Annotated in this window: 48 protein-coding genes and 1 pseudogene; 29 read left to right on the top strand and 20 right to left on the bottom strand. The window is 38.2% G+C overall.

The features are described from left to right. Positions 1 to 244 precede the first annotated feature (244 nt). The gene (locus tag AW165_RS17850) at positions 245 to 802 is read right to left on the bottom strand and encodes a peptidylprolyl isomerase (RefSeq protein ID WP_060466619.1); all 558 of its coding nucleotides are present in this window, start codon (positions 800 to 802) and stop codon (positions 245 to 247) included. 160 nt (positions 803 to 962) lie between these two features. Continuing rightward, complete coding sequence (locus AW165_RS17845) at positions 963 to 2,033, bottom strand: alpha/beta hydrolase (protein WP_060466618.1); 1,071 nt, start codon at positions 2,031 to 2,033, stop codon at positions 963 to 965. Positions 2,034 to 2,243: 210 nt separating this feature from the next. Between AW165_RS17845 and AW165_RS17840 the strand changes: the two genes are divergently transcribed. Continuing rightward, positions 2,244 to 2,570 (top strand): hypothetical protein, encoded by a 327-nt coding sequence (locus AW165_RS17840; RefSeq protein ID WP_060466617.1) that lies wholly within the window; start codon positions 2,244 to 2,246, stop codon positions 2,568 to 2,570. A gap of 169 nt (positions 2,571 to 2,739) precedes the next feature. Here the strand turns inward: AW165_RS17840 and AW165_RS17835 are convergent, their stop codons facing one another. Together AW165_RS17835 and AW165_RS17830 are read right to left on the bottom strand one after the other, a co-directional pair. Then, complete coding sequence (locus tag AW165_RS17835) at positions 2,740 to 2,970, bottom strand: hypothetical protein (RefSeq protein ID WP_000733015.1); 231 nt, start codon at positions 2,968 to 2,970, stop codon at positions 2,740 to 2,742. Positions 2,971 to 3,361: 391 nt separating this feature from the next. Further along, positions 3,362 to 4,228 carry an MBL fold metallo-hydrolase gene (locus AW165_RS17830; RefSeq protein ID WP_060466616.1) on the bottom strand — a complete coding sequence of 289 codons (867 nt, stop codon included), beginning with the start codon at positions 4,226 to 4,228 and terminating at the stop codon, positions 3,362 to 3,364. 106 nt (positions 4,229 to 4,334) lie between these two features. Between AW165_RS17830 and AW165_RS17825 the strand changes: the two genes are divergently transcribed. The 6 genes and pseudogenes from AW165_RS17825 to AW165_RS17800 all read left to right on the top strand — a co-directional run bounded on the left by AW165_RS17825 (position 4,335) and on the right by AW165_RS17800 (position 10,821). Further along, positions 4,335 to 5,228, top strand: coding sequence for a LysR family transcriptional regulator (locus AW165_RS17825; RefSeq protein WP_005804902.1), 894 nt, complete (start codon positions 4,335 to 4,337; stop codon positions 5,226 to 5,228). Positions 5,229 to 5,390: 162 nt separating this feature from the next. After that, entirely contained in the window at positions 5,391 to 5,945 is a 555-nt protein-coding gene (grpE, locus tag AW165_RS17820) for a nucleotide exchange factor GrpE (RefSeq protein WP_002115470.1), read from the top strand. A 118-nt stretch (positions 5,946 to 6,063) separates the two neighbouring features. Then, positions 6,064 to 8,004 carry a molecular chaperone DnaK gene (gene dnaK / locus AW165_RS17815; protein ID WP_002115449.1) on the top strand — a complete coding sequence of 647 codons (1,941 nt, stop codon included), beginning with the start codon at positions 6,064 to 6,066 and terminating at the stop codon, positions 8,002 to 8,004. Positions 8,005 to 8,333: 329 nt separating this feature from the next. Beyond that, positions 8,334 to 9,239 (top strand): matrixin family metalloprotease, encoded by a 906-nt coding sequence (locus AW165_RS17810; RefSeq protein WP_060466615.1) that lies wholly within the window; start codon positions 8,334 to 8,336, stop codon positions 9,237 to 9,239. A gap of 137 nt (positions 9,240 to 9,376) precedes the next feature. Beyond that, positions 9,377 to 10,345 (top strand): annotated as a pseudogene (locus AW165_RS17805) (M57 family metalloprotease). A gap of 101 nt (positions 10,346 to 10,446) precedes the next feature. Continuing rightward, on the top strand, positions 10,447 to 10,821 hold the full coding sequence (locus tag AW165_RS17800) for a hypothetical protein (protein WP_014207668.1): 375 nt from the start codon (positions 10,447 to 10,449) through the stop codon (positions 10,819 to 10,821). Between the two features lie 63 nt (positions 10,822 to 10,884). Here AW165_RS17800 and AW165_RS17795 read toward each other — a convergent pair whose 3' ends face one another. The 3 genes from AW165_RS17795 to purE all read right to left on the bottom strand — a co-directional run bounded on the left by AW165_RS17795 (position 10,885) and on the right by purE (position 14,505). Beyond that, positions 10,885 to 12,177: a lytic murein transglycosylase gene (locus tag AW165_RS17795; RefSeq protein ID WP_060466614.1), complete on the bottom strand. Its 1,293-nt coding sequence runs from the start codon at positions 12,175 to 12,177 to the stop codon at positions 10,885 to 10,887. A 681-nt stretch (positions 12,178 to 12,858) separates the two neighbouring features. Next, entirely contained in the window at positions 12,859 to 13,980 is a 1,122-nt protein-coding gene (locus AW165_RS17790) for a 5-(carboxyamino)imidazole ribonucleotide synthase (RefSeq protein WP_002115409.1), read from the bottom strand. Between the two features lie 9 nt (positions 13,981 to 13,989). Continuing rightward, positions 13,990 to 14,505 (bottom strand): 5-(carboxyamino)imidazole ribonucleotide mutase, encoded by a 516-nt coding sequence (gene purE, locus AW165_RS17785; RefSeq protein ID WP_002115451.1) that lies wholly within the window; start codon positions 14,503 to 14,505, stop codon positions 13,990 to 13,992. Between the two features lie 228 nt (positions 14,506 to 14,733). On the opposite strand from purE, the gene AW165_RS17780 reads away from it, so the two are divergent. Next, on the top strand, positions 14,734 to 15,192 hold the full coding sequence (locus AW165_RS17780; protein WP_060466613.1) for a hypothetical protein: 459 nt from the start codon (positions 14,734 to 14,736) through the stop codon (positions 15,190 to 15,192). Positions 15,193 to 15,262: 70 nt separating this feature from the next. Here the strand turns inward: AW165_RS17780 and AW165_RS17775 are convergent, their stop codons facing one another. After that, on the bottom strand, positions 15,263 to 15,625 hold the full coding sequence (locus tag AW165_RS17775) for a DMT family protein (protein WP_075384089.1): 363 nt from the start codon (positions 15,623 to 15,625) through the stop codon (positions 15,263 to 15,265). Between the two features lie 240 nt (positions 15,626 to 15,865). Between AW165_RS17775 and mpl the strand changes: the two genes are divergently transcribed. Then, the gene (gene mpl / locus AW165_RS17770; protein ID WP_060466612.1) at positions 15,866 to 17,239 is read left to right on the top strand and encodes a UDP-N-acetylmuramate:L-alanyl-gamma-D-glutamyl-meso-diaminopimelate ligase; all 1,374 of its coding nucleotides are present in this window, start codon (positions 15,866 to 15,868) and stop codon (positions 17,237 to 17,239) included. A gap of 66 nt (positions 17,240 to 17,305) precedes the next feature. On the opposite strand, the gene AW165_RS17765 is transcribed toward mpl, so the two are convergent. Continuing rightward, on the bottom strand, positions 17,306 to 18,556 hold the full coding sequence (locus tag AW165_RS17765; RefSeq protein ID WP_060466611.1) for a low temperature requirement protein A: 1,251 nt from the start codon (positions 18,554 to 18,556) through the stop codon (positions 17,306 to 17,308). Between the two features lie 135 nt (positions 18,557 to 18,691). Between AW165_RS17765 and AW165_RS17760 the strand changes: the two genes are divergently transcribed. From AW165_RS17760 to AW165_RS17725, 8 genes are all read left to right on the top strand, one after another. Next, the gene (locus tag AW165_RS17760) at positions 18,692 to 19,288 is read left to right on the top strand and encodes an undecaprenyl-diphosphatase (RefSeq protein ID WP_060466610.1); all 597 of its coding nucleotides are present in this window, start codon (positions 18,692 to 18,694) and stop codon (positions 19,286 to 19,288) included. Positions 19,289 to 19,607: 319 nt separating this feature from the next. Further along, positions 19,608 to 20,564 (top strand): TerC family protein, encoded by a 957-nt coding sequence (locus AW165_RS17755; RefSeq protein ID WP_017386224.1) that lies wholly within the window; start codon positions 19,608 to 19,610, stop codon positions 20,562 to 20,564. Between the two features lie 188 nt (positions 20,565 to 20,752). Beyond that, positions 20,753 to 21,118, top strand: coding sequence for a hypothetical protein (locus AW165_RS17750; protein ID WP_032012817.1), 366 nt, complete (start codon positions 20,753 to 20,755; stop codon positions 21,116 to 21,118). Between the two features lie 21 nt (positions 21,119 to 21,139). Further along, positions 21,140 to 22,300 (top strand): glutathionylspermidine synthase family protein, encoded by a 1,161-nt coding sequence (locus AW165_RS17745; RefSeq protein WP_060466609.1) that lies wholly within the window; start codon positions 21,140 to 21,142, stop codon positions 22,298 to 22,300. A gap of 291 nt (positions 22,301 to 22,591) precedes the next feature. Next, a complete protein-coding gene (locus AW165_RS17740; RefSeq protein WP_060466608.1) occupies positions 22,592 to 23,647 on the top strand; it encodes a Rieske 2Fe-2S domain-containing protein in 1,056 nt (351 codons plus the stop codon). Between the two features lie 56 nt (positions 23,648 to 23,703). Continuing rightward, positions 23,704 to 25,029 carry a guanine deaminase gene (guaD, locus tag AW165_RS17735; RefSeq protein WP_060466607.1) on the top strand — a complete coding sequence of 442 codons (1,326 nt, stop codon included), beginning with the start codon at positions 23,704 to 23,706 and terminating at the stop codon, positions 25,027 to 25,029. 214 nt (positions 25,030 to 25,243) lie between these two features. Continuing rightward, positions 25,244 to 25,771 (top strand): hypoxanthine phosphoribosyltransferase, encoded by a 528-nt coding sequence (gene hpt, locus AW165_RS17730; protein WP_004795560.1) that lies wholly within the window; start codon positions 25,244 to 25,246, stop codon positions 25,769 to 25,771. 173 nt (positions 25,772 to 25,944) lie between these two features. After that, the gene (locus tag AW165_RS17725; protein ID WP_000269732.1) at positions 25,945 to 26,196 is read left to right on the top strand and encodes a GlsB/YeaQ/YmgE family stress response membrane protein; all 252 of its coding nucleotides are present in this window, start codon (positions 25,945 to 25,947) and stop codon (positions 26,194 to 26,196) included. A 53-nt stretch (positions 26,197 to 26,249) separates the two neighbouring features. Here AW165_RS17725 and AW165_RS17720 read toward each other — a convergent pair whose 3' ends face one another. Further along, positions 26,250 to 26,948 carry a DsbC family protein gene (locus AW165_RS17720; protein WP_060466606.1) on the bottom strand — a complete coding sequence of 233 codons (699 nt, stop codon included), beginning with the start codon at positions 26,946 to 26,948 and terminating at the stop codon, positions 26,250 to 26,252. 96 nt (positions 26,949 to 27,044) lie between these two features. Continuing rightward, the gene (gene dmeF, locus AW165_RS17715) at positions 27,045 to 28,040 is read right to left on the bottom strand and encodes a CDF family Co(II)/Ni(II) efflux transporter DmeF (protein WP_081410716.1); all 996 of its coding nucleotides are present in this window, start codon (positions 28,038 to 28,040) and stop codon (positions 27,045 to 27,047) included. Positions 28,041 to 28,082: 42 nt separating this feature from the next. On the opposite strand from dmeF, the gene AW165_RS17710 reads away from it, so the two are divergent. Then, the gene (locus AW165_RS17710) at positions 28,083 to 28,346 is read left to right on the top strand and encodes a metal/formaldehyde-sensitive transcriptional repressor (RefSeq protein ID WP_057070382.1); all 264 of its coding nucleotides are present in this window, start codon (positions 28,083 to 28,085) and stop codon (positions 28,344 to 28,346) included. A gap of 48 nt (positions 28,347 to 28,394) precedes the next feature. Here AW165_RS17710 and mnmE read toward each other — a convergent pair whose 3' ends face one another. The 5 genes from mnmE to rpmH all read right to left on the bottom strand — a co-directional run bounded on the left by mnmE (position 28,395) and on the right by rpmH (position 32,494). Continuing rightward, complete coding sequence (gene mnmE / locus AW165_RS17705; protein WP_060466604.1) at positions 28,395 to 29,750, bottom strand: tRNA uridine-5-carboxymethylaminomethyl(34) synthesis GTPase MnmE; 1,356 nt, start codon at positions 29,748 to 29,750, stop codon at positions 28,395 to 28,397. A 90-nt stretch (positions 29,751 to 29,840) separates the two neighbouring features. After that, positions 29,841 to 31,601, bottom strand: coding sequence for a membrane protein insertase YidC (gene yidC, locus AW165_RS17700; protein WP_002115440.1), 1,761 nt, complete (start codon positions 31,599 to 31,601; stop codon positions 29,841 to 29,843). Between the two features lie 5 nt (positions 31,602 to 31,606). Next, positions 31,607 to 31,927, bottom strand: coding sequence for a membrane protein insertion efficiency factor YidD (yidD, locus tag AW165_RS19550; protein WP_003656027.1), 321 nt, complete (start codon positions 31,925 to 31,927; stop codon positions 31,607 to 31,609). Positions 31,928 to 31,937: 10 nt separating this feature from the next. Next, positions 31,938 to 32,330, bottom strand: a complete 393-nt coding sequence (gene rnpA, locus AW165_RS17695; protein WP_005063921.1) for a ribonuclease P protein component — start codon at positions 32,328 to 32,330, stop codon at positions 31,938 to 31,940. A gap of 29 nt (positions 32,331 to 32,359) precedes the next feature. Beyond that, positions 32,360 to 32,494 (bottom strand): 50S ribosomal protein L34, encoded by a 135-nt coding sequence (rpmH, locus tag AW165_RS17690; RefSeq protein ID WP_000831329.1) that lies wholly within the window; start codon positions 32,492 to 32,494, stop codon positions 32,360 to 32,362. 681 nt (positions 32,495 to 33,175) lie between these two features. Between rpmH and dnaA the strand changes: the two genes are divergently transcribed. The 6 genes from dnaA to AW165_RS17660 all read left to right on the top strand — a co-directional run bounded on the left by dnaA (position 33,176) and on the right by AW165_RS17660 (position 40,939). Then, complete coding sequence (gene dnaA / locus AW165_RS17685; RefSeq protein WP_017399672.1) at positions 33,176 to 34,585, top strand: chromosomal replication initiator protein DnaA; 1,410 nt, start codon at positions 33,176 to 33,178, stop codon at positions 34,583 to 34,585. A 97-nt stretch (positions 34,586 to 34,682) separates the two neighbouring features. Further along, positions 34,683 to 35,831, top strand: a complete 1,149-nt coding sequence (gene dnaN, locus AW165_RS20200; RefSeq protein WP_060466603.1) for a DNA polymerase III subunit beta — start codon at positions 34,683 to 34,685, stop codon at positions 35,829 to 35,831. Positions 35,832 to 35,845: 14 nt separating this feature from the next. Then, positions 35,846 to 36,928, top strand: a complete 1,083-nt coding sequence (recF, locus tag AW165_RS17675) for a DNA replication/repair protein RecF (protein ID WP_002115479.1) — start codon at positions 35,846 to 35,848, stop codon at positions 36,926 to 36,928. 52 nt (positions 36,929 to 36,980) lie between these two features. Further along, complete coding sequence (gene gyrB / locus AW165_RS17670; protein WP_002115497.1) at positions 36,981 to 39,449, top strand: DNA topoisomerase (ATP-hydrolyzing) subunit B; 2,469 nt, start codon at positions 36,981 to 36,983, stop codon at positions 39,447 to 39,449. Between the two features lie 35 nt (positions 39,450 to 39,484). Beyond that, positions 39,485 to 39,877: a cytochrome b562 gene (gene cybC, locus AW165_RS17665; protein WP_023187717.1), complete on the top strand. Its 393-nt coding sequence runs from the start codon at positions 39,485 to 39,487 to the stop codon at positions 39,875 to 39,877. Between the two features lie 135 nt (positions 39,878 to 40,012). Then, positions 40,013 to 40,939, top strand: a complete 927-nt coding sequence (locus tag AW165_RS17660) for a hypothetical protein (protein ID WP_060466602.1) — start codon at positions 40,013 to 40,015, stop codon at positions 40,937 to 40,939. A gap of 50 nt (positions 40,940 to 40,989) precedes the next feature. Here AW165_RS17660 and AW165_RS17655 read toward each other — a convergent pair whose 3' ends face one another. Beyond that, positions 40,990 to 42,918 carry an ATP-binding cassette domain-containing protein gene (locus AW165_RS17655; RefSeq protein WP_060466601.1) on the bottom strand — a complete coding sequence of 643 codons (1,929 nt, stop codon included), beginning with the start codon at positions 42,916 to 42,918 and terminating at the stop codon, positions 40,990 to 40,992. 253 nt (positions 42,919 to 43,171) lie between these two features. Between AW165_RS17655 and AW165_RS17650 the strand changes: the two genes are divergently transcribed. The 4 genes from AW165_RS17650 (at position 43,172) to erpA (ending at position 47,255) form a co-directional block, all read left to right on the top strand. Further along, positions 43,172 to 44,176 carry a putative solute-binding protein gene (locus AW165_RS17650; protein WP_060466600.1) on the top strand — a complete coding sequence of 335 codons (1,005 nt, stop codon included), beginning with the start codon at positions 43,172 to 43,174 and terminating at the stop codon, positions 44,174 to 44,176. A gap of 255 nt (positions 44,177 to 44,431) precedes the next feature. Next, positions 44,432 to 45,439 (top strand): putative solute-binding protein, encoded by a 1,008-nt coding sequence (locus AW165_RS19690; protein ID WP_002115480.1) that lies wholly within the window; start codon positions 44,432 to 44,434, stop codon positions 45,437 to 45,439. 351 nt (positions 45,440 to 45,790) lie between these two features. Then, positions 45,791 to 46,795 (top strand): putative solute-binding protein, encoded by a 1,005-nt coding sequence (locus AW165_RS17640; protein WP_060466599.1) that lies wholly within the window; start codon positions 45,791 to 45,793, stop codon positions 46,793 to 46,795. Positions 46,796 to 46,919: 124 nt separating this feature from the next. Continuing rightward, a complete protein-coding gene (gene erpA, locus AW165_RS17635) occupies positions 46,920 to 47,255 on the top strand; it encodes an iron-sulfur cluster insertion protein ErpA (protein ID WP_002115421.1) in 336 nt (111 codons plus the stop codon). A gap of 60 nt (positions 47,256 to 47,315) precedes the next feature. Here the strand turns inward: erpA and AW165_RS17630 are convergent, their stop codons facing one another. Together AW165_RS17630 and AW165_RS17625 are read right to left on the bottom strand one after the other, a co-directional pair. Continuing rightward, entirely contained in the window at positions 47,316 to 48,158 is an 843-nt protein-coding gene (locus AW165_RS17630) for an alpha/beta fold hydrolase (protein ID WP_060466598.1), read from the bottom strand. A 127-nt stretch (positions 48,159 to 48,285) separates the two neighbouring features. Beyond that, positions 48,286 to 49,413, bottom strand: a complete 1,128-nt coding sequence (locus tag AW165_RS17625) for an anhydro-N-acetylmuramic acid kinase (protein WP_017386211.1) — start codon at positions 49,411 to 49,413, stop codon at positions 48,286 to 48,288. 61 nt (positions 49,414 to 49,474) lie between these two features. Between AW165_RS17625 and tyrS the strand changes: the two genes are divergently transcribed. Continuing rightward, positions 49,475 to 50,707 carry a tyrosine--tRNA ligase gene (tyrS, locus tag AW165_RS17620; RefSeq protein WP_002115433.1) on the top strand — a complete coding sequence of 411 codons (1,233 nt, stop codon included), beginning with the start codon at positions 49,475 to 49,477 and terminating at the stop codon, positions 50,705 to 50,707. A 165-nt stretch (positions 50,708 to 50,872) separates the two neighbouring features. On the opposite strand, the gene AW165_RS17615 is transcribed toward tyrS, so the two are convergent. Continuing rightward, positions 50,873 to 51,700 (bottom strand): hypothetical protein, encoded by an 828-nt coding sequence (locus AW165_RS17615; protein WP_060466597.1) that lies wholly within the window; start codon positions 51,698 to 51,700, stop codon positions 50,873 to 50,875. Between the last annotated feature and the right edge of the window lie 185 nt (positions 51,701 to 51,885).

The following is a 51,885-nucleotide window of genomic DNA, read 5'->3' as shown; positions in this document are numbered from 1 at the left end:
AAGTTGTTCTTCAATTCTCTTAATGATTTTTCTGCTCTTCGTCAGAGACAGAATTCAACGCAATACTAAGCTTTCATCTTAACCCTGTAAGCTAAGATATTCTCGTGTATCGCGTCGGGATGAGTGCATTATAGGGAAAAAAAACTGGTACGCAAGCACTTTTATAAATATGCACGTTCGACCGGTTCTTTTTCAGCCAAAAAAAATCTCAAAAACAAACAAATATATGATTTATATAGTTAATTTATTTTTGAAGAGTTTTAAACTTTATATCTACTATCTTTATAGACTGTTTTGGTACGTTTTGATGCATGCCATAGTTTGATGTAGGGACCTGAACAATACGGTCAACCACATCCATTCCTTTAATTACTTTTCCAAAAACTGCGTAACCCGCATTACCCGCAGAACGATTTAAAAAATTATTATCTGCAACGTTTATGAAAAACTGACTAGTAGCTGAGTCAGGATTTGCAGTACGAGCCATCGCCAACGTTCCGCGTGTGTTAGCAATTCCATTTCTAGCTTCATTTTTGATAGGTGCTCGCGTAGTCTTTTCCTGCATATTTGCAGTAAGTCCACCGCCCTGCACCATAAAACCAGGAATTACGCGGTGAAATATCGTATCTTTATAAAAGCCTGACTTTATATAGTCTTTAAAATTCTTCACACTGTTTGGTGCTTTATCATCATAAAGTTGTATTTCAATGTTGCCTAAATTTGTTTGCATTTCAACTAAAGTGTCAGCCCAGACTGAATGGCTGCTTATACCCAAACAACATAACATTAATAATTTTTTCATATCTTCCTACAATAAAATGCAAAACTTAATGATGAAAGATAAATTTAATCATCTATATAAAAGAATTCTAGTGAGTATTTATTATCTTTTATTTAGTACTTTATATTTTAGATTTGAGTATTAGTCCACGTTCCACGTGAAACATGGACTAAGCTTTTGTTTAACTATTTTTATCCCAGAACTTTCTGAAGTTCTTACTGATCTCGATAGTATATCTTTTTGCCTTTTTAGAAATAGGTGTCAAATTTATAAAACCATGTGTTTGATCTGAATATTCTTCATAATGCATTTTGACGCCATTTTGTCTTAGCTTATAGCTATAAATTTTCGCTTCATCATGCAATACGTCATGACCAGCCGTAATCACGAAAGCTGGCGGGTTCTTTTTCAAATTACCATAGGTTGGAGAAATAATCGGATCGTCTAATTCTACATTATGCTGAGTTGCATAATATTGGGTAACATAATTGATATCATTATCTGTTAAAACCAATCCTTCATTATAGGCATAGAAAGAAGGATGTCGGCTTTTAAAATCAACTGTAGGGTAAATGAGAAGCTGTGCTTGTGGAGCATAAGGTTTATTTACTGATCGTTGAGCCACAACCGTACTGATATTGCCGCCTGCACTATCCCCTGCTACAGCAATACGATTTTTTAATATTTTTAGTTGTCTGCGATTTTGATATACCCAAGCTAATGCATCTTCACATGATTGGATTAAATGTTGAGGTGAGACCTCAGGTGCAAGTGGATAATCAATACTGAGTACTTGTACTTTTGCATATTTTGCCAATATACGACAAACCTCATCATGAGTATCTAAACCACCTACAACGAACCCTCCCCCGTGATAGAAAACAATCAGAGGTAATTTTTTATTCGGTGAAGGATGATAGTGTCTTGCGAAAACAGTTCCACTTTGAAGCGGCAAACGAATGTCTTCCACTGAATCAATTTCAGTTGATTTCTGGCGTATAGCCAACATTTGTGTATCAAACTGCCGTCTAGACTCAATAGGATCTGAACCAATGAAACCAATACGTCCCTGTTTAATTTGTACGGCCATCATACATTTAGTAAACGAGTCAAGCTCTGGGTATTGGTAGGCATATCCAAGGATTTTGGCAAGTGATTCTTGAGCTAATCGAGGTAACTTATCAAGAGCTCGAGCAGCAGGCCCTTGGCCCTTATCTAGCAATGTTTGAATTTTTTGATTAAATGCTGTCATGCCTATCTCCATGAATTCCTCTTATCCTTCATATTTTCTACAGAATTCTTTGTTGTTTGACTATATTCGCATACAACTCATGTAATCAAGATACAAAGGTAAAAACCAATCTACGCTAATCTGATTTATAGCAAATGTCATTAACAAATCTGTCGTTTAAAACAGAACTTTTTTGCCAATTATTGTTAACAGACAAAAGGAGATTGTGCTATGTCAGCAAAACTAGTTGTTACTTTATTAGCAACCAGTCTTTTAACTGTAGGTTGTGTTGCTTATACAGATGATCCTTATTACCGCGGTGGTTATGCTTACCATGATCATGATGATGATCGCTATGACCGCAATGATGGACGTCGCTATAGTGACTGGGAAAGAAAACGTTGGGAAGAGCGTAAGAGAATATACGAACAACAACGTAAAGATGCTCGCGAACAGGATAGAAATCGTCGTGAGTGGGAAAAAAGACACCGTGAATGGGAGAAGAAAAGATTAGAAGATCGTGATCACAATCATAGAGATTATCATGATGATGACTAAAATCTATTGGAATATGGAAGCCCCAAAGAAAAAATCTCTTGGGGCTTTTTTGTTGAGAAATCCACATTCTCTTGACTATAGAATAATGAGTAGCAGCTCATTTCATATATAAATCGGCATCTTGAATATATGTACTCTATAATCTTTTAACTGTTCTTATCGCTAAGAATTACTGAGCAGTTGCAGAACCTGAAACAGAACCAGAAGCACCAGCATCAACTTGACCTGGTTGTGCTTGACCAGAAACACCTGCATCTACACCAACACCAGCTTGTACGCCAGATGGGCTAGCGCTAGTTTGAGCTGAACCTGATGCATTTAAGCCAGCTTCAGATGCACAACCAACAGCTGTAAAAGCAACACCAGCAAGCACTACAGAGATAAGACCTAATTTTTTCATAATCACTTTCCTTTCATTACGACAAACATTTAAATGCAAAGTTCATCTTCGCGCTGCCTATAATTCACAATTTTTTTTTCTGGCGTGCGTATCATTGGTTGTCTTTTGTAGTAATAGAAGTACAAATTGTGCAATTTTTTATTAAAACCTCTTCCTTAGCCTCACCTCTACCTTTTATATAGAAGCTACAACTTAAGCTTTTGTTTATTTTTATCAATTTCTAATTTTTATCTTAGCCTTTTACTCTCGTTAAAAATTTTCTCTTCATAGAAACGCTATATAAGGTGCGTAGAATGTTACAGAGACTTTTTACTTGAAAATGCCTTATTTCATAAAAAAAGCCGGGGATAGACCACGGCTTTTTAGAAAATTTATGGTGTTTCGATTTTAATTATGGCCATTGCATCTCACCTTTTACAACTTTTGCACCTAGTTCTAGGCTATCCACACTCTTCAATGTTGGATATTGTTTCTGCATGAGCTGACTTAGCTCACTCGCATTTTTACTTACTTTGACCGCTTTCTCATAGCTCTTGAGATAGTCGATAGAGAAGTTAACCGCATCCAAACCTTGTGGAGCTCCCTCAACCATATGAGCTGGAACAACTGTTTGAGGTTGGAGTGATTTAATACTTTCTAAAGCTTGAATCACTTCATTGCGATCTTTAACTTTTGGCGTATCTGCCATCCATAAATGAATACCTGAAGAGACAGGAATACCACCTACTACTGCTTTAGAAGAAGGAATCCATAAATAAGTGAGTTCTTTCTTACCTTTAATTTCGATCAACTCATTTTCTAACTTTAAAGTTTTAGCAGTATAAGCTTGAGGCACAATAATTTGACTAGGCGCATTTGCACCCATTTGTGGACCCCAATATTTCACTTTAAGCGCTTGAGTATCTTGGATATGTTTAACAGTTTCTGGCGTTGCGATGATTTGTACATTTGGGAAGTATTGTTTAAATACATCTAAGCCAAAGTAATAGTCCGGATCGCCATAACTTACGAAAATTGTCTTTAGTGTTTTACCGCTATCGAGAATATCGGCAGCAATACGTAATGCTTCAGATTTTGAGAATTGTGCATTCACCAACAGAACTTCTTTATCGCCTTCAATTAAAGTAGAAGTCACGCCGAAATGTTCGGGTTTAGCCAGAAAACTTTGGATTTTCAAATCTTGCGCAAAAGCTGAGGAAGCTACCGTTAAAACAGTAGCAGTTGCTAGGGCTGAAGCAGTTAATTTAAAAAATTTCATTATGTATCTCCAATTTCATGAGAAATACTTTAAATTGCAATTCTTGTAAGGTAAATGCACTAAATTAAGATAAACTGTTGCATATATTGTAATAATGATAAAGCATATGGACACATTAAAAGCCATACACGTCTTTGTTTCTATTGCTCAGCATGGCAATTTAACCAAAGCCGCAGAACACCTAAATTATTCCCGTGCCATGGTTTCACGCTATCTTGAGCACCTAGAGCACACATTCTCAACTCGACTATTTCAAAGAAATACCCGAAAAATATCTCTCACTCCAGCAGGTGAAAAAGCCCTACTCTACTGCGAGAATATTTTACAACAACAGCAACTTTTACAAGAGTTAGCCGCACCCGAACAACATAACGGTACGATTCGCTTTACGTGTGGTTTATTTTTATTTCAATTAGGAGTTGGGGAATGTATTCGCCAATTTAAACAGCAACATCCACATATTCAATTTGATGTATATCTAACTGAAAATACGATGGACTTAATTGATGCTCAGGTCGATTTAGCCTTACGTATAACGCAAAAAGTTGCCGATGGTTTAATTGCACGACCTGTTTGTCAAATCGAGTCTGTATTCTGCGCTCATCCTGATTATTTAAAGCAACACAGCCCCCTCTCCCATCCAAGGCAACTTATTCAACATGAATGTTTAGCTCACCATAGCCAACATCAATTTTGGACACTTTTTGATACTGAACAGCAACCTCAGAACTATCCTTTAAACGTCACCTTTAAAAGTAATGATGTAAATGCTGTTTATGACATGTGTGTACATGCTCAAGGTGTGGCAATGTTACCGACTTTATTAGTTAAAAAAGATTTAAAAGAAAAACGATTGGTGCCTTTATTTAAAAACTTTTCGGCTCCCGAATTAAGTTTGTCGGTGGTATATGCTTCAAGACAACATTTACCCAAAATAACCCAAGAATTTATTGCTTTTATGATCGAAAATTTAGATTTTTACTTAAAACCGCAAAATTAAAAGTTTTAAATTGCCGTGTACGCTTGAATTTTTAGGCAATGCCCATACTTCATCCCTATTAATGAATTACAGCATATGCATGGCAGTTCAGGTTTTACCCAGTAAATGCTGATGCCAAAAGGACTGTACATGTTTAAAAACCCATTTAAACGGAGATCATCAATGGCTAATGAGCAAAATGAGCAAGCTCAAGACATTCAACACGAGCAAGCAGAGCAATCTAATGAGCAAACTCAGGCTGAAGGTGTAGAGCAAGCAAACGACGTTACCGTTGAATCTTTACAAGCGCAAATCACCAAATTAGAAGAAAGCCTAAAACTTGAAAAAGCACGTACTGCAAATGCAGTTTACGAAGCACAAAAAAGTGTAGAGCGTATTCAACGTGAGTCTGACAAGCATAAAGAGACTGTGCTTGAAAAATTTGCAAAAGAGTTACTAGATTCTGTTGATAATTTAGAACGTGCAATTCAAGCGGCTGGTGATGAAGAAACGCCAGTACTTGAAGGTATTAAACTGACCTTGAAGTCGCTGTTAACCACACTTGAAAAATTTGGTGTTGTAGAAGCTGATACGAAAAATGGCTTCAATGCGGATTTACATCAAGCTGTAGGTATTGACCCAAATGCTAAAGCGAATGAAATCGGTAGCGTTTTACAAAAGGGCTATACGTTAAATGGTCGCTTATTGCGCCCTGCTATGGTTATGGTTGGTCAATAAATAATTTTTTGAGAGTTTTTAGATTTTTTTTCGCTAAAACGCTTGAAAAAAATAGATTCACTCTCATATCGGATAACAAGCAAAAACATTGCAAAAGAATTTTTGAGGAAAACGTCACATGGCAAAAATTATTGGTATTGACTTAGGTACTACCAACTCATGCGTTGCTGTACTTGAAGGCGATAAAGTAAAAGTAATCGAAAACGCTGAAGGCGCACGTACAACTCCATCGATCATTGCTTATAAAGATGGCGAGATCTTAGTAGGTCAAAGTGCTAAGCGTCAGGCAGTAACTAACCCGAAAAATACATTATTCGCTATCAAGCGTTTAATCGGTCGTCGTTATGAAGATCAAGCGGTACAAAAAGATATCGGTCTTGTACCTTATAAAATCATCAAAGCAGACAATGGCGATGCTTGGGTTGAAGTAAACGATAAAAAATTAGCGCCTCAACAGGTTTCTGCTGAAATCTTGAAAAAGATGAAGAAAACTGCAGAAGACTATTTAGGTGAAACAGTTACTGAAGCAGTTATTACTGTTCCTGCTTACTTTAACGATGCTCAACGTCAAGCGACTAAAGATGCGGGTAAAATCGCTGGTTTAGACGTTAAACGTATCATTAACGAACCAACTGCTGCTGCACTTGCGTTCGGTATGGACAAAAAAGAAGGCGACCGTAAAGTTGCAGTTTACGACTTAGGTGGTGGTACTTTTGACGTATCAATCATTGAAATCGCAGACCTTGATGGCGACCAACAAATCGAAGTGTTATCAACAAACGGTGATACTTTCCTTGGTGGTGAAGACTTTGATAACGCATTAATTGAATTCTTAGTTGAAGAATTTAAGAAAGAACAAAGTGTGAACTTGAAAAATGATCCACTTGCGTTACAACGTTTGAAAGAAGCTGCTGAAAAAGCAAAAATCGAGCTTTCTTCATCAAATGCAACTGAAATCAACCTTCCATACATCACTGCTGATGCAACTGGTCCTAAACACTTAGTGATCAATGTAACACGTGCGAAACTTGAAGGTTTGGTTGCTGATTTAGTTGCTCGCACTATTGAGCCTTGTAAAATCGCACTTAAAGATGCTGGTCTTTCGACTTCAGACATCTCTGACGTGATCTTGGTTGGTGGTCAGTCTCGTATGCCACTTGTACAACAAAAAGTACAAGAGTTCTTTGGTAAAGAGCCACGTAAAGACGTGAACCCTGACGAAGCAGTTGCAATCGGTGCTGCCATTCAAGGTGCGGTATTGTCTGGTGACAAAACTGACGTTCTTTTATTAGACGTAACTCCATTAACTTTAGGTATTGAAACAATGGGTGGTGTATTAACACCAATCATTGAGAAAAACACGACGATTCCTGCGAAGAAATCACAAGTGTTCTCTACTGCTGCTGACAACCAGCCTGCTGTAGACATTTCTGTTTACCAAGGTGAACGTAAGATGGCTCAACAAAACAAATTGTTGGGTAACTTCCAATTAGGCGATATTCCACCTGCTCCACGTGGTGTGCCACAAATTGAAGTATCTTTCGACATCAATGCTGATGGTATCTTGAAAGTATCTGCTAAAGATAAGAGCACTGGTAAAGAGCAATCGATCCAGATTAAAGCGAACTCAGGTTTGTCTGATGCTGAAATCGAAGCCATGATTAAAGATGCTGAAGCGAATGCTGAAGAAGATCGTAAGTTTGAAGAACTTGCAAAAGCGCGTAACGAAGCTGATGCATTAATTTCAAGCTCGAACAAAGCTGTTAAAGATCTGGGTGATAAAGTTACTGAAGATGAAAAAACAGCTGTAAGCACTGCCGTTTCTGAACTTGAAGCAGCAACAAAAGAAAATGATGTAGAAGATATCAAAGCAAAAACTGAAGCTTTACAAAACATCTTGATGCCTATCACTCAACGTGCTTATGAACAAGCGCAACAAGCTGGTGGTGCTGAAGGCTTTGATCCAAATGCATTCCAAGGTGGTGATGCGGGTCAACAAAAAGCAGATGATGGTGTTGTAGACGCTGAGTTCACTGAAGTTAAAGATGACAAAAAATAATTTGTTTCTTTAATAAAAAACCGTGCTTAGGCGCGGTTTTTTATTGTTTACAAAAAGTAACAATAAGTTTTTTAATGATATTATTCAAATATTTCTGTCAGAAAAATCAATGATAAAAACTAAATATTTAATTTTAAATAATATTTTTTTGTTAAAAAACCACTGTTATTTACTACATTAATTATTTGATTATTGCCAAGTCTGAGAACATCTTTTTTAATTTTTCGACCAATATCACAAACGCCACCTAATCTATTGAGATTTTTATCATTTTGACGAATTAAATTAAGTAGCTAACAATAAGATTTATTTATATTTTTTATTTTGCCATGAAAAAATTTCTATGGTGGGGATTGAGCTTATGCTTATGCATGGGCTTACAAACAACACTTTTTGCTCAAAGCAATCTGCCAATTCATTCATCTCATCAGCCTTTAAAATACCGAATTGCTTTTATTGATCCGCGGTTTCAACTTACTAAAGAACAACTAGTTGAGGTAAGTCGGCAAGCTGCTGAAATCTGGCAAAAAGAAACTGGGAAGACCTATTTTATTTATGATTCACAGGCTCAATTGTCAATTAACTTAATCTATGATGATCATCAAATGCTTAAAGATGAACAACAAAACAATTTAGATGCACTTTTGCAAAAGCAGGAAGCTTGGCGCATTAAAAATGAAGAAATTGTTCTAAACAAACAGCAAGTTGCTCAACTATCAAGTGATTTAAACAAGAAAAAGGTCAGTCTAAAAGTTGAGTTTGAACAATATCAACAAGATGTAACGCGCTTTAATCAAGGAGAACATCAATACTCTAATGCCAATAATTTAAAAGAATGGCAAAAACAACTAGAGCAAAAATCGGAAGAGTTACGAAATGAATCCAATAGTCTAAATTTTAAAATTCAATCACTTAACTTAAAAATTAAAGAGCTAAATCGAGAGCAAAGTGATTTAAGCGCTTTAAAAACACAATTCAAACTAGAGCAGAAAACGAGTATTCAACCCTTCCATAAAGGTTTATTCAGTCAAAACCAAATCCAGATTTACGGCTATGCTTCTTTAAATGACTTACGTTTGACCCTTGCTCATGAGTTCGGGCATGCATTAGGACTAAAACATACTACTGATCCTAAATCATTAATGTATCCACGGTTAAAAGAGCAAGATATTCATAACTTTAAACTAACAGATTCAGATTTAGATTTATTAAGTTCAATTTATAGACCAAATTAAGGAAAAATCATTAAAGTTAAATGATTAAAAAAACTAAATAAAACCAAATATATTAAATTTTTTCTAAAAAATAATTTGGCATTTGGTAAAAAATAATGAGACCAAAGTCTCATTTATTTTTCTGATTTGTACGTTTTTTGATTGATTTTTCATTTTATATTCTTATAATACGTTTTTTTTAAAATCTCCCCCCTTCGATTATGCGTTTAACATCTTTGTTATTAGGCGTAGCCTTTGCTTTTTCTAATTTTCAGGCTAATGCTAATCTTGCAACTCCAGCACATACTCAAATCCAGCAAAAAACAGGTCAACATTTGACTTATAAAATTGCTGATATTGATCCACGTTTTGGTTTAAGCCAAGACCAATTAATTCAAATTAGTCAACAAGCTGCGGACATTTGGAAACAAGGTACTGGACAGGATTATTTTACTTATGATCCAAATGCAAAGTTAGAAATTCGTTTAGTTTACGATAATAGTCAAAGCCGTTCTGAACAGCGTCAAAAAATTGCAGCTCAGTTCCAACAAGAACAGCAACGTGTAATTGATGAACAGCAACAAATTAAGCAATTGAAGCAAACTCTTGGTCAAACTCAGTCTGAGCTTGAAAATAAGAAGCAGATTTTGAATGGCAAATTGAAAAATCTTGACCAACTAATGATGCAACTTAACCAAGGCAAATTAGCACCTGAATACAGCGCTAAATCTTTGGCTAAAACTCAGAAAGATTTGCAAAAACAAACTGTTGCTTTAAAGAAAGAAATTGCTGCATATAATCAGCAAGCTAAAGACTTAAATGTCAAAGTTACTCATTTTAATCAGATTAATAATGAGTTTAATAATTCATTGAACCAATTTAAGCAAAATGCTCAAGCGGATGTCTTTAAAAAAGGTATCTATAACGGCAAACAAATTGTGATTTATGAGTTTAAGTCTATTGATGACTTACGCTTAACGATTGCTCATGAGTTAGGACATGCACTGGGTTTAAAACATAGTGATCAACCAAATGCATTGATGTACTCAGTACGTAAAGATGGTGACAAAAAAATCACTGGACTTACGGATGCTGACCGTGATCTATTAAGTGCTTTACCTCAATAATTAAGAGCTTGATATAAAATGATGTATCTATTTCTATGTAGATACATCGAAATTGGTATCAAAGTCATGTTATTGTGGTCATAAGAGCTAACGAAAATAGAATGGAGATCAAGATGAGTTATTATCATATCCTGATTGAAGTAAATGATCATATCAGCACAATTGAACAGACACGAGATATTGAACTGTTTGATATTATTGAAATTAAACCATACCTCCATTCTATTTTAATTCCCTTTTTCAATGAGCATGAAATCGAGCTTGAGGATGAAAATATCGAATATAAAGATATTCTCCATCTTGAAGTAAAACAGACTCTGTTACCGATTGAACATTTAATTGAAGAAGAGCAAAAGCAATTACCAAGTGATACTGATGTCACGATCACTGCGTATGAAATCTTTAATGATCGTGATTTAAGCCAAGATGTTACGTCAGTTATTTTTGATATTTTGGAAGCAGTTAAATTAGAGTAATCCTCTTATACAAGTACCTATAAAAAAGGTCTGCATGAGCAGACCTTTTTTATTATTTCCAGTTTATTGCATCATTTTTTGAGCTTGTTCTTGACGGAATGCACGTAAAATTTGCTGCCCTGCCCGTCCTGTTGGATTTAAACCTAAACGAGTTTGTTCTTGACGAATAGCTACGCGGGTTTTATCTCCAATAAGACCGTCAACTGCACCAATATCATAGCCACGATTAATCAAAAACTGTTGGATTTCACGACGTTCTGCACGTGAAGTTCCCGGATCATCAGTTGGCCAAGACGCAACAAATGGACCAGCACCTTTTAAACGATCAGATAAATGTGCAATCGCAAGTCCATAGCTTTCCGCAGCGTTATAGCTGTAGATAGCATCAAAATTCTTAAATACTAAAAATACTGGACCATTTATACCTGCAGGTGCCATTAAACCCGCTGAAGTATTGCCAGATAAAGCCCCTTGAACAAGTGGAGAACCATCAATTCGGGTTACCCCTCGTGCACTCCAGCTACTTAAAGCTTTCTTTGAACGTCGCCCTTCTCCATCAATTGACATACCTTGAGGAATTTTGACTTCAAAACCCCACGGCATTCCTGTTTGCCAGCCTGCTTTATTTAAGAAATTAGCCGTTGAAGCCAGTGCATCAGCTGTACTCGACACTAAATCTCGACGGCCATCACCATCAAAATCGACAGCTAAACGTTCATAGGTAGATGGCATAAATTGAGTATGACCAAATGCACCAGCCCATGAACCTTTCAGCTGATCTTCGATTAAGTCACCACGCTGTAAAATACGCATAGTGGCAAAAAACTCAGTGCGGAAATAATTTTGTCGACGCCCTTCACAACTTAAAGTCCCGAGTGCTTGTAATAAAGGATATTTTCCAGAAATATCACCAAAATTACTTTCTACACCCCACACTGCTACAATTGTTTCTGGTGGTACACCGTAGGTTTGAGAAGCACGGTTTAAAACATCTCGATGTTGCGCCAGTTTTTGTTTACCAAGCTCAACGCGCTCTTCATCAACTAGACCAGAAAGATAATCCCAAATTGGTGTCGAAAATTCTGGTTGATAGTTTAATTTATCAATAACTGAATAATCTGGGGTCAAGTTTTGGGTATAACGATCATAAGTTGTACCAGATACTCCAGCAGCAATTGCTTGAGAACGTAAATTTGCCAAACAGCTTTGGAAATTATTATTAGGCGTATAATCTTCACTCGTCACTACTGGAACAGTAGCACTGCTAGATATTGTAGAACCATTAATTACGAGCTCTGCTTGAGCCTGAGTCATCGCTAAAAATACAGAGCCAACAATACAAGAAAAACGTCGCATATTATCCTAGTTCAATTTTTAAATTTAAATTTGTAAGTACCATACCATTATGAGTCCAAAATTTCAGAGAGAAAACGTAAATTTGAATTCATAATCTCTACTTTAAATTCATTTCCCATGTTTTAAATTCAAATTTTCTACTTCATTTTTGAATTTAAAATTCTCTAAATCAAAATTATTAGTTTTGAATTCAAAACCGATACTCAAGTTTAAATTCAAAAGCACTTCTTTAAATTTAAACTACAAACCTCTCTTTATTGTGGATAACTTTATCCACAATACAGCCAAAACACCTTTATTCCTTAATCCTATATCACCTTATTATTTATTACAGGCTATAGCCAATCACCAAAAAACCGTATTTTTTTAAATTTAAAGATCAACCAAAATTTTTAAATTCAAAACCCCATACCAATAGACTTCTATTTTTGAATTTAAAAAGGTACATCCAACTCTCTCATTTAAATTTAAAAATACTTTTGTGGATAACTAATTTTAAATTCAAAAGCACCCAAAACAGTTATTTATAGTTTTAAATTCAAATTACAGTAGCTTTTTTAAATTCAAAAGTTTAAATCAGAGTTATCCACAAACATAAAATATGCATGTTCTATTATTTTTTAAATTTAAAAGATAAAAAAAGCGATCTGAAGATCGCTTTTTAGAGAATTAAAAATACTTTTAGAGGGTCATATCTGCTGTTAAAGCGAGTGGTTCTGGCAAAATTTCCGCCAATTGACGGCATAAATTCGTCAATTCATTACTATCCACAGGCATTAAAGTGATATGGCCTAATTTGCGGCCAGCACGTTCTGACTTGTTATAAAGATGCAGATGAGCACCATTTAAGGCAAGTACATCCTCAGTTTTAGGATGTTGACCAATAATATTGATCATAACCGTTGGGCGAACAACTTCTGTTGAGCCTAATGGTAATCCTGCAACAGCTCGAATATGGTTTTCAAACTGAGAACAAACCGCGCCTTCAATTGACCAGTGGCCTGAGTTATGCACACGTGGTGCCATCTCATTTGCACATAAACCTTGTTCTGTCACAAATAGCTCGAGAGTCAGCACACCAACATAGTTAAGGTGATTCAACAAACGAGTAATGTAGTCTTGAGCAACGGGTTGCAAAGCTTCACTATTCGGTGCAGGAACAATTGAATGCGATAAAATACCATTATGATGATGGTTTTCAGCCAGTGGCCAAGTTTTTACTTCACCATTTTGGCCGCGCACTGCAATAATTGAAACTTCACGAGAGAATTTAACAAAGCTTTCGGCAACTAGACTTTTTGCAGGACCAAGTTCAGCCCAAGCAGTATCAATCTGGTCTTCTGAACGAAGTACAAACTGACCTTTGCCGTCATATCCACCAGTTGCAGTCTTAAGCACGATCGGTAAACCAAGCTCAGCCACAGCCTTTTTCAAGCTTTCTAAGCTATCTACAGCACGATACGGCGCAACAGGAATAGTAAGCTCATCAAACAATGCTTTTTCTGACAAACGATTTTGCGCAGTTGCTAAAGCAACACGGGGAGGGTGCAATGTTTTAGTTTGTGTCAAAACATCAACATCTTCAACTGGCGTATTTTCAAATTCAAGACTGAAAACATCAGCACTTTCAATAAACTGCTTTAAACCTTGCTCATCTTGGCTAGAAAAGACCTGGCCTAAAACACCTGCAGGACAATCTGTATTTGCTTCAAAAAAAGTACATTGAATATTTAATGGTAACGCTGCTTGTGCCATCATACGGCCCAGTTGCCCACCACCAAAAATACCGATAGTTTTATCCATCTCAGCCTCTTACACCTGACCCGGAATATTTTTGCTTGCAACTTTATCAGTTTGCGCAGCACGGAAATCAGCAACATTTTTTGCGATTTCAGGACGAGTTAAACCTAAGATTTGTGCAGCCATAATTGCCGCATTCGTTGCACCAGCTGGACCAATCGCTAAAGTACCCACTGCAATACCTGCTGGCATTTGTACAATTGAAAGCAAAGAGTCTACGCCATTTAAAATTGATGATTTAACTGGCACACCTAAAACAGGTAAATCAGTTTTTGCGGCACACATTCCAGGTAAATGCGCTGCACCGCCTGCACCAGCAATAATCACTTGAATACCGCGATCACGTGCAGTTTCTGCATATTCAAATAAACGATCTGGAGTACGATGAGCAGATACCACTTCCGCTTCAAATGGGACACCAAGCTGTTTAAGCATATTGGCTGTGTTTTCGAGAGTTGCCCAATCAGATTGAGAACCCATAATAATTCCAACGAGAGGTTGAGCGTCTTGTGCTGCGGCCGCATTCATTGCTAATGTTCCAGAGACAAAAGTAAAAGAAGATAAATCTCGACGAGAGCCAAGTTTTAAATGGTTCGGAAGCCCATTATTATAGACTGATTTTTCATCTCACGAAAATTTAACTGACTAGCTCTGCGAATATTTTTAATATCATCAAAAAATGTCATGCTTTAACAGTGACACATTCTCAATTTTTATTAATATAACGCGCTTAATCAAATCAATAAGAGCTTAATAATGAAAAAATTTCTTGGAGTCCTAATACTCACACTTTGCACAACAACGAGTTACGCGGCTTTAGTAAATTTAAACATCGATGAATTTCAAAAAACCATTAAAACTTTAAATAAAGAAAAAGGTTATAACGGAGAAATCAAAAGTGGAGCATTAACTGGCAAAGTCCAAGAGAAATTTATTGTTACTGGAACATCTGCTACTGATGAGAGAGAACCAGTTCTGATGACTGGTTATTATCTTGGTGCAACTGAGGTAGGAAATTTATATTCAATTACTGAATATCGCATTTACTGTGACGATCAGACCTATGGTTTTGCCATGTCTAATTTTGAGCCTGATGGCGCCTTAAGCTTAACTACAACAGACAGTAATTATGCTTTTGACTATGAAGACCCAACGCCAAGAGATCAACAATTTTCTAAAATTCTAAAAAAAGCATGTAAGTATTCAGCTAAATAAATAGTTATGTCTACTAACTATGGCTTGTTATTAAATAGAATAAATCATTTAATTCACAAGCCATAGGAGCTTACTGGCTTCTAAATACAAAATAAACACAACCAAATAGGCATAACATCGCCCATAAGTAATCGAGTTTAAAGGGTTGCTTAAACAAGAAAATCATAAAAGGTACAAACACGACCAATGTAACCACTTCCTGAGTGATCTTCATTTCACCGAGTAACCAGCCTTGCGCGCTTAACATACGAGTAGCTGGGATCATAAAACTGTATTCAAGTAAGGCAATAATCCAACCGAATAGAATCGCTTGCCAAAGTGGAGCATGGTGCAAAAATTTAAGATGCCCATACCATGCAAGTGTCATAAAGCAGTTAGAAATAATTAATAGCGTAAAAGCTAAAACCGTTGGGCTCAAAGGCACATCCTTCATCATCACGATGATTTAAGTATTTTAACGATACAAAACATTATAAAAGATAAAACTGTAATTCAGCTTAAATCTAAAAAATAAAGCTGTAGTTTTATTAGGGTCTCAAACACATAGAACAACAACGATTTTTGACTATCTTTTCGAGTTTAGCCTTGCTATCGTTGCTGGCAAATTTATCAATAATGCACACACAGCAATTCATTTTAATGTTGTGTACAAAAGCAGTGGAGAAGGCGAGCAATGCATCTGCATATCTTGGGTATTTGTGGCACTTTTATGGGCTCTTTAGCACTTTTGGCTCGTGATTTAGGACATAAGGTAACTGGTTCCGATTTAAACGTTTACCCACCGATGTCTACCCAGTTAGAAAATGCAGGCATTACACTCATGCAAGGCTATGACCGTAGTCATTTACAGCCTCATCCGGACTTGGTTATTGTCGGCAACGCCATGAAACGTGGTATTGATGCTGTGGAATACATGCTCAATGAAGGCCTGCCATATATTTCTGGTCCACAGTTCCTTGCAGATCACGTTTTACAAGGCAAACATGTCCTTGGTGTGGCGGGTACTCATGGAAAAACCACGACTACCACCATGCTCGCTTGGGTACTTGATCAGGCTGGTTTAAACCCAGGCTTTTTAATTGGTGGTGTGCCACTTGGTTTTAGTGAAAGTGCTCGTTTAGGCGGTGGCAAATACTTCTGCGTTGAAGCTGATGAATATGACTCAGCTTTCTTTGATAAACGTTCTAAGTTTGTTCATTATCATCCAAAAACGGCGATTTTAAATAATCTTGAATTTGACCATGCCGATATTTTTGATGACTTAGCAGCGATTCAAAAGCAATTCCATCATCTTGTTCGTACCATTCCAAGTGAAGGCCGTATTATTGCGCCAATTACTGAAACTCATATTGATGAAGTGCTTGAAATGGGTTGCTGGACGCCAGTGATTCGTACTAGTTTAGAAGCGAATGAAAAAGCTGCTCTCTCTGCCGAATTAATTTCAATTGATGGCAGCCATTTTAAAGTACTCGAAAATGGCAATGTCGTTGGCGAAGTTAAATGGAGCATGACAGGGCAACATAGTGTAGCGAATGCTTTGGCAACCATTGCAGCCGCTCAACATGTAGGTGTTACGCTTGATCAAGCTTGTGAAGCTTTGTCTAACTTTGGCGGTGTGAAACGTCGTATGGAGTTACTCGGCACAGTCAATGGTATTGAGGTTTATGATGACTTCGCTCACCATCCAACAGCAATTGACACAACTTTAGATGGCGCACGCAAACGCTTAGGTGAACGCCGTTTATGGGCCATTATTGAACCACGTTCAAACACGATGCGTATGGGTAGCCATAAAGATGGCTTAGCACATTCAGCACGCTTAGCAGACGAAGTGATCTGGTATCAGCCAGAAGGCTTAGATTGGGATTTACAACCTGTAATTGAAGCGGCTTCTAACCATGCTCAAGTGAGCCGTTCACTTGATGAAATTATTGAGCGTATTGTCAATGAAGCAGGTGAGGGCGATGCCGTTGTGATTATGTCTAATGGTGGCTTCGGTGGCTTACATCAAAAATTAATGAGCGCATTAAAAGCAAAAGCTGCTTAAATTTCGCTTTAGATGATTCAATAAAAAATGGGTTTCAAATTGAAACCCATTTTTTATCAGTAACTTTTAAAGCTTTTCTGGCTCTATATTGGCCATAAATTTATTAGAGACCATTAAACGTAAACTATAGACAATGCCCATCGCAAAAACGCTATATCCCACGTTATTACAAATAAACGGAATACATAAAATAATGAGCGCTGTGATTGGATAAAACCATTTCGTGATTCCAGATAAGCATTGGAACTCATAAAGTATCCAAATACAGGTGGTATAAAGCACCACACTCACCGCAACAACTATTCCCATATATAAATCAGAAATATGCGCATGATCGGTTGTAACATCCACGGCAGCAGCAAGCGCAGCACCTACCGCAGCAATACTGACAAAAACAAAATAATGACCATATCCCCAAACAAATGGGCGTACACCTTTTACATGATGGTGTTGTTCGCTACGGTCAAAATAAGCCCACCACATCGCAAACATTAACATCAATCCACCGACCATTAAGAAAATAGCAGGGATATTCATTGACTGAGCGGCTAAAGCATCACGTATGGCATTAAAACTACCGACAATCGACTCACCCAACACAATAATTGTGAGTAGGGCATAACGTTCTACAATATGATGAGGATGCCACGGCGTTGGAGAATATTTTTCTGCATAGATTGGAACAAATAACTCCACTACAACCAGAAATAAAAATAGAGGTATTGAAAGTACATGAGCAAAGTTAGCCACAAGCCAGCCAATTTGTACTAAGACTATACCTATTGCATAGCGATAAGCCGTAACACGCCTTTCAGGATCATGTTTTGCTGCTCTGAGCCACTGAGTCACTAAGGCCATGCGCATGATCACATAACCGATAATGATTACATCAAAATCCTGACTACAAAATACATCAGGGATACCCGCTGCCATGACCAATGACCCTACAATCTGTACAAAGGTAAGGCACCGATACAATGCATCATCGTTATCGTAAGCCGAAGCAAACCATGAAAAATTCATCCATGCCCACCACAGCGCAAAAAATACCATCAGGTAGCTTGGTAATGCATGCCAGAGGTGATTTTCAATAATTGCATGATGTAACTGCTGACCCGCTGTTGCAATCGCGACCACAAAAATTAAATCGAACAATAATTCGAGTGGAGTCGCTGCTCTATGCTGCTGATCAGGATCTCTTGGGGATAGGGGCCTCAAGCTTAATTTTTTCTGTTTTTCTTGAGTAGTCATAAAATAACGTTCTCGTATAAAGTGCCGACACGTTAACACTTTAATATCAACGCTTAGATCACGCATTAAAAATTATCTAGACCTGTTGTTTAATCTTTACCCATCAGCGAGCTATATTTCATTTTTGTGACAATTCTTTATCAAGACCTTAAGCTTAATTCTTTATCATAGCTCACGTTTTTGTTCTTGTTTGGAATATGAATGTCTTTAGAAACACTCAACCTTAGCTTATTCCATGTGATTAATGGGGCTCAGGATGCGAGTCAATTTATCATTCGTCTTGCTATCTTTTTTGCTAATGATCTCCTCTATATTCTCTTATTCATCCTTACATTTTTATGGTTTTATGGCGATCAAGATTTAAAAAATAGGGTCATTAAATCTGTCTTTTTAACCTGCGTATCACTTTTAGTAGGTTACGTTATTTCTCTGTTTTACCATCACTCAAGACCGTTTGTCATGGGTGTGGGTACGACTTTTATTGAACATGCACCAACGGCATCTTTTCCAAGTAATCATATGCTGATTTTCAGCACCATTGCTTTATCTTATTTGTTTGCTCAGCGCAAAATGATTGGAATCATTCTGTTATTTTTGTCATTTGTGGTAGCGTGGTCACGTATTTATTTAGGTGTGCATTTCCCTTTAGACATGTTAGGGGCTTTTATTGTCGCACTACTAGTCAATACAGCAGGTTATTACTTCTGGAATGCTTACGGTACAAGTTTGACGGCATTCTGTATTCATATTTATCAGATTATCTGCAAACCACTTTTAGACCGCGGTTTAATTAAATAACCTATAGATCTTTTTTTGCATTCAAACCACGACATTAAGTTCAGTTGCGTAATACAAAAAAATCTGCCATTCTATGTCGACTTGGATATGTTTTATCCAAAACAGAATTTAGTTTGACAAGGGGAGTAGCCTCCTCCAAACATAACAGCAGTGTTATGTGTCAGATATCGTCAATACGCTTTTATTAAAAAGTCGGTATCTGAGCATCGTGAAATTCATGATGTAGGCAAGACCTTGATCATGTTGATACAGATGTTTAATTCATCTGGCAACTGGTCGAGGTTTTTTTATGCCCAATTGCCGGATGTATGGAGGATTTATGGAATCGATCGGCAATTTATGGCTGTACATAGCATTCTTTGGCATTGTCATTGTGATGCTCCTGATTGACTTTTTAGGCTTTAAACAAAAGCAAGGTCAGGATGTCTCAATTAAGCAAGCTGCTTACTGGAGTGTAGCGTGGGTAAGCGTCGCAGCCCTATTTGGTGGTGGTTTATGGCTTTACCTACAACAAACAGTTGGGGTGACCTTAGCAAACCAAAAAACCATGGAATACTTTGCGGGTTACTTACTCGAAAAGTCCCTCGCAATTGACAACGTTTTCGTCTGGTTAATGATTTTCGCAGCGTTTGCTATTCCAGCTGCACTACAACGTAAAATTTTGCTCTACGGCGTATTAGGCGCAATCGTACTGCGTACCCTCTTTATTTTTATTGGTGCATGGTTCGTTCAAGAGTTTTCTTGGGTACTTTATATCTTCGGTGCGTTCTTGGTATATACAGGCTTTAAGTTCTTAAAAGGCCAAGATGAAGAAACCAATATTGAAGATATCAAGCTCTTAAAATGGTTACGTAACCATATGCGTATTACACCACAGCTTGAAGGTGACAAATTCTTTGTACGTCAAAACGGTTTATTGTGGGCAACGCCGTTATTTCTAGTTTTGATTCTGGTTGAAGCTTCGGACGTGATTTTCGCAGTAGATTCTATTCCTGCTATTTTCGCGGTAACTAGCGACCCGTTTATTGTTTTAACAGCGAACTTAATGGCAATTTTAGGTTTACGCGCAATGTTCTTTTTGCTTGCTGGCGCTGCGACTAAGTTGCATTACTTACCGTATGGCTTAGGCATCATCTTATTGTTCATTGGTGCAAAAATGTTGTTGCTTGATGTATTCCACATGCCAATCTGGATCTCATTAAGCTTTATCGTCATAGTGTTAGCAATCACTGCTTACCTCTCTTTACGACACAACAAAAAGCAATTGCAGTCTTAATTCATCACAACAAGGCATCTACACGTGAGATGCCTTGTTATCTAAATTTTCAAAATAGACTGTACTTTAAAAAAACAGATTAATATCATATGCCAACTTAAAATTTATCTTTCCTAATCAGAAACATAATAGATAACAGCTATTCGGTATTTTATGCCGAACATACTTATTAAAATGTGTGGAGTCTCATGCGTTCTAAAAAAATTAATCTTGTCGTTGTCCCTCTATTACTCACGGCATGTAGCCATAATGATGGTCCTTTAGTACAAGACGTATATAACAACCAATATGACTGTGCTCGCGACTGGAATACCCAAACCTGTGAAGAAGAAAATAGCTCCAGTGGACATGGTTCTAGCTATGTTAGTAGTCGCTATTTAGGGCCTGCGTATTATCAAAATAATCGGGAAGTTTCTTACCACGGCAATACCTTACATCCTTACAGCAATTTGAGTGTAGGCCGACCAATTATTTCAAGCACAGCGAAAAGTTCGTCTTTTTCATCCCCAATTCGTGGTGGTTTTGGCCGTAGCGGTTTTTCTTTCGGAGGCTAAGTCTTTAGGCATTCACTTAATATGAAAAGAAAAATATTTACTCCACGACCAGACTGGCAAGTGGAGCATCAAAATATTGGTTTTGATTATTTTAATTTACCTTCTCTTGATGGCTCAATTTACTGGTCTGAAGGAGTTGCTTATGAGTTTACCCTTAAGCAGATTGAACAACTTGAAGATGCAGCAAATGAACTGCATCAGATGTGTTTAGCAGTAGTAGGAGACCTCATTCAACGGGGTAACTATCCTGCTTATTTTCAAATTCCTGAAGTCGCCATAAACCATATTGAACATTCATGGAAACAAAATGCCCCTATGCTGTATGGCCGTTTTGATTTCGCTTACGATGGGCGAAATATCAAAATGCTGGAATATAACGCCGATACGCCGACTGGCTTACTCGAAGCCTCTGTCGCGCAGTGGCTGTGGATAGAACAAGTCTCAGGCATTGCAAACCGAGATCAATTCAATAGCATTCATGAAGACCTGATTAAACGCTGGAAAACAATTTTACCGCGTGCTAGCCATGTGCATTTTGCTGCTTGTCAGGAGGCTGGAAGGGAAGACTGGGGAAATCTCGAGTACTTGATGGATACAGCTTATCAAGCTCATCTACAAGTTTCCGAGCTTTCTATGGAAAACATAGGCTGGAACGGGCAAGATTTTGTTGATCTCCATAATCAGCCCATTCAAAACATATTTAAGCTCTACCCATGGGAATGGATCTGGGAAGAAGCCTTTTCTCAATATCTCCATCCACGAACACAGTGGATTGAACCTTGTTGGAAAATGTTACTTTCAAATAAAGCGATTCTGGTTGAGCTTTGGAAGCGTTATCCAAATCATCCCTTATTAGTTGAAACCCATGCGTATGAACCGCAACAAGCTTTATCTGGCAAATGGGTGAAAAAGCCGATTTTGGCAAGGGAAGGGGCCAATATTCGAGTTTTACAAGACGGCCATGACCAAGGCGCGGCTTCTGGTAGCTTTTATTTTGATGACTATGACAAATATGGTTATGTCGTACAGAAATGGGTAGATACCCCATTATTTTCAGGACAACTGCCTACACTCGGTTTATGGATGGTTGGACATCAATGCGCCGGCATGTCTATTCGTGAAGATTGCTATGACATTATTGGTAATGATGCTCACTTTGCAGCACATTATTTTGTCGAGTAAAAACGCATAGAGATTTATAAAAAAGCACTTATAAAGTGCTTTTTTATTATGCTTGGTTCGCAATCAAACAGTGCATTTTAGATATATAACAAATAATGAATATTTATTTTTAAAGCTAAATTAGAACAAAAATTCAAAAATATAATAATTTAATCTTATGAATTTTAAAAACTTTATTCTTAATTTCAAAATTAAAAAGTGATATTGGCAAGCTCTTTGCATCTCCTAAAAAGAAAAAAGCCTAGATTTTAAGGGCTCGCGAGAGCCCTGATTTTTTTAAGGAGTGATGCCATGAATGCGATTCCAACTTTAACGCCACTTGCGATGCCATGTAACAGCAGTTTTGATGCAAAAGATTGGGAAATTTTATCAAGTCATTGGTATCCAATTGTCCGTATTCAAGATGTCTCTACTGCACCCCAACGAGTCACGCTACTAGACGTCAATATGGCGTTATATAAAACAGAAAGTGGGGAAATTCATCTGGTTCGAGATATTTGCCCACATCGTGGGGTGCCATTAACCAAAGGTTGGGTGGATGGTGAGGAGATTGTCTGTCCTTATCATGGTCTACGCTATAACACTGAAGGGAAATGTACCCAAATACCAGCTCAGCCCGAACTGACTAAAATTTCTGATCGTTTTTCTCTGACCAAATTTCCAGTTGTACAAAGATATGGTCTCATTTGGACCAGTATTCATGGTCGTGATATTACTAAAGCTAATATTCCTATATTAGATACTTGGGACCACGCAGAGCATCAAGCGATTTTACCGCCTTTTGTGGATATTGGTGGTTCTAGTGGACGTCAACTTGAAGGATTTATCGATGTCGCTCATTTTGCGTGGGTACATCACAATGCCTTTGCGAATCGTGATAATCCCATCGTCCCTAAATATCACACTGAACGTACCGACTATGGTTTAAAAACGGTCTATATCAGCAATGTCAGTAATTATCCGCATGAACTAAAACATCTCGAGCCAGAAGGCTTTTTGTGGAAACGCACCTTTGATGTCTATCCACCTTTTTCAGCCGTACTCACGGTCGATTTTCCAGAAGGTGGGGTCTTAAAAATTTTGAATGCCTGTTGTCCTATCTCAAGTAATAAAACCCGTTTATTTGTTCCACTCACCCGTAACTTTGACCAAACAGGCGATTTAGAAAAGGTATATGCATTTAATGCCCAAATTTTTGCCGAAGACCAAGATATGGTCGAATCACAAAAGCCAGAAGAACTGCCGCTTGATTTAATGATGGAAGCACATTTTGAAGCAGACCGTTCATCAACAACTTATCGACGGATTTTGGCTGAATGGGGACTAAGTAAACGTTATACCGTTTAAATATTGGCTAACTGGGGTACAATCAATCGAAAAAAGTGAAAATATAAAGGCTTTCCATGTCATTGATCGCAAATACCACCGTTGTGCGTGGTCGTTTTTTAGATATCCAGCAAACCGTCTCTGAGCCAACTGATATTCCAAATCAAGTGCGTTATTTGGAAGATGGTGTATTGGTTAGTGAACATGGAAAAATCAAATGGTTTGGTGCATGGGAAGACGCTCAGGCGTATCTACCTGCTGGGGTTGAGATTCAACATTATCCAGAACAATTGATTGTACCTGGCTTTATTGATACCCATATTCATTTCCCGCAAACCGAAATGGTTGGAGCATACGGCGAACAACTTTTAAGCTGGCTCAATACTTATACTTTCCCAACTGAAATCCAATTTCAGGACAAAGCATATGCAAGTGAAATTGCCCAGTTCTTTGTTCAAGAACTACTGAAACACGGTACAACCACAGCACTGGTTTTCTGTACAGTTCACCCCGAGTCTGTTGATGCCTTATTTGAAGCCGCAGAACACGTTCAGATGCGTTTAATTGCTGGTAAGGTACTCATGGACCGCAATGCCCCTGAAGCGCTTTGTGACACGCCAGAAACGGCTTACAGCGACACCAAAGCACTCATTGAAAAATGGCATGGTAAAGGCCGTGCGCTCTATGCGATTACTCCACGTTTTGCACCAACATCTACACCTGAACAGCTAGAAAGAGCAGGGCAGTTAAAACAAGAATTTCCAGATGTGTATGTCCATACCCATTTAAGTGAAAACAAAGATGAAATCGCTTGGGTGAAATCTTTATTTCCAGAACAAGCTGGTTATTTAGATGTTTATCAACATTATGGCTTGACTGGTAAACGTTCTGTATTTGCGCATTGCGTTCACTTAGAAGATCAAGAATGGCAATGTATGCATGATACGCAATCGGCTATCGCATTTTGTCCAACGTCAAACTTGTTCTTAGGCAGTGGTTTATTTCCATTGAAAAAAACATGGGAAAAACAAGTGAAAATGGGCTTGGGTACAGATATCGGTGCTGGTACATCATTTAGTTTGCTGCAAACTGTTAACGAGGCTTATAAGGTTCAGCAATTACAAGGCGATAAACTTTCAGCTTATGAAGCGCTCTATCATGCAACTTTAGGTGGAGCAAAAGCACTTGATTTGCAAGATCAGTTAGGTAACTTCAATGTCGGTAAAGAAGCAGACTTTGTGGTACTAAATCTTAAGCCAACAGCATTACAGGAACTTCGCCAGTCTAAATCTAAATCTGTTGAAGATTCACTGTTTGCATTATTCACTTTAGGTGATGACCGTAATATTGAGGCGACTTATATTTATGGAAACCGTGCTTATCAAAAAGAAACTGTCCAATAAAAACCGAGCCGTTAAGTTTTTGTTATTATTTGGAATATGTACTCTTGCATTAAAGCATGATCGACATAATCCGCAAAATGATAAAATTTCACAGCCATCAAAGGGTGCATGAAACGTCATTTTGCTTTAAAATTTTACCATTAACTCAGATTTTCGAGGTGTTGCAGGTCAACACCTTTTTTATTTTTTCTTTTATATCTTGTAGGAATCTGCCATGACTGTTGCAATGAGCATCATGATTTCAACCGAAGAAATTCAAGCAAAAGTCAAAGAGCTCGGCGAGCAAATTAACGCTCACTATGCAAATAGTGATAAAGAATTGGTCCTGATCGGACTACTTCGTGGTTCTGTTATTTTCATGGCAGACTTGTGCCGTACAATTACCAAACCGCATGAACTCGACTTCATGACAGTGTCTAGTTACGGCGGTGGTACGACTTCAAGTCGAGATGTCAAAATCTTGAAAGATCTTGATGGTGAAATTCGCGGTAAAGATGTATTGGTTGTTGAAGATATTATCGACTCAGGTAATACCTTAAGCAAAGTGATGGAAATGTTGCAAACTCGCGAGCCAAATTCGATTCAATTGTGCACATTAGTGAGTAAACCATCTCGCCGTGAAATTGATCTAGAAGTGAAATTTTTAGGTTTTGAAGTTGAAGACAAGTTTATTGTAGGTTACGGTTTAGACTATGACCAGAAATATCGCCATTTACCGTTTATTGGTGAAATTGGTTTATAAATTTCAGAGAAATAGCACCGTAAGGTGCTATTTTTTTTATATAAAACTTTAGATTTGAACAAAAAAGACACAAAAAGTCGCAATCTGCTACAGACAAAATAGACAGCTCTACCGCACGATAGAATATGAAGCAAAATCATTAACTTCATCAAAAAAACAACTGGAGAACAAATATGTGGTCACTTATTGTCGCTATTGTAGTTGGTTTCTTTGCTGGCTTAATCGCTCGTGCTTTGCATCCTGGGGATGATAAAGCAGGTTTTATCGTAACAACCTTGATTGGTATTGCAGGTTCACTTTTAGCCACTTATGGTGGTCGCTTACTTGGACTTTACGGCGAAAACTCAGCTGCTGGCTTTATCGCATCCGTGATTGGTGCAGTCATTATTCTTTTTATCTACAACTTGATTGCACGAAAAAGCTAAACTTTAATTCATTTATAAAAAAAGCACCTTATGGTGCTTTTTTTAAATTTATTTTAAAGACCTAACTCTTTCCATACGGCCTGAATTTCTTCAGCAGATCGTGCACCCACCAGTTTAAAGCCATTTGCAAAAATCAGGGTAGGAGTCCCATTAAAGCCTAGTTTTTTTCCTAGTTCCAAATTACGGTCAATGGGGTTTGGACAGCTCGTAACCGTTGGTTTAACGCCTTGCTGAATCAGTTTTTTCCATGAGTAAGATTGATTTGGTGCACACCAAACTTGTCTAGAAACAACAATAGACTGTGGTTTTAAAGGATAGATGAACGTGTAAATAGTCACGTCTTTAAGCTTGTCGAGTTCAGGTTCAAGCTGCTTACAATAAGGACAATTTGGATCAGAAAAAACTGCTAAAACATGCTGGCCATTACCTTTGACTGTTTTAATTGCATCTTTTAAAGGCAGCTGTTTCCAATCAATTGAGTTCTGTCCTAAAACTAGATCTTTGGTTAAGTTTTTCTGGTCTCTTAACCGAATCATAGTACCCACAAACATATGTTGCCCATCTTCACCAACATAAATGATTTGTTGATCGAGATTAGCACTATATAGTCCAGGCATTTCGGTTTTCTGGATATTGCTGATTTTCAAATTAGGATATTGTTTTGTAATATTTTCCCGAACAGTATCCACATTGGCAAAACTCACACTTGCAGTTAAGCTAAATAATGCCAATATTCCTAATTTTTTAAGCATAAAACCGACTCATAGGTAGGAGAGGAGATTATTTTAATCAGTTCAGTTTTTTGAAAACAGAACTGATTACCGAGTTATAACCAAACTCACACTCAGTTATGCCAATGTTTCACGTGGAACATAAATAGGTTTTAGAGTATTAATTTCTACCGATATATGCACAATTTCATCATGAATTGATAAAGCCTGACGAATCTGGTCTGCGGTTAAAGAAATATCATCAGTTTCGAGCGCCAAAATACAAGAAAACTTACCTTTCGCGACTTTCCAAACATGAATATCCGTAATTTCAATATGTTTAGGAAACTCAGCAATGACTTCACGGATCTCTTCAACTACCGGATGATCCATCTCTGCATCTAGAAGAGTTTTCCCAGTTTCTTTCATTAAGCCCAAAGACCATTTTGCAACTAAAATAGCACCTAAAATTCCTAAAAGTGCATCTAAAAAATCCCATCCAAAATATTTACCTGCAACAAGAGCAATGATTGCAAAAACGGAAGTTACTGCATCTGCAACCACATGTAAAAATGCAGCTTTTTGGTTTAAATCGTGGTGGTGATGCCCATGATGGTGATGGTGATGGTGATGGTGATGGTGATGGTGATGGTGATGGTGATGGTGTCCATCATCGTGAAGTAACCATGCGCAAATCAAGTTAATGACCAAACCTAAAATTGCAATCGGAATCGCTTCATTATAAAAAATTTCAATTGGATTAAATAAACGTTGTATCGACTGAAACGCCATTAAAATGGCGACAACCATCAACAAAATTGCACTGCTATAACCCGCTAAAATCTCGATTTTCCACGTTCCGAAACTAAACCGACGATCTTTGGAATAATGACGAGCCGCGCGATAGGCAAAATAGGCTAAACCGAGAGCCAACATATGGGAACTCATATGCCAACCATCAGCCAGAAGCGCCATTGAATTGAAAAACCATCCACCGAATATTTCTAACACCATCATTGATGCCGTTAAAATCGTTGCAATCAAAATACGTTTTTGTGCAAGTGGATTTCCTTCATCAAACTGATGTTGATGATGACGTGATACACTATGATCCTGCATAATATTTAAACCCAATATACTCCCTACCAGTATATTGAATTATACAAGAGAACACAGATGAGTCACATTGGTCAGGATAAAAAAATAGTTAATCGTGTAAAACGACTAAAAGGACAAATCAACAGCATTGAGCATGCTGTTGAACAGCCAGATATTTCATGTATAGAAATACTACAACAAGTTGCTGCAATTAAAGGGGCAATAAACGGTTTGATGAGTGAATTAATGGAACAGCATTTACATCATCACGTGCTCAAAAACGCACAAGTTGATCAAAATGAGCTAGATGAATTTTTAAAGGTTCTAAAAAGATATGGTTAACAAGGTGACTGAATGACACAGCGATGTGCATCATTCAGAATTTTGTAATTATTTTCCAATACAGAATGAACCAAAAATCTTGCCTAATAGGTCATCGGCACTAAAGTCACCGGTAATTTCACCTAAAGCATTTTGGGCAAGACGTAGTGACTCAGCAACCAATTCACCTGCGTTAAACACAACAAGTTGCTCGCGTGCTTCTGAAAGATAGAGCTGTGTGCGCTTCATTGCGTCTAAATGACGTGTTCTTGCAATAAAGGTGTCTTCCTCAGGGTGGAAGCCTGCATGCGCTGTAATCGCTTCTACGAGGCCTTGTACGCCCATCTCTTGTTTTGCAGAAACGGTTATATGACGGAACCCTTGAAAATCGCTTATTTCAGCTAATTGCCCAGTTAAATCGCATTTATTACCAATTAACATTAAACGACGCGGTTCAATATGTTCCGCAAAATACTCTTGAGCGAGTTTTAATGGGTCATCACCTTGGTTTAAATCATAAACCAGCAATAACAAATCGGCTTGTTCAATTTCTTTGATTGCACGACGAATCCCTTCTTTTTCAACGATGTCACCTGTTTCACGAAGACCCGCAGTATCTGTTAAGGTGATTGGTAGACCATTTAAGCTAATTTTTTCATGTAAAACATCACGAGTTGTACCAGCAATATCGGTCACAATTGCACGCTCAACACCAGCAAGTGCATTCAACAAGCTCGACTTACCCGCATTTGGTTTACCTGCAATAACGACTTGCAAACCTTCACGTAATAATTGACCTTGTCGTGCAGAGGTTTGAACGGCATGTACCGACTGCTGAACATCTTCAAGTAAAGCTAAAATTTTACCATCTGCCAAGAAATCGATTTCTTCTTCAGGAAAATCAATAGCTGCTTCAACATGCAAGCGTAAATGAATCAGTTTTTCTAAAACAGTATTAATTTTTGTTGAAAAAGCGCCTTGTAAAGAGCGAACCGCAGAGCGTGCCGCAGCTTGCGAAGTCGCATCAATCAAGTCGGCAATCGCTTCCGCTTGTACCAAGTCTATCTTGCCATTTTCAAAAGCACGCATGGAAAATTCGCCGGCTTTTGCAGCAATTGCACCAAGCTCAAATAGACGTCCAAGCAAGGCATTTTGGATGACTGGACCGCCGTGACCTTGTAGCTCTACAACATCTTCACCTGTAAACGAGTGAGGATTGGGAAAGCATAGAACAATCCCTTCATCCATAATACTGCCATCAGCATCATAAAATTTACGGAAGCCCGCCATACGCGCTTCTGGCAAGTTTTTTTGTGTCAGGTTTTGAGCAATTTCATAAGCCTTAGGTCCAGATAGGCGAATCACGCCCACACCACCACGCCCAGGTGGCGTTGCAATTGCGGCAATCGTGGTTTGACTTTGCATATTATTCACCTAAAAACCTAAAATCCAGCCAAAGAAAAATCCGCCTAAGATTACCATCTTAAGCGGATTTATTCAGCAAAAGTTCAACGATTAAGAAGCTGATTCAGTCTTATTGATACGACTTTTCTCAACGCTCTTATTAATAAACGACTGCTGTAAAATAGTAATACTGTTGTTCACAATCCAGTACAGTACGAGACCGGCAGGGAAGAACAACATAAATACCGTGAACATAATCGGCATAATGCGGAACACTTTTGCCTGCATTGGATCAGCGGGTTGCGGGTTCAACATTTGCTGTGCAAACATGGTAGCACCCATGATTAACGGCAAGATGAACCAAGGGTCCATTGCTGACAAGTCTTGAATCCAACCTAACCATGGTGCGTGACGTAATTCCACACTTTCCATGAGTACCCAGTACAAAGCAAGGAAAATTGGCATTTGTAGCAACAATGGTAAACAACCTGAAAGTGGATTTACTTGTTCACGCTTGTATAAAGCCATCATTTCTTGCGAGAAGCGCATACGGTCTTCACCGAACTCTTCTTTCATGCGTTGCATTTCTGGTGCAATCACACGCATTTTCGCCATAGAACGATAACTTTTTGAAGATAAAGGCCACAAGATCATCTTCACCATAATGGTAAGCAAGATGATTGACCATCCCCAGTTGCCCACAATGCTATGGAAGAATTGAAGACCTAAGAACAAGAGTTTAGCAATCGGCCATAACCAACCATAATCAACAGTCTGATTTAAACCAACAGCTAAATCTTTTAATTCAGATTGTACTTTCGGACCTGAATAAAGTTTTGCATCCACTTCCATTGAAGTGCCTGCCGGAACATTAATCACTGGTGAGGTAAAACCAATGATATTCATGTGATCAGCAGATTGACGAGATTCAAGCTTAGCTACATAAGGCTGACCATTCGCTTGAGTCAGCTTAAGGTTTCCAGGAATCCAAGCACTTACAAAATAATGCTGAACAATCGCAACCCATCCACCTTTCGCTTCAGTATTTACTTTTTCTTCTGAGAAATTAGCAAATTTAAGCTTGTTGTAATGTGCATCAGGCGTTCCCCAAGCTCCACCTAAGAAAGTTCCTAGAGTGAAAATACCTTGAGAAGATTTACCTGGATCTTCAGAATTATCGCGCTTTAATTGTCCAAACATCTGACCTTGCCAGCTTTGTTGGCTACGGTTAATGACTTGATGTTTTACAACAATTGGATATTGACCTTGAGTAAAGGTAAAAGTTTTAATAATTTCAACGCCTTCAGGTGTTTTAAATACCATCGGAACGTTTAAAACTTTTTCAGATTGACCCTTTTGGTCCTGTACACCTTTAGCATCAGCCAAAGTATATGATGTCTTTTCAACAGCATATAATGGACGACCACCACGACTACTATCTGGTCCATTCAAACCAATTAAGCCAGATTGAGCAACATATGTACGCTTGGCATCATTTTCAAGCATAACAAAAGGTTGATCGCTGTCTTTGCTTTTGTCGTGTGAGAGTAATTCAATACGAACAATATCACCACCTTTTGGATTAATCCAAATATGGTAAAGGTCAGTTTGTACTGAAATAAGCTGTTGATTCACAGGTGCAGTTGCATCTGTGGTTTGTGACTGCGCAATATTTGCTTGTGGCACATCGGAAGCCACTGTTGCATTTTTAGCATTTGGCAAATCAGCAGATACTTCATGCGAACTTACAGCTGCCGCTTGTTGTTGCGGAGCAGTTGCAGCATTTCCATAATCTTTTTGCCAAGCCAAAATGAGCAAATATGCGGTGACAAACATGGCCCCGAGAATTGCAAACCTGGCCCATTGTTGCATATCTATTACCCCAAATGGTTAGAGAGATTTTGCTTCAGTAAACGATCACGAAAGGGTACAGCAACATGATGCGTTTGAGAATCTATTTGATGAAACGAAATAAAACGAATTGCTTTTGGCGGTACCGGATCATATCCAGATCCTCCCCACGGATGACAACGACATATCCGTTTGGAAGATAACCAAACGCCTTTTATCGCACCATGAGTTTGTAATGCTTCTATCGCATATTGGGAACAAGTCGGGATATAACGACAACGGGGTCCAAGAAGCGGACTAATCGCAATTTGATACAGTCGAATCAACCAACGTAGAAAACGGACCATTGGCTATCTCTTAATTCTGCGAGGTTGTGCCAACTTTAGAATGTTTTTTTGCTAAGCGCTGTAATTTTTGCCAAGCAAAGTCTAATTGTTGATATAGCTCAGCATTCGTAATCGTTTCTATACCAACTTTCGGCATCACCACAACATCTATGTCTGATCCAAAATTCGGCTGATGTAGACGAAAGCTCTCACGAGCAAGACGTTTTATTCGATTTCTTTCATGCGCTCGGCGCACTTTTTTCTTAGCAACAACAATACCCAAACGGCTTTTAGGCTGTTCGGTTAATTTTGCAAGAAATAAAAAATGGGGTTGATGCACTTTAAAAAGCGCACCATCAAATACACTTTTATAATCTGCAGCACAGCGTATTCGCACGTCTGTGCTAAAACTGTAAAGTGTCATCACACCCAAGTCTGGTCAGCGTAACAGTATTAAACAGTTAAGCTATGACGACCTTTTGCACGACGACGAGCTAATACTTGACGACCAGCTTTAGTTGCCATACGAGCACGGAAACCATGAACGCGTTTACGCTTTAATTCAGATGGTTGGAAAGTACGTTTCATATTGAAACTCCCAAAAATGATCTTTCTATAAAGGTCCGCGATTTTATTGTGCAATGTTTACGCTGTCAATGAAAAACCAAGAAAGTTTTGTATTTAACCCAAATTTTTAATCTCTTCTCTTCTTTTTATCACGGTCATAATTCAGTGCAATATATAGCTTTAAAAGTTATACACAAAGTAATTGTCTATTTTTATTAGAACTTTTAATATATACACGCCTTATATACATATTTATCAACAAAACAAGATACCATCTTGGTTTGGATTTGCTGTATTTGAATTTAAATTCATATTTTGCAGTTATCCACAAAAGATCTCCACCCTATTAAATAAATTCAAATTTAGAAATTTAAATTTATTCTTATTAGGGATAACTTTTTCTGTGGATTTCGCACTTTTAAATTTAAAAAACATATACTTGAGTTGTTGATAACTCTGTTTTTACTATATTTATGGATTGTGGATAAGTTTATGTGTTAATTTATCCACAGGTTGTGCAAAAAGTTATACACAAGCCATTTTGAATTTAAATTTATTCACAAGAGATTTCTTTTTAGACAAAATCAACTGAAATCGTCATGACAGATGTGGATAACTTGGTTAGAATGGCGACCCCTTCTCATCAGGAAGGGTTAATCTTTAGATTATTTGAATTTAAAAACGCAGAAATAGGGGATACACATGCTTTGGACAGACTGCTTAACTCGCTTGCGACAAGAGCTCTCTGATAACGTCTTTGCGATGTGGATTCGCCCATTAGTTGCTGAAGAAGTAGAAGGAACACTGCGTCTTTATGCACCTAATCCTTATTGGACGCGTTACATTCAAGAGAACCATTTAGAATTAATTTCTATATTGGCCGAACAGTTATCAGAAGGGCGTGTACGTCAGGTTGAGATTTTAGTTGATTCTCGTCCTGGTAGTATTTTGTCTTCAGGTGAGCAGCCAGCAACTACAACTGCTGCTTTGCAAACTGCGCCCCAACAAAGTATTAAAGTAAAAAAAGAACCAGATTCTATTTCCAGTTCACCTACTACTAATAGTGTAGTGAACGCAAAAACACCGAAAAAGAAACTATTAAACCCCCAATTTACTTTTTCTTTATTTGTTGAAGGCCGTTCGAACCAGATGGCTGCTGAAACATGTAGAAAGGTATTAACACAATTAGGTGCTTCACAGCATAACCCTTTATTCTTATATGGTCCGACAGGATTGGGTAAGACTCACTTGATGCAGGCAGTTGGTAATGCTTTATTGCAAGCCAAGCCTAATGCACGGGTGATGTATATGACCTCTGAGAGCTTCGTTCAGGATTTTGTAAGTTCTTTGCAAAAAGGCAAAGTTGAAGAATTTAAGAAAAATTGCCGTTCTTTAGATTTATTGTTGGTCGATGATATTCATCTTTTAGCCGGTAAAGAAGCAAGTTTGGTTGAATTCTTCTATACATTCAATGCATTACTTGATGAATCTAAACAGATTATTTTAACTTCAGATCGTTATCCAAAAGAATTGACCGAGTTAGACCCGCGTTTGGTTTCTCGCTTTTCTTGGGGACTTTCTGTAGGCGTTGAACCGCCAGATATTGAAACTCGTATCGAAATTCTATTGAAAAAAGCCGAAAATAGCGGCGTTGATTTACCTCGAAATTGTGCATTATTTATTGCACAACAAGTAGTTGCCAACGTACGTGAACTTGAAGGCGCACTCAATAAAGTCGTCGCAATTTCTCGTTTTAAAGGTGCACCAATTGATCTTGATGTTGTCCGCGAGTCTTTAAAAGATGTGTTGGCAATCCGTGCACGTACAATTAGTGTAGAAAATATCCAACGTGTGGTTAGTGAATATTTCCGTATTCCTTTAAAAGAATTGGTAGGACCAAAGCGGACTCGAATCTATGCGCGACCACGTCAGTTAGCAATGGGACTTGCTCGTGAGTTGACTGGTGATAGTTTTCCCGAAATTGGAATGGCTTTTGGTGGACGTGACCACAGTACAGTCATGCATGCTTGCGAAAAAGTAGTAAGTCTACGTGAAGAAGATCCGATTTTTGACGAAGATTATAAAAATCTATTACGTCTACTCCAGAGTTAATGAAATGATAAGACGTTGTTGCAAAGTCTACGTAAGTGCAGCATAGTACACAGCTAAAAAATGAAATATTTGCTCCAAGTTGCTAGAGGAATGAATCGTGCGTTTGAAAATCGCTAAAGAAAGCTTACTCAATGTTTTATCGCATGTTGTCGGTGCGGTAGAACGTCGTCATACATTGAATATTCTTTCAAACGTCAAAATTCAGACTAATGCTCAGGCACTCACCATTACCGGTTCTGATTTAGAAGTTGAGCTGGTTGCCAGTACTGTTTTAACAGAAGGGGCATGCATTGAAGCAGGTGAAACAACTGTTCCTGCTCGTAAGTTGATGGAAATTTGTAAATCATTGCCTACAGCTGCATTGATTGACTTACAAATTACTGAAGATCAAAGATGTATTTTAAAATCTGGTAATAGCCGTTTTGTATTAGGTACTTTACCGGCAGAAGATTATCCATTATTGACCACTGAAAATAGTCAAGGTACACAAGTACAGGTCACTCAGCGTGAGTTAAAGCGTTTATTTGAAAAAACGGCTTTTGCTATGGCCGTACAAGATGTACGTTTCTATTTAACGGGTACTTTATTAGAAATTGATGAAAATCAATTACGTGCAGTAACAACAGATGGTCACCGTTTAGCACTATGTGAAATTACTGCTTCTTCTACATCATCTCAATTGGTCCAAGCAATTGTGCCTCGTAAAGCTGTTGGTGAATTACAGCGTTTACTTAGCATTGAAGATGAACAATTAACGTTGCTGATTGGTCGCGAATTGTTAAATGTCACAATTAATACGCCAAGCCGTGACAAAGAGCAGGGCGATATCACTGTTCGCTTTACTACAAAGTTGATTGATGGAAAATTCCCTGATTATCGTCGTGTAATTCCACGTGGTGGCGATAAACATGTGTTATTTAGCCATGATGTGTTCAAACAATCATTACAACGTGTCGCAATTTTGAGTAATGAGAAATTACGTGGTGTTTTCTTGAATTTTAATCAAGATTCTTTACAGCTACGTGCAAATAACCCTGAACAAGACGAAGCGATTGAAGATTTAGCGATTCAGTATCAAAACATACCACTTGAAATGTCATTTAATGCACAATATTTGCTGGATGTTTTAGGTGTGCTTGATGGTGATGATGTAAATATGAGCATGACTGAGGCAAATCAATCTGTATTGGTTCAAGATCCGGCACATCCTGATCAAACCTATGTCGTTATGCCGATGCGTGTATAATCTGGCTATCTAATATGCATCTTACGCGTTTAAATATTGAACGTGTGCGTAATTTAAAAACGGTTGCACTCCAAGGGTTGCAACCGTTTAACGTATTTTATGGCGCTAACGGTTCAGGAAAAACTTCAATACTGGAAGCAATCCATTTGCTTGCAACAGGGCGGTCGTTCCGCACCCACATACCTAAAAATTATATTCAATACTCTGCTGAAGATGCGATTGTTTTCGCGCAATCTGCAACTGAAAAAATTGGCATGCAAAAGTTGGCCTCTGGTGAGCAGTTGATGAAGGTCAATGGCGATACAGTGGCTACACAAGGACAACTCGCTAAACTGCTTCCTTTGCAGCATATTGATCCACAAAGTACAGATATTATTGACCATGGGGCGAAACCTCGGCGCCAGCTTTTAGATTGGCTGATGTTCCACGTGGAACCTGAGTTTTATTTTGCTTGGCAATATTATTCTCGTGCATTAAAGCAGCGTAATACTTTACTTAAAACCAGACGGAATATTTCTCTAGCGGATTTAGAGCCGTGGAATAAAATGTTGAGTGATTATGGTGAAATTTTACACTCTCAGCGTTTAAGTATTGTGGAACAATGGAATGTCTTTTTTCAAAATGATTTAAGTCAATTGCTACCTGATCTAGAGATTGAACTGGAATATAGTCCCGGTTTTCATACAGAGCAGGGACTCATGCAAGACTTGCTGAATCAACACCAAAAAGACATCGAACGACGCTATACCGAATATGGCCCACATCGTGCAGATTTGCGCTTAAAAACCCCGTTTGGACATGCTGATGTAGTTTTATCAAGAGGTCAGAAAAAACTCTTGATTATTGCCTTAAAACTGTCACAAATTGCAATGTTACATGCGAGTAATAAGGAAACTGTGGTATTATTAGATGATCTGACAGCAGAATTAGACTTAACCGCACAACAACGTTTAATTGAACGATTAAGCCAACTTGGTAGCCAGGTTTTTATGACAACTTTAGATCATGCATCGGTAAAAAAACACTTACATGATCTGTCAATTTCATATCAATTATTCAATGTTGAATCCGGTCAAGTTAGTCTTGCTTCACCATAATTTTTTGATGTTACCCATCTTTGAATAAACCTATATTTGCTAGGGAGAAACCATGAGTTCAGAGTCTCAATCAGCCTCTCAAACAGAACAAACCAATGAAAAGGCTTATGATTCCTCTAGTATTAAAGTATTACGTGGATTAGATGCAGTTCGTAAACGTCCGGGTATGTATATTGGGGATACAGACGACGGTACCGGTTTACACCATATGGTATTCGAGGTTGTCGATAACGCAATCGATGAAGCTTTAGCTGGGCATTGTGACGAAATTATTGTCACGATTCACGAAGATGAATCGGTAAGTGTTTCCGATAATGGCCGTGGTATTCCAACCGATATCCACCCTGAAGAAGGGGTGTCTGCAGCAGAAGTAATTCTTACGATTTTGCATGCAGGCGGTAAGTTTGACGATAACAGCTATAAAGTTTCAGGTGGTTTGCACGGCGTAGGCGTTTCAGTTGTAAATGCGCTTTCAAGTAAATTGCATTTAATTATTAATCGCGCGGGCCAAGTGCATGAACAAGAATATCACCACGGTGATCCGCAATATCCATTACGTGTGATTGGTGAAACGGATAGCAGTGGTACAACTGTACGTTTTTGGCCAAGTGAACTAACTTTTAGTCAAACTATTTTTAACGTTGAAATTTTAGCGCGTCGTTTACGAGAGCTTTCATTTTTAAACGCGGGCGTGCGTATTGTTTTACGTGATGAACGTATTAACCTTGAGCACGTATATGACTACGAAGGTGGTTTATCTGAGTTTGTAAAATACATTAACGAAGGTAAAACTCATCTAAACGAGATTTTCCATTTCACTGCTGATACAGAAAACGGTATTGGTGTAGAAGTTGCATTACAGTGGAATGAAAGTTATCAAGAAAACGTGCGTTGTTTTACCAACAATATTCCTCAAAAGGATGGCGGTACTCATTTAGCAGGTTTCCGTGCAGCTTTAACGCGTGGTCTTAACCAATATCTTGAAAATGAAAATATTCTCAAGAAAGAAAAAGTCAATGTGACAGGCGATGATGCACGAGAAGGTTTAACCGCGATTATTTCGGTAAAAGTACCTGATCCGAAATTCTCTTCTCAAACTAAAGAGAAACTAGTATCGAGTGAAGTAAAACCAGCGGTTGAGCAAGCAATGAACAAAGAGTTCTCTGCTTACTTACTTGAAAATCCGCAAGCTGCAAAATCGATTGCCGGTAAAATTATTGATGCTGCGCGTGCACGTGATGCTGCACGTAAGGCGCGTGAAATGACACGTCGTAAGAGTGCACTTGATATTGCAGGTTTACCAGGTAAATTGGCAGATTGTCAGGAAAAAGACCCGGCACTTTCTGAATTATATCTAGTCGAGGGTGACTCTGCTGGTGGTAGTGCTAAGCAAGGTCGTAATCGTAAAATGCAGGCTATTTTACCGTTGAAAGGTAAAATCCTGAACGTTGAACGTGCACGCTTTGACAAAATGATTTCTAGTCAGGAAGTGGGTACTTTAATCACTGCACTTGGCTGTGGTATTGGTCGTGAAGAATATAACCCTGATAAGCTTCGCTATCATAAAATCATTATCATGACCGATGCCGACGTCGATGGTTCGCACATCCGTACCTTGTTGTTAACGTTCTTCTTCCGTCAAATGCCAGAATTGGTTGAGCGTGGGCATATTTATATTGCTCAGCCACCTTTGTATAAATTGAAGAAAGGTAAGCAAGAACAATACATCAAAGATAATGATGCGTTAGAAACTTATCTCATCTCAAATGCGATTGATGAGCTATCTCTACATACCAATGCTGAAGCACCTGCAATTACAGGTGAAGCACTTGCGAAAGTGATTCAGGACTATCAGGTTTCACAAAAGAGCTTACAGCGCTTAACTTTACGTTATCCAGCTAGCTTACTTGATGCTTTACTTGAAGTAGAAGCATTCAAGAGTGATCAAAACCATGATGAAGCTTATGTACAACAATGGGCAGATCAGGTACGCGATATCATTACCAGATTACAGCCAAGTTTACGTCCAGAAATCTCTTTAGAGGCATTTGAGCGTGAAAATGCTCAAGGTGAAAAATCTGCGCATTATTGGCCGCGTATTACTGTCTATGTTCATAATCTGCCGCATGCGTATTTGCTTGATGCAGCTTTATTGAATTCAGCTGAATATGCACGTTTACTCAAAAACTCGAAGAGTTGGTTCACTTTACTTGAAGACGGTGCTTTTTTACAAAAAGGTGATCGCCGTATTCAAGTGGCTAACTTCCATCAAGTTTGGCAACATATTTTACAAGATTCACGCCGCGGTATGATGATCCAACGCTATAAAGGTCTTGGAGAGATGAATGCTGAACAGCTGTGGGAAACAACAATGGATCCTGAAAACCGTAATATGTTGCAGGTGACAATTGATGATGCGATTGAAGCAGATCGTATGTTCTCTTGCTTAATGGGTGATGATGTTGAACCACGTCGTGCATTCATCGAAGAGAATGCTTTAAATGCGGATATTGATGCTTAATTCATAACATGATTCTAAATCAGTCTAGGGAGAGAATGATGAGTCAGAAATTATTAGCTAGCCTATTAATTTCATGTGTGTTTTTAGGAAGTTCTGCTGTTTGGGCGGCAGACCTAGAAACGAATATGAAAACTTTAGCTAAGAGTACTAAAGCATTTGCTGAAGCGAAAGATGCTGATAACGCGAAAAAACAGCTTGTTGTAATGCGTGAAGCAGCAGTTTCTTCTAAGCAATATTTGCCGCATAAACTCGAAGGTTTGCCATCAGAAAATGTAAAGGTAAAAGAGTACCAAGCTGGTTTAGATCAGCTTGTTGCCGAAATTGATAAAGTAACTGTTTTAGTTGAGCAAGGACAATTAGATCAAGCCAAAACTGAAGCAATTAATTTAGTCAAAATACGAAATGAAAATCATAAAAAATTTAGATAATTGATTTTTTATGGTAAAGGGCTAATCATCATTAGCCCTTTTTTGTATCCGAAAAAAGTATTTTGTTTAACAAGTAAACTATTCGAAGTTATATTCTCTATGCGGTACTTTCTAATAACAATAGGAAATATAATTATGAAAAAGATTTATAAACTTATATTGGGTAGCATTGTTTTTGTCACTAGTGTGTTTCAATTGCATGCTGCGATAGCCCCCACCTTTTATGGAAAATTAGTATTTCATCGTTATAGTGATTATGAGGCATGGGACAGTAGGCTTTATCTTTATAACTTCACAACACAGCAGACCACATTACTCGGTGCAAATTGGAAAATTGACCATATGATGAATGGTCATTTTTCTCCAGATGGAAAATGGTTAACGTTCATGGGAGTTAACTCTGGGCAGCATTATGGTGATGCATGGGATGTATATGTATGGAAGGTCGGAAGCACTGACTTACCCATTAATCTAACTCAGGGAAATAATAAGCGCGATGAAGACCCTAAATTTATAGATAACCAGCGTATTATTTTTAAACAAAATGGCGATCTAAAAATCATTAGAATGACGGATCGTACGATGACTTCTGTGACTCAAAATGGTTGGGATATGGAAGAATCGATGCCTTATCCAATGGTGAATACCACTCAAATTTTGTATGCAAAAGGTGCTGGAAATAATTCTAGAATTTTTAGTATTGATCAGTCGGGTGTTTATGATACACAGCTGACCAATATCGCTTCATATTATCCAGTATGGTGGCAAGGAAGTCGGTTCTTATATGTGCGCTGGTATAGCCCAACAAATCCTCATGACCAGATCTATATTTATGATATGGCTAATAAACAAACTACACGTTTGCCATTTAACAATATTAATTATGATACTTCCGATCCAGCTCCTTTAGATCAGCGTTACATGGTGGTGTCTCTTGCAGGACAAACAGGGAGTCGAGGCAGATACGATTTATATATTGCAGACAGCTTATCAAGCAACGTCTGGCCTTTACCGATAAATACCAATTTAAATGAATTAGGGGCTTTTTATACGCCTTATTAATCAATAAAAAAGCCGATTAAGAAATCGGCTTTTTTATTTTAGAAAATGGATTAATCAAAAGAAGCTTCCATTTCTTCTAATTCCATCATGAGTTCCAAAAGCTGCTCTTCGTGTTGCTCAAGTTTAGCTTTCAGCTCTGTCTGCTCATTCATAAGTTTGAGTAGATCATCCTTACGTGCAGCATCATATAAAGATGTGTCTGCTAAGGATTCTTCAATTTTGGCGAGCTGCGGTTGTAGCTTTTCAATTTGTGATTCAACCTTTTCAATATTTTTACGAATAGGTCGAGTCTGTTCACGACGGCGAGCTGCTTCTTTACGCTGTGCTTCTTTATCAACTTTAGCAGGCGCTGGAGCGGCAGAGGACGAATTATTCTGTGCGACGGCAGTCTGAGCATTGATTTGCTGCTGACGTGCTTCACGTAGCCATTTAGCATAGTCCTGTAAATCACCCTCGAACTCAGTACATTTACCGCCGTGTACTAAAAGAAGCTCATCACATACACTTGCAATAAGTTGACGTTCGTGGGAAACCAGAACAACGGCACCTTCAAAATCTTGTAATGCCATGCTCAGAGCATGGCGCATATCAAGATCTAAATGGTTCGTCGGTTCATCGAGAATTAAAACATTTGGACGCTGCCATACAATGAGTGCTAGGGCTAAACGAGCGCGTTCTCCACCAGAAAAGCTTTCACATGGTGTATCCATGCGTTCACCACTAAAGCCAAAACTACCTAAGAATGAACGTAGAGTGGCTTCACTAATTTGTTTATCTGCTATACGGGCAAGCTGTAGCATTGGGCTAGCATTGCCATCTAAAGCATCCATCTGGTGCTGCGCAAAGTAACCAATATTAAGCAGCTCGGAAGCTTTACGTTCACCTGCCAAGAGTGGTAGATCACCAACCAAGCTCTTAATCAATGTTGACTTACCTGCGCCGTTCATACCCAGTAAGCCAATACGTGAGTTTGGTGTAATTTGTAATCTGATTTTTTCGGCTATCTGTTTATCACCATAACCAATGCTGGCATTATCTAAAGTCAGCAAAGGTGAACTCATTTTAGTCGGTTCACGAAAACTAAATGTAAACGGCGTATCTACATGGGCTGGTGCAAGTTGCTGCATGCGCTCAAGTTGTTTAATACGACTTTGTGCCTGACGAGCTTTAGTCGCTTTTGCTTTAAAACGGTCAATAAACTTTTGTAAGTGAGCGCGTGTTTCTTGCTGCTTCTCAAAAGCTTGTTGTTGCTGAGCAAGACGTTCACTACGTGTGGTTTCAAATGTAGAGTAGTTTCCGGTGTAAAGTGTGAGTTCTTGATTTTCAATGTGAAGAATATGATCTGTAATCGCATCTAAAAAGTCGCGGTCATGCGAAATTAGAATGAGTGTACCTTCATAGGCTTTAAGCCAATCTTCTAACCACAGAATTGCATCCAAATCTAAGTGGTTTGTTGGCTCATCCAGTAAGAGTAGATCAGAACGACTCATGAGGGTACGCGCCAAATTTAAGCGCATACGCCATCCACCCGAGAAGCTCTCAACGTTCAAACGTAATTGATTTTCTAGAAAACCAAGGCCTGCCATGAGCTGCGCAGCTTTAGAGGGCGCTGAATAACCATGGATTTCATCAAAACGGCCATGCAATTTAGCCAATTCAAAATCAGTCAGTTGATCTGGTTGAACAAGCTTATTTTGTATATCCCAAAACTCTTCATCACCTGAAAGAACAAAATCAATTGCAGGCATATCTAGGGCTTTCACTTCTTGGGCCATATGCGCCACGGTCCAGCCTGTAGGACGAGTAAGTGAACCTTCATCTGCACCTAAACTTCCAAGTAATGCAGCAAATAAGGTCGATTTACCTGCGCCATTTACACCAGTTAGACCAATCTTCCAACCTGGGTGTAATTGCATAGATGCTTTTTGAAATAGAACACGTCCACCGCGGCGTAAAGAAACTTGGTCAAATTGAATCATCTTATTGTATCGAGGTGAGTTAGGGATGCTGTATTTTAAAGAGAACTGCCGATGAAAACAAAACTTTCCGGATTTTAGTGAGTAGGTATTAATAATTACATATATCAATACATCCTAACTTTCGCTATTCATCCGAAATTTTCAAAATATTGAATAAGATAGAATACTTTTAAAAAAATATGGCTAAAATAAAAACTGTTTAAAATTTGGTTGATTAATGAGCTACTAATAAAACTAGACTAAGGAAAGTCAAATGAAAAAAAGATTGGGGATAATTGGTGCAGCATTTTGCTGTGCTGTGGGGACAGTACATGCAGGACAAAATGTCTGTGTGTTTGATTTATTAGGAAAGTCAGGTGAGTCCTATAAAATGATGGAAGAGTGGGCGCTTGCAGCGAAAGAATGGCAAGCAGATATCACTTTAATTCCATTTCAAGATGAAGGCTTAGTTGACCGTAGACTGCGTGAAGGTAAGTGTGACGCCGCTTATATGACCTCCATGCGGGCGCGAAATTATAATAAATTTGCAGGTTCAATTGATGCGATTGGAGGGGTAACCAGTAATGCAATTGCTCAAAAAGCTATTAGTTATGTTTTAGATAAGCGTAATAAACATCGCATGGTGACTGCACAAAATGGAACTAATTACGAGGTCGTCGGTATTGTTCAAATTGGATTGGCTTATTTATTTGTGAGAGATAAAAGCCTTAATTCAATTGAAAAAGTACGTGGGACTAAGTTTGCTATTTTGCAATATGACGCAGCACAAAAAATTATGGTAGAAAGTGTTGGCGCTCAGCCCATTCCTTCAGAAATTACCGATTTTGTGAAAAAGTTTAATAGTGGCCAAGTCGATGCAATTGCGGCACCAGCCTATGCTTATAAACCTTTAGAGATTGGTAAAGGGGTGGGAGTAAAAGGGGCAATGTTTACTTTCCCCGTAGTTAACGTCACAGGTGATTTAATTGCCCGAAGTGATAAGTTCCCTACAGATTTCGGTATAAAGTCACGTACTTGGTTTATACAAAAATTACCTCAGAATTTTGCCATGATAAAGCAGCTAGAAATGGGTGTACCCTCAAAAATTAAAATTAATTTTTCAGCAGAAGACAAAACTAAATATCAAAAAATTTTACGTGAAGGTCGCCTCAGCTTAACAAAACAAGGTGTATACGATGCAACAATGATGAGTGTGCTGAAGCGCGCCCGCTGTACAGTTGAACGGACAAATTTTGAATGTACGCTTAATGGAGAGTAGTTTATTTTTTAAACACAAAAACGCTACATATATTTCAAAGCTGAATATGGGTATGAAAATTGTGAATATAAAAAATAACTTACGGAAAATTAGTGATTTTTCCTTTTAATAAATAATTTAAAACCAACAAACAATGGTTCAATGAGATAAAAATATTTGAGTAAAAGCTCTATTTTTTTCTAAAAAACATGATTAATATCTGTGTTTGAAAGGAAACTTCAAACAAAAAATCTGTTCCGTGGAAGGATGAAGAAAATGAAAAAAATCGTACTTGCTATGGCTGCCGCTTCTGTTGTTGGTTTTTCTGCTTCAGCGCAAGCAGCGAGTACCGTATGTGTATTCGACCTCTTAGGAAAAGCAGGCGACTCATATAAAATGATGGAAGAATGGGCTCTTGCTGCAAAAGGCTGGGGTACTGAAATTAACTTAGTTCCTCGTCAGGACGAGGCTGTTGCTGATAATGATTTTAAAGCGGGTAAATGTGATGCTGTAGCAATGACAGCAATGCGTGCACGCCAATATAACAAATTCGCAGGATCTATCGACTCACTTGGTGGTGTTCCAAATAACCAAATCGCTCAACGTGCAATTACTTATGTATTAGATGCGCGTAATGCAGCAAAAATGACCACGAATATGGGTGGTAAAAAATACGAAGTTGCTGGTATTTCTCCGCTAGGTTCAGCATTCATTTTCGTACGCGACAAAAACATCAACTCTGTTGAAAAAGCTGCGGGTAAAAAATTCGCTGTACTTGGCTATGACGATGCACAAAAAATTATGGTGCAACGTGTAGGAGCTCAAGCAGTTCTTTCTGATATCTCAAACTTTGCTGCTAAATTTAACAATGGTCAGGTAGATATGGTAGGTGCACCTGCTTATGCTTACAAACCATTAGAGTTAAATAAAGGTTTAGGCGCAAATGGTGTAATGTGGAACTTCCCTGTATTACACGTTACAGCAGATCTAGTATTACGTTCTGATAAATTCCCAGCTGGTTTTGGTCAAAAATCTCGTGACTGGTTTGTTAAACAGTTACCTAAGAGCTTTGCAATGATCAACCGTTTAGAAGCGCAAATTCCTGGCAAATACAAAATGAACTTAAGTGCAGAAGACAAACTTAAGTATCAAAAAATGTTGCGTGATGGCCGTATGGACTTAACTAAACGCGGTGTTTACGATGCTGGAATGATGTCTGTACTCAAAAAAGCACGTTGTTCTGTAGACAAGGCTAACTTTGAATGTTCAATGCCTGGTGAATAATCCTAATTTCTTTTAAAAAGCCTAGACTGAGTTCTAGGCTTTTTGTTTTATATACGCTGTCAGTTCTGCCATTGTGGTTAGTTAGAAAGACGTTAAGCTAAATTTAGATAAAAACTTCATAAGGAAACATGAAGGTATAAAAATAGATCAAGGACTTGAGTGATTAAAATAATTGCTAATAGATAGGTCATTCGCTATCTATTTTTCAGGGAAATAAAATCATAAAAGCAAATACGGTCTATACAAATATTCCATCATGATTTTTATATGAAGCCTATCCGATTCATACCTGATGGTGTGAAATTTCTTGCTATCGAAAAACAAAAACTCCACAAGGAAAGGAAAAAGAATATGCAATTTTCCAAAACGCTATTACTTGCGATGGGACTTACCACAGTTTCTTTTGCAGCCGAGGCTAAACAAACAGTATGTGTTTTTGACTTCGTTGGAAAAAATGGCGACGTTTATGCGCTGATGAAGGATTATCAACTTGCCGCTAAAAACTGGGGAGCTGATATCGAGCTTAAAGTAAACCAGAATGAAGCCGTGATTGCTGAAGATTTTAAAGCGGGTAAATGTGATGGTATTAGCGTGTCAGGGATGCGTGGTCGCCAATTTAACTCATTTACTGGATCATTAGATGCAATTGGGGCCATTCCTGATCTCAAGCTTGCTGTAAAAGTGATGCAAGGTTTAGCGAGTCCGACTTTTAGTAAATATATGGTTAATGGTCGCTATGAGGTGGTCGGTGTTATTCCGGTTGGTGATGCTTACCTTTTGGTAAATGACCGTAGCATCAATACAGTAGCGAAAGCTGCAGGTAAGAAAATTGCTGTGCTTGACTATGATGAAGCACAAAAAATTATGGTTCAGCAGGTCGGGGCACAGGCGGTTAGTGCTGACGTAACAAATTTCGGTGCGAAATTTAATAACCATCAAGTTGATATTATTGGTGCGCCAGCAGCAGCATTTAAACCTTTGGAACTACAAAAAGGTTTAGGTACAAAAGGTGCGATCGTGAATTATCCAATCTTACAGGTCACAGGAAATATTATTATCCGACCTGATAAGTTCCCAGCTGGTTTTGGACAGAGATCTAGGGAGTGGGTTTCGGGTCAGCTACCACGTGCTTTTACCATCTTGGGTAAGATGAAAGCTGACATTCCACAAAAATACTGGATGGATGTCCCAGCAGCCGATAAACCGGGTTACCAAAAGCTTATGCGTGAATCTCGAATTAACCTTACACAACGCGGTGTGTACGATAAACGCATGATGAAACTACTATGGCAATTCCGTTGCAAGCAAGATGCTAAAAACTTCGAATGTGGCTTACAGGATGAGAATTACAAATAATCTTGATAAAAATACTCAAGATTCGCTTTAAACTTCGAAGACAGACCCTATATTGATTATGCTATACTCAACATAGGGTCTTTTTTATTTTGAAAGGCACAGCAAAATCCGAGGAACAATCATCATGAATGCCCAAGCTCTAGTTTTGACAGATAATGCTGCCAATAAGGTACGCCAACTCCGTGATAGTGAAGGGAATGACGATCTCATGTTACGTGTGTATGTAACAGGAGGCGGGTGTTCAGGGTTTTCGTATGGCTTTAATTTTGCTGAAAGCGTAAATGAAGATGATGCAGAATTCGTAAATGGCGATGTAAAAATGCTGGTTGACTCACTTAGCTACCAATACCTCATTGGTTCAGTAGTTGACTATGTAGAAGGTCTTGAAGGTTCGCGTTTTATCGTACAAAACCCGAATGCAACAACAACATGTGGTTGTGGTTCTTCATTCTCGATTTAATAGAATTTTAAAATTTAAAAAACCTCTCTATTTTGAGAGGTTTTTTTATTGATCAAATCATTATTTTTTACGGACAGATTCTAAAAAGTATTGTACCAGTTCAGGCGCATTCTGATAGGGAATCCAATGCGACGCATCCATAAAAACTGCTTCATAACTATTTTTAAAATAATGTGAGTTTAGCTCGGCGCTTTTTTCTGTAACGGCAATATCATGTTTACCCCAAATAAAAAGAGTGGGGACATCTATGGCTTTAAATGGATTTTGAGGTTTGTCCCAAAAAAAGCCACGATACCAATTCAACGCCGTGGTTAATCTATTTTCCTTTATAAACTCAGCCTCAAATATCGCAATTTGCTGTTCAGTCATGCCTGATGACTTTAGAAACTTACGACCCAATTTAGGTATCTTTTTAAATAAAAGTTCGGGCAGAATCGGTAGCTGAAAAATTGCAAAATAATAAGATTTAAAAAGTTGTCTACTGCTTAAACAAGCTTTTAAAAATGCAGCTTGATGAGGTACAGAAACTAAAGTGAGATGTTGAATATATTGTGGATACTTCATAGCAACGCCTGAAGCAATTGCCGAGCCCCAGTCATGCCCAATTAAATAAACTGGCTGGCCGAGCTGTTCAATTAAACTTGTCACATCTTCTACAAGTTCACTCAATGAATATTGAAATCGGCTTTGAGGTCTAGCATTTAAACTATAACCACGTTGATGAATTGCAAGCGTTCTAAATTGATGCTCATGCAATAATTCCGAAGTCTGCTCCCAACTATAGGCAGTTTCTGGGAAACCATGCAATAAAACGACGAGAGGACCATCTATAGGGCCTGAATCAATCACATCGAATGTCCAAGCCCCGCGTGTGTATTGATGAATACGTTTGGTCAGATCCATACAAACATGCCTTAAATTATTTTTATCGGCATTTATCATGAGTTTTTATGCTCATTTAAATAACAGCATTTCGGGTCAGTAAATGTGCTATGAGGTCGAATCTAACCAAACAAATTAATAAATAGTTTTATACTGCCGTGATCGTACCTAGGATTCTGAAATCCGAAGCGCCTGTGACTGCTGGCAAATTTCCACTTAAACCATCTACAAAGCGCATTGCTAACCATGCAAATGCTGTAGCCTCGACCCAAGTAGGGGAAAGTCCTAACACATCGGTAGGTTGAACAGACCAATTATGTTTACGTAAACGCCAACGTAATTGTTCTAACAAATAAGAGTTATAAGCACCACCACCACAGACATATACTTCACCTGTTTCCATCTCAGAACGATAAATTGCTTTTTGAATGGCACGCACAGTAAGTTTTAATAGGGTTGCTTGAATGTTTTCAGGGGTATCTTCTAACTCATCGTAAGTTAAATCATTTCGCCAATCGATTAACTGATCATCCAACCAGTCAATATTAAAGTCTTCACGTCCTGTGCTCTTAGGCGGTTCTTTAGAAAAATACTCGTGGGCATGGAGACGGTCGAGTAAAGAGCGGATAGGATGACCATAAGCTGCCCAGTCACCATTTTCATCATATGGATGACCTGTATGGCGATGGCACCAAGCATCCATCAAAATATTTGCAGGACCTGTATCAAAACCAAATACGCCGTCACTGTTATTGGCAGGCAGCATACTCACATTAGCAATACCACCCAAATTCAAAATTACACGATGAATACTTGGATGTTGGAATAATGCTTGATGGAAAGCCGGAACCAATGGCGCGCCTTGACCACCTGCTGCCATATCTCTACGACGGAAATCTGAAACAACCGGAATCTGAGTAATTTCAGTAATAATGTTTGGATCACCAATTTGTAGCGTAAAGCCATGTTCTGGACGATGACGAATAGTTTGTCCATGCGAACCAATTGCTTTTATTTGGCTACGGTCTAATTGGTGCTTTTCAATGAGAGTATTAATCCCATGACCAATCATTTGGGCTAGAGCAACATCAGCTTTACCCATGCGGTCAATTTCATTGTCATCAGGTAAAGTTAATGCCATAAGCTCATCACGTAACTCGGGTTCGAATGGAACTGTAAGAGTGGCATGAAGCTGTAGTGGCTCAAATGAAGCCGCAACAATATCCACACCATCCATACTAGTGCCAGTCATTACGCCGATATAGATTGCGCTCATATGCAACTTCCCCTGCAAGACGCTGAAAAAATGTTAGTATATCGCACAAATTGAATAACTGATGTGTTTAGGTTTTGTGATGTCAAATTTCTTGCCCGCCGAAGAACAGCTTGCCCTCATCCAACGAGGCACGCACGAAATTATTTCAGAAGAAGATTTACTGAAAAAGCTTAAAGAGAATCGCCCTCTTAAAATTAAAGCTGGTTTTGACCCTACAGCACCAGATTTACATTTAGGACATACGGTTCTTATTAATAAACTAAAAACCTTCCAAGACTTGGGCCATGAGGTTACCTTCTTAATTGGTGACTATACAGCGATGATTGGTGACCCAACTGGTAAAAGCGCAACTCGTCCGCCGTTGTCACGTGAACAAGTAGAAGCCAATGCTAAAACTTATCAAGAACAAGTTTTCAAGATATTAGATCCGAATAAAACAAAAGTACGTTTTAACTCAGAATGGTTTAATCAAAAGTCTGCTGCTGACCTTATTCAATTAGCAAGTCAGCAAACCGTATCACGTATGTTAGAGCGTGATGACTTTACTAAGCGTTATAGCAATCATCAGCCGATTGCAATTCATGAGTTTTTATATCCTTTAGTTCAAGGTTATGACTCAATTGCGCTTGAAGCTGATGTTGAGTTAGGCGGTACAGACCAGACCTTTAACTTACTTATGGGTCGTACTTTACAAAGCCGTTATGGCCAAGAATCTCAAGTGTGTATCACTGTGCCGATTCTAGAAGGTCTAGATGGCGTAAATAAAATGTCTAAATCTTTAGGTAACTATATTGGTGTATTTGATACACCAGGAGCAATGTACCAAAAAGTTTTATCAATGCCAGACTCTTTAATTGAACGCTATTTCGATTTATTAAGCTTCAAATCTCTTGATGAGATCAAAGCTTTATTAGATGAAATTGCTGCTGGTCGTAATCCGCAGGAAGTAAAACGTATCCTTGCGCTTGAGCTAGTTGAACGCTTCCATGATGCAGAAGCTGCTGCTAATGCCCACAAGAGTGCTGGTAACCGTATTACAGAAGGGGAAGTACCTGAAGACACACCAGAAGTGACTATTTCACTTGGTGAGTTTGGAGGAGAAATTTTTATTGCTACGATTTTACGTGTAGCAGGCCTAAATCCGAATGCAGCTGCGGCAAAAGATGCGGTAGCTCGTGGTGCGGTAAAAGTTGACTGGAATGCTGTTGATGCAAGCTTCTCTGTAAAAGAAAACGGAAGCTTTATTATTCAATCAGGTAAAAAAGCAATTGCACGTGTAATTTTCACTGACTAATAAAAAAGTTATAGATTAAAAAAGCAGGAGTAATCCTGCTTTTTTTATTTCTGGATCACAAAACCAATTAAGCGTTCCACGTGGAACCATCGAAACATAATTAATAATAAATGAAGTAAATTAAAAGCAAGAAGAAATATAGCTGGGAATAGAGTTTTTACTCTATTATATCTTTGGAATCTTTGGAATCTTTGGAATCTTTGGAATCTTTGGAATCTTTGGAATCTTTGGAATCTTTGGAATCTTTGGAATCTTTGGAATCTTTGGAATCTTTGGAATCTTTGGAATCTTTGGAATCTTTGGAATCTTTGGAATCTTTGGAATCTTTGGAATCTTTGGAATCTTTGGAATCTTTGGAATCTTTGGAATCTTTGGAATCTTTGGAATCTTTGGAATCTTTGGAATCTTTGGAATCTTTGGAATCTTTGGAATCTTTGGAATCTTTGGAATCTTTGGAATCTTTGGAATCTTTGGAATCTTTGGAATCTTTGGAATCTTTGGAATCTTTGGAATCTTTGGAATCTTTGGAATCTTTGGAATCTTTGGAATCTTTGGAATCTTTGGAATCTTTGGAATCTTTGGAATCTTTGGAATCTTTGGAATCTTTGGAATCTTTGGAATCTTTGGAATCTTTGGAATCTTTGGAATCTTTGGAATCTTTGGAATCTTTGGAATCTTTGGAATCTTTGGAATCTTTGGAATCTTTGGAATCTTTGGAATCTTTGGAATCTTTGGAATCTTTGGAATCTTTGGAATCTTTGGAATCTTTGGAATCTTTGGAATCTTTGGAATCTTTGGAATCTTTGGAATCTTTGGAATCTTTGGAATCTTTGGAATCTTTGGAATCTTTGGAATCTTTGGAATCTTTGGAATCTTTGGAATCTTTGGAATCTTTGGAATCTTTGGAATCTTTGGAATCTTTGGAATCTTTGGAATCTTTGGAATCTGTAGACTTAAGGGACTATATATGTCTATAAACTCTATTAAAGACATAGGAAATTAAAAATTTCCCAAATTCTTAAATATAAAACTAATAAAAGGCAGTAAAAATGCCCAAAAAAAAGCCATATATATGACTTTTTTCGCAAAATAGTAGAAAAAAACGACACTCAAGTGAAAAAGGCTGAAATACCCCTTGCAAAGGGAATGAGATGGTCTATAATGCACATCCATCGGCG

The sequence above is a fragment of the Acinetobacter sp. LMB-5 genome (assembly GCF_001541635.1).
GTDB lineage: Bacteria > Pseudomonadota > Gammaproteobacteria > Pseudomonadales > Moraxellaceae > Acinetobacter > Acinetobacter pittii.
The sequence above is the reverse complement of the archived record's forward strand: the minus strand, read 5'-3'. Positions and strand labels throughout refer to the sequence as shown.

Bases quoted from the DNA above. Each gene is read 5' to 3' on its own strand.
- AW165_RS17850 (WP_060466619.1), bottom strand. From the start codon at position 802: ATGAAAAAATTATTAATGTTATGTTGTTTGGGTATAAGCAGCCATTCA.
- AW165_RS17845 (WP_060466618.1), bottom strand. From the start codon at position 2,033: ATGACAGCATTTAATCAAAAAATTCAAACATTGCTAGATAAGGGCCAA.
- AW165_RS17840 (WP_060466617.1), top strand. From the start codon at position 2,244: ATGTCAGCAAAACTAGTTGTTACTTTATTAGCAACCAGTCTTTTAACT.
- AW165_RS17835 (WP_000733015.1), bottom strand. From the start codon at position 2,970: ATGAAAAAATTAGGTCTTATCTCTGTAGTGCTTGCTGGTGTTGCTTTT.
- AW165_RS17830 (WP_060466616.1), bottom strand. From the start codon at position 4,228: ATGAAATTTTTTAAATTAACTGCTTCAGCCCTAGCAACTGCTACTGTT.
- AW165_RS17825 (WP_005804902.1), top strand. From the start codon at position 4,335: ATGGACACATTAAAAGCCATACACGTCTTTGTTTCTATTGCTCAGCAT.
- grpE (WP_002115470.1), top strand. From the start codon at position 5,391: ATGGCTAATGAGCAAAATGAGCAAGCTCAAGACATTCAACACGAGCAA.
- dnaK (WP_002115449.1), top strand. From the start codon at position 6,064: ATGGCAAAAATTATTGGTATTGACTTAGGTACTACCAACTCATGCGTT.
- AW165_RS17810 (WP_060466615.1), top strand. From the start codon at position 8,334: ATGAAAAAATTTCTATGGTGGGGATTGAGCTTATGCTTATGCATGGGC.
- AW165_RS17800 (WP_014207668.1), top strand. From the start codon at position 10,447: ATGGAGATCAAGATGAGTTATTATCATATCCTGATTGAAGTAAATGAT.
- AW165_RS17795 (WP_060466614.1), bottom strand. From the start codon at position 12,177: ATGCGACGTTTTTCTTGTATTGTTGGCTCTGTATTTTTAGCGATGACT.
- AW165_RS17790 (WP_002115409.1), bottom strand. From the start codon at position 13,980: ATGGATAAAACTATCGGTATTTTTGGTGGTGGGCAACTGGGCCGTATG.
- purE (WP_002115451.1), bottom strand. From the start codon at position 14,505: ATGAATGCGGCCGCAGCACAAGACGCTCAACCTCTCGTTGGAATTATT.
- AW165_RS17780 (WP_060466613.1), top strand. From the start codon at position 14,734: ATGAAAAAATTTCTTGGAGTCCTAATACTCACACTTTGCACAACAACG.
- AW165_RS17775 (WP_075384089.1), bottom strand. From the start codon at position 15,625: ATGAAGGATGTGCCTTTGAGCCCAACGGTTTTAGCTTTTACGCTATTA.
- mpl (WP_060466612.1), top strand. From the start codon at position 15,866: ATGCATCTGCATATCTTGGGTATTTGTGGCACTTTTATGGGCTCTTTA.
- AW165_RS17765 (WP_060466611.1), bottom strand. From the start codon at position 18,556: ATGCGTGATCTAAGCGTTGATATTAAAGTGTTAACGTGTCGGCACTTT.
- AW165_RS17760 (WP_060466610.1), top strand. From the start codon at position 18,692: ATGTCTTTAGAAACACTCAACCTTAGCTTATTCCATGTGATTAATGGG.
- AW165_RS17755 (WP_017386224.1), top strand. From the start codon at position 19,608: ATGGAATCGATCGGCAATTTATGGCTGTACATAGCATTCTTTGGCATT.
- AW165_RS17750 (WP_032012817.1), top strand. From the start codon at position 20,753: ATGCGTTCTAAAAAAATTAATCTTGTCGTTGTCCCTCTATTACTCACG.
- AW165_RS17745 (WP_060466609.1), top strand. From the start codon at position 21,140: ATGAAAAGAAAAATATTTACTCCACGACCAGACTGGCAAGTGGAGCAT.
- AW165_RS17740 (WP_060466608.1), top strand. From the start codon at position 22,592: ATGAATGCGATTCCAACTTTAACGCCACTTGCGATGCCATGTAACAGC.
- guaD (WP_060466607.1), top strand. From the start codon at position 23,704: ATGTCATTGATCGCAAATACCACCGTTGTGCGTGGTCGTTTTTTAGAT.
- hpt (WP_004795560.1), top strand. From the start codon at position 25,244: ATGACTGTTGCAATGAGCATCATGATTTCAACCGAAGAAATTCAAGCA.
- AW165_RS17725 (WP_000269732.1), top strand. From the start codon at position 25,945: ATGTGGTCACTTATTGTCGCTATTGTAGTTGGTTTCTTTGCTGGCTTA.
- AW165_RS17720 (WP_060466606.1), bottom strand. From the start codon at position 26,948: ATGCTTAAAAAATTAGGAATATTGGCATTATTTAGCTTAACTGCAAGT.
- AW165_RS17710 (WP_057070382.1), top strand. From the start codon at position 28,083: ATGAGTCACATTGGTCAGGATAAAAAAATAGTTAATCGTGTAAAACGA.
- mnmE (WP_060466604.1), bottom strand. From the start codon at position 29,750: ATGCAAAGTCAAACCACGATTGCCGCAATTGCAACGCCACCTGGGCGT.
- yidC (WP_002115440.1), bottom strand. From the start codon at position 31,601: ATGCAACAATGGGCCAGGTTTGCAATTCTCGGGGCCATGTTTGTCACC.
- yidD (WP_003656027.1), bottom strand. From the start codon at position 31,927: ATGGTCCGTTTTCTACGTTGGTTGATTCGACTGTATCAAATTGCGATT.
- rnpA (WP_005063921.1), bottom strand. From the start codon at position 32,330: ATGACACTTTACAGTTTTAGCACAGACGTGCGAATACGCTGTGCTGCA.
- rpmH (WP_000831329.1), bottom strand. From the start codon at position 32,494: ATGAAACGTACTTTCCAACCATCTGAATTAAAGCGTAAACGCGTTCAT.
- dnaA (WP_017399672.1), top strand. From the start codon at position 33,176: ATGCTTTGGACAGACTGCTTAACTCGCTTGCGACAAGAGCTCTCTGAT.
- recF (WP_002115479.1), top strand. From the start codon at position 35,846: ATGCATCTTACGCGTTTAAATATTGAACGTGTGCGTAATTTAAAAACG.
- gyrB (WP_002115497.1), top strand. From the start codon at position 36,981: ATGAGTTCAGAGTCTCAATCAGCCTCTCAAACAGAACAAACCAATGAA.
- cybC (WP_023187717.1), top strand. From the start codon at position 39,485: ATGATGAGTCAGAAATTATTAGCTAGCCTATTAATTTCATGTGTGTTT.
- AW165_RS17660 (WP_060466602.1), top strand. From the start codon at position 40,013: ATGAAAAAGATTTATAAACTTATATTGGGTAGCATTGTTTTTGTCACT.
- AW165_RS17655 (WP_060466601.1), bottom strand. From the start codon at position 42,918: ATGATTCAATTTGACCAAGTTTCTTTACGCCGCGGTGGACGTGTTCTA.
- AW165_RS17650 (WP_060466600.1), top strand. From the start codon at position 43,172: ATGAAAAAAAGATTGGGGATAATTGGTGCAGCATTTTGCTGTGCTGTG.
- AW165_RS19690 (WP_002115480.1), top strand. From the start codon at position 44,432: ATGAAAAAAATCGTACTTGCTATGGCTGCCGCTTCTGTTGTTGGTTTT.
- AW165_RS17640 (WP_060466599.1), top strand. From the start codon at position 45,791: ATGCAATTTTCCAAAACGCTATTACTTGCGATGGGACTTACCACAGTT.
- erpA (WP_002115421.1), top strand. From the start codon at position 46,920: ATGAATGCCCAAGCTCTAGTTTTGACAGATAATGCTGCCAATAAGGTA.
- AW165_RS17630 (WP_060466598.1), bottom strand. From the start codon at position 48,158: ATGGATCTGACCAAACGTATTCATCAATACACACGCGGGGCTTGGACA.
- AW165_RS17625 (WP_017386211.1), bottom strand. From the start codon at position 49,413: ATGAGCGCAATCTATATCGGCGTAATGACTGGCACTAGTATGGATGGT.
- tyrS (WP_002115433.1), top strand. From the start codon at position 49,475: ATGTGTTTAGGTTTTGTGATGTCAAATTTCTTGCCCGCCGAAGAACAG.
- AW165_RS17615 (WP_060466597.1), bottom strand. From the start codon at position 51,700: ATGTCTTTAATAGAGTTTATAGACATATATAGTCCCTTAAGTCTACAG.